Raw genomic sequence first — 55971 nt, 5'->3', positions numbered from 1 at the left:
ACGCACCGGCCGCTTCACCGAGCACCTGGCCGCGCTCGGGTGGCGCGACGACGACGCCGACCTCTACCGCGAACGCTTTCTCCTACGGTCCGCACCGGCGGCGTACCTGGTCGACGAGGATTTCCCCGCGCTGACCCCCGAACGCCTGGCCTCCGCGGTCCCGCACTCTGATCTCGTCAGCGCCATCTCCTACCGCGTCGATGTGTCGGGCCGGCTCTCCGCATCGCCCGGCGAACCCGTCGACAGCTTCCTGCAAGCCCAGAACGGTCAATCATGAGTGATCCACGCGGTACCGCCGTAGTCCGCGCGCTACGCGCGATGGACGGACACACGCCCGAGCCGTTGCTCGACGAGGTCAACCACCATCTACGCAAGGTTGGGATGCGGCTCGGCGAGGACGAACTCGTCGATCTGCTGACCTGCGACGACCCGAACGACCCGACACGGCTGGCTTTCCACATCCAACTGACGCGTTGGGACAGCGCCGTGAAGGAAGAAGATTGGGCGACCGGCATGGACGGCCTGCCGACGCTTCCCGGCACACCGCAGCGGCGCCTTCTCGTGCTGGACCTGTTGGGACTCGACGCGGATTCCGTCAAACGGATCAACGAGTGCTACCCGCTGTTGCTGACCGGCGCGGTCGTCATCTCCGATGCCCCGTCAGACTGGGACCCCTGGTACACAGACGAGCGGGCGGCCGAGCGGTCGTTCTACTGGGATGCCTACCGAGGCGTGCTGGAACGCAAGACGGACCCGACGGCCGTACGCGACGTGGACCGCACCGCCCGGGAGATCGTGCGACGGCTAGCAGACCCCATCTCCCCGACGCCCTACCAGTCAAAAGGGCTCGTCGTCGGGCATGTGCAGAGCGGCAAGACCGCCAACTTCACCGGCGTGATCGCCAAGGCGATCGATGCGGGATACCGGTTGGTGATCGTGCTGACCGGCACGGTGGAGATCCTGCGCAGCCAAACCCAGCGACGCATCGACATGGAGCTCGTCGGGGAGGAAAACATCCTCGGCGGCATCGACCGCGACGCCACCGACCTGCTCGCCGACGTCGACTACGCCGGCCACCGCGACCGCGACTGGGTGCAGGGCCGCTTCATCCGCCACGGCGTGCGCCCCCGCGACGTCGGCGTCCCGGAGATCCGCCGGCTCACCTCGTCCCGCTGGGACTACAAGAAGCTGCTCGCGGGTTTGTCGGCACTGGACTTCCGCAGTGGCAACGAACTGGCCGACGACCGTAGGCCGTTGCACGACCCGGTCAACCTGTACCGCTCGGACGTGCGCGTCGCCGTGGTGAAAAAGAACAAAACGGTGCTGCAACGCCTCGTCGCGGACCTACGCAGCATTCACACCCGCCTAGGCGAGATCCCGACACTGATCATCGACGACGAAGCCGACCAGGCGTCGGTCAACACGGTCAACCCGAAGAAGTCAGTCCGCGAACAGCGGGACCGCAGCGCGATCAACAAGCTGATCGCCGAACTGTTGGGACTGCTCGACCGCGCACAGTACGTCGGCTACACGGCAACCCCGTTCGCCAACGTCTTCGTCGATCCAGACGACTCCGAGGACATCTTCCCGAAGGATTTCATCGTCAGCCTCGAACCGCCCGGGGCCTACATGGGGGGCAAGGACTTCCATGACCTGAACCTCGCCGAGGACAGCCTGCGCACAGTGGCGAACTCCAACGAGATGGCGTTCGTACGTGATCTGCGGGCCGCCCCCGACGACGACGCCGCCCGTGACGCGGACATCCAGCAGGCACTCGACGCCTACGTACTCGCCGGTGCGGTCAAGCTCTACCGCGAGCAGGCGTTGTCAACACCCGGTGCGTTCCGTCACCACACCTTGCTGGTCCACGAGTCTGTGCGCATGGTCGAGCACAAGGAGCTGGCGCAACGCCTGCTCCACGTTTGGCGGCGTGCCGGCTACAGCACCCCACGCGGCATGCGCCGCCTGCACGACCTATGGCGTGACGACTTCCTGCCCGTGTGCCAGGCCCGCGCGGCGGGCGAGCCCGTCCCGACGAGCTTCCACGACTTGCGCGAGCACATCGGCACTGCGGTCGACCGTATCTCACAAGGACGGTCACCTGTGATTGTCGTCAACGGTGACAAGGACGCCGACTACGAGCAGGACGACCTGGACTTCCAGCGGGGCGACGTCTGGAAGATCCTCGTCGGCGGCGCCAAGCTCAGCCGCGGGTTTACCGTCGAGGGTCTGACCGTCTCCTACTACACACGTCGCACCACCACCGCCGACACCTTGATGCAGATGGGCCGCTGGTTCGGATACCGGACCGGCTACAAGGACCTCGTTCGGCTGTACATCGGACGAAACGTGCCCGGCCCCCGCAACACCCACATCGACCTATACCGAGCGTTCGAGGCGATCGTGCGCGACGAAGAGGACTTCCGTGAGGAACTGCGCGCCTTCCAGGGAACCGATGACAATGGCCGGCCGAAGGTGCGACCCATCGACGTGCCCCCCATGGTCTTCCAGAGCCTGCCCTGGCTCAAACCTACCCAGACCAACAAGATGTACAACGCCGAACTGACCTTCAGCGGCGAAGGCGGCAAGGTCAAGGACTTCTTCCAACAACCTCCGCGGTCGGCGCAGGTTAACCGTAGCCATTTTGCTGCGGTCGGCCCGCTCCTAGACGCCGCCGGAAAGGCCGACCAGTTCTTCGACGAGCAGGGCAACCCCTACCATGCCCGGTACGGCATAGTCCCTGCCGACGAGGTGCGGCAGATTCTGCGGCAGTTCAGCTGGACCGCCAATTATTCTTTCGCTCCCACGATGGCGTTCATGGACGACATCATCGAGCGAGATCTGCTCACGGAGTGGGTGGTGGTCGTGCCTGAACTGACCAAGGGAGCCGTGGCTCGCCGGATCGTCGACGGACGGCCGGAGCAGCTCACCGTGCTCAAGCGGACCCGCCGCGACGACCGGGGAGGCGTGTTCTCTGGCAGCTCCCCCCGGCAGCGCCTCGCTATGGAAATCATCTCCGGCGGGGTCGACGTCTCCTCGCTGTCCGGCTCGCCCGTGGCCAGCGCCGCCGCCAGCTACCCCGCCGCCACGGATCTGCACACACCAACCCGCGGCGCGTTCCTGCTGACCTTCGCCGCTGACACAGGCAACGGCGCCGAACCGTCGCAGTTGCCGTCGCGGGTCGACCCCACCGATGTCGCGACGTTGTTTTCGCTGTCATTCCCGAAGGCCGCCGCACCGGTAGGACGCATTGGCTTCAAAGTCAAGGTGCCGGGGGCTGGGGCGATCGTAGCCCGGGATTAACGGGACCGACTCCTGGCGGCCCAGCAAGATCACGTTAACCTGAGAGATATTCGAGGACGGCAGCCACGGCCGCGTTACGTATCTGTCTCGCCCGAACCTGCCCTACGTAGTGAGCGCGTTGAAAGGTGGCCTCCTTTGCCGCAAGGACCTTGCCAATGGTATCGAGGCCGAGACCTTGAAGCTTCTGCTGCTGAAAGACGGTGAGGTCTAAGGCGTCGATAGACGTCTTCAAGCGTGCCTCGAGGGCCTGGTTATCGAAGTTTTCACCGGTTTCGACGGCGATATTGTCGATCGATTTGTAGCTCGGATGGTTAGCTCCGTATTCAACCATCCTTTTCACGGACAGGCTCTGTCGAAGGGTGGTTGCGTACGCCACCGCCTCCGAGGCATAGGCAATCTGGCACCCAAGGTTTACCATGTAGCGGGTCCCCAGCTCGCTACGAGTCGCCCGAATACCAGATACGCCCTCTTGCAGGATTCCGCTGTAGCATAGTAGTCGAAGAGCTTCGCGTACAGCTTGGGGCGCATCTCGATGGATCCACAAGTAAGAAGAGGTATCGCCGTGAACTCCGCCTCGCCCCTGGTTGCGCTTGAAGAGGTTGGGCAGAACATAGCTTTCCATAAACTGGCGACCCCAGTCGATGAGATCACGGTGCCCGGGGTACCGGTCCGATAGGCTCGAATGTTCAGCCCAAATCTCCTCTCGATAATACTCCCGAATTGTTCCCTGAACTCGGCGAACGTTGAATGGCGAGCTGCGCGCAATCGTCTTGAGTAGAATTCTCGGGTTTCCGGTGGCCGAGTATGACAGTGCATCGAAAGCCTCGCCGGAGCGTTTTAGATGTTCTGTCATGTCTGGATCTTGGCGTATCACGAGCTGCCTCATTGCCGATGCATAGTCGTCTGCGGCAACGTTTCGATCCAAGCTCAGGAGAGTCGCATCGTGGGTCAACTGGAAAGACTCGCCAAATGCGGTTGCGCCCGGGTATACCGCAGCCTTTACTGACAGATACGGACTGCGCAGATCGCGCATCAGCGTAAAGAACTGGCGCTGTTGCTGCGGTATGAAGACATGGGCGGCCTCGTCAATGAATAGCGTAACTCGGCGAAGGGAGGCAGCCCTGCAGAGGTCCTCTACCGCATCTCGAAGGATCTCCGGCCCCGGAACGTCGACGGCTGCCTCGAACTTTGAATCGTCCCGCCATGCGTTCTCGAAAAGCTGTTCGACTCTCTCCATCGCAGATGGTGTCGAGCTAACGTCACCGCGAAGCGCAGATATTGCAGACCCGCCGGGAAGGTGCAGACCGAGATTGGTTGCCGCGCGAATTATTTGATTACATATCTTGGAGGTCATCCATGCGAGGAAGCGTTCGGGAGTTGGGCTAGTTATCAGAGTGGCCCGCGCGAAGGTAACATATACAGGAAGTACGCGCCGATCCTTGAAGTCGTTGGTCAGCTCGGCTTCCGCGGTCTTGAATAGGAAAGACTTTCCAACCCCACGACTACCGCGCAGGATAACTGGCGATCGTCCTTTCAGGCTTTCGATGAAATGGCGGTCCATTTCCGTCTCGACAAGGTAATCCAGGATCTCGTCGGTGCGGATATCTTCGGTTCGAAAGAACAGCTCTGCTGGCATCAGAGGGCCTCCATCTCGACTGGTAGACCTAGGCGTTTGCGAACTTCTTTAAGATACCCAAAGGACGCCTCGATAGACGGCGCGAGAACGTGAAAGGTCTCCCCTTGAAGTAACTCTTCTCCGTATCTGGCGTAAAGAAGGAAAAGCACGGCTCTAGCCGCTTCCATCGCTGTCTTTAGCCAGTCAGTTAAGACCTCTGAGGAGAACGTCATTGTTCCAGGGAGAGAGGCAGTTACTGCCATCTTGCCATGGATAAACTGGGAGCAGTGGCGATACGCGTTCGCTGCACTTGTGGCGAATGGTGGCGCATCTTTTGCTGCATCCTGGTTGAACTCACGAACGAATGACTGGGCCAAAACGCCGTCGGCCTCATGCAGCGCCTTGGACCATGAGAAGTCGATCCGATCTGCCACCCACCGCCGCCTAAATAGTTCGTTGGCGGAGAAGTAGACGGACGCGAAGCTAAGTTCGAGGAATACTCGCAGCCCCGCGTAGGCGTGCAGGTAAAGGCCGCCGCTTGCAGCATAGATAGCAAACCCTAACTCTCGTCGCGCGGCGGTCAGTTGTGCAGCTTCCGGCCTATTAAGGATGCACTGCTCCCACGCCATGATGTCCAGGTCGAGCTGCAAGAGACGCCCGAGGTCCGAGCCATTCGCACTGGTCGCATTCTTGATGTTGTCCTCGACCTGGGCGTGCAGGTCCAACAAGTGCTGGTCGATCACAGGCCGGCTGTTCAAAGACGATCCCCCCAGGCGCTCGATGAGTCCACTTTAGTAGATGGACTCGATCTCTATCAGCCGTGACTGCCCCGTAGACGCCGTCGGCCGGATGGCCGGTTCTTCCGGGCCTTGTCCTGGATCTTCTTGCGGGGTGCGCTGGCGGTGCGCCGGGTGGCGATGAGGACCCAAGCCGCGGCGACGTTGCAGCCGTGCCGGTGCAGCTGGGGCGGGAACCTGGCGTAGGGGTGTCGGCGCGGGTGAACACGTACCCAAAGTCGTGCCGACTTCTGCGGGCTGCGGCGCGCTGGTCCCTCCACACCTCGCGACGAACACGCCCGGCTCCGCGCCATACTTCACAGCGCAGCCCGCACCGGCCTCGCAGTGCAGAACCGGACCGGCCACCCCAACCTCGCTCAATACCCTCTAGGAGAAGTTCTCGGGGTCGGTCATCACCACCCGGCAGGCGCAGCGAAACTCCCCACGCTGCTAGCCCAAGCTCTCGCGGCACCGCAGGCTGACGCGGCACGGCAAGTTCGCCGGGTCCCGGCAAGTGCTGAGTCGGACCAACTGAAGCACGGCCTGAGCAGGGATAACGCCTGTTCTGCTGATCTTGAACAAGCGAGCACAGCAACGCACGTGTGCGACCGACTAACGCCAAGAACTGAACAGGAACCCGCAGGTCATCAGCGTCAGGGCCTAGATAGAGCGTCGTCTTAGGAAACCGATGCTCTATCCCCTGAGCTACGAGGGCGCGAGGGCCTAGTCTAGCGACCTGGTGTCCGCCCGGGGTGGCAGGGAGCGGCCAGCGTTCTGCCCGCTCTCCGGAGCGCGGTTCGCCCAGCCCAGGACCACACCGGAGCACACGAACCCCATCTGCCAGCGGCGGTCGGCCGCTCTCGATCAGCCGGAAGTCCTCACCGACCAGTTCCGGGCGACCTTCCGATGGTTGCGGGCCTCCTGACCGCAATCCCGCCCCACCCGCCGGCCGGTCCCGTCAGCGCTTTCCGTTCTGCCGAAGGGCTTCCTCGAGCTGGTCCTCCAAGATGATGATCCGGCAGGCGGCCTCCAGGGCGGTGCCCTGGTCGACCATCTCGCGGGCCCGGGCGGCCAGCCGCAGCTGGTAGCGGGAGTAGCGGCGGTGCCCACCGCCGGAGCGGTGCGGGTTGATCAGTTTTGCCTCGTCGAGGCGGCGCAGGAAGTCCTGCGTGGCACCGAGCATCTCCGCGGCCTGGCCGATGGTGTAGGCCGGGTAGTTCTCATCGCCGAACATGTCGTCGGGCTGCTGCCCCATGTCACCTCCACGTCGAGGGCCCCGGCGCTTGTGCGCCGGGGCCCAGGGTTACGGGTCAGAACACCTGCTGCCGACAGGAACGTCGGCTTGTCGTGTCCGCGCCAGCCGTCCTGGACGGCTTCGGGCGCGAGGATCGCGTATGCGTGACCGGAGACCACCTCTCGTTCGATGGAAACTGCGGTGTCCGCCCGGCCTGACGTGACGGCCGCGGGCGGGCGATCCAACGGTGTACGGCCCTCCCTTTCCTCTGCTTACTTCCGACTCGTGCTGTCGTACGGCCCGCCGGTGTCGGAGCCCACGCGACTTCATGGCCCCGACACGCGCGACGAGCATCAGGTGCAGCCCCGAAAAGAGCCCTGGCTCCACCTGCACTTCGCCGTCCGTCATGACCTCACGGCCGGACGGCCCGTCCACGTCTTGACGGATCTTCTCTCTCGACTCGAGGAAGAGTATGCCACACCCTGGAGGATATCTAGTCTCGTCAGCCCAGATTTTCTGGCTCCCGTCGCCGACGTTCTCCGCCGGGGACGGGAACCGCCCCGAAGGGTTCGGTGCCGACCGTCACGGCCGCAGCGCGGTCGCGGCGGGGGTCCAGGTCGACTCGTCCCCGACGTCGGCGACCGTGATCCCCTTGGCGATCTTCTCCAGCTCGGTCCAGGGCAACGTGTCGCCGAGGCCGGTGGCAGTGACCTGGAGGACGACGCTGCCGTCGGCGCTCCAGACGTTGCAGAAGTCGCCGATCGCGAGGCCCGCTTCCCGCGCCCGCCGTTTGGGCACCTGCTGACACCTCGTCGTGCCGGGCTCCGGCGACTGGTTCGCACTGGTGCTCGGCAGCACGAAGATGTGGAAGCCGTCCCTGATGCCGCCCTCGATCGCGTCGTACGGCGCGGTCAGCCCGGAGGTGGGCGCGGCCGGCCGGATGTACGTCGCGCCGCCGTAGTCACCGGCGCGGGCGGTGGCGATGCCGATGAGGCCGGGCATGGCGTGCGTGCCGGTCTGCAACGGCAGGTAGCCGGCCGGCAGGTAGCCAACCCTGAACGGCACCAGGGCCGGCGTCGGACGGTGGGGCTTCAGCCCGTCGACCAGACCGCCCAGGTCCGCGAAGCTCGGCGTGGCCCGGTCACTGGAGATCGACGTGACAGCCGCCCACGCGTTGTCGGCGTACTCCCAGGCGAACAGTTTGTTGCCCGCGTCGATCGGCTTGTTCGGATCCAGGTCGACAGGCAGCGTCGCCTGCACCGCCCGGTGCCCGGCCACGGTGACCGTCCTGCCGTTCCTGATCCCGGCGGGGTCGAAGGCGCCCGGGCGGTAGACGGTCAGGTACGCCCACAGGGACGGTTTCCCTCCGGCTGCCTTCTTCCTGTCCCCGGGTGCGTCGCCCAGCGCCTCGGCCTCCGCCGCCGTCATGGGCTTGTCGTTCGAGGTGTGGCGGTCGGAGTAGACGGAGGCGATCTGGTACGCGGTCGATGTGACGATCGGGTCCTGCACGTGCAGCGTGCCGGCGTCGTACCCCTGGAAGGTGAAGGTGAACGGCGCGGCGGTGGGCCAGACGGCCCCGGCCGGCCGGGACGCCGCCGCGCCGGCCGGGGCCAGCGAGCCGGCGGTGTCCCGCCCGGCGCCCAGGGTCGGCAGCGTGCACGCGCCGGCGACCGCGACCACGACGAGACCGGCCGCGCCGGCCGACGCGAACCCGGCCCGACGCCGCCGCTCGGCCCGCCGCCCGGCCGCGACGATGTCGTCGGCGGTGCGGCGCATCGGCGGCTCGTCGCCCGTCACGGCGTCCACCAGGTCATGCAACTGCATTTGTCCACTCCTCCATCGGCTTCCCGGTGAGTTCGATGCGTTCGCCGCCGAGTGACTCGCGCAGCTTCGCCAGGCCACGGGAGACCTGGCTCTTGGCCGTGCCCACGGTGCAGCCGAGGACGCCGGCCGTGTCCTCCAGGCTCAGGTCCAGGTAGTGCCGGAGCACGACCGCGGCCCGCTGCCGGGCCGGCACGGCGTCGAGCGCCGCGCGCAGGCGCATCCGCTCGTCGGTCGCTCCGGCCGGATCACGCAGCGCGACGTCCGGCACGGCGTCGCCGGCCGACCGCTCGCGCCGCCAGGGGCGGCGGGTCTCGTCGACCGCGGCCCGGTAGACCATGGTCTTGACGTAGAGATCGGGCCGGTCCAGCTTCCGCCAGCGGGGGTAGAGCTTGACCAGGGCGTTGGCCACGGCGTCCTCCGCCGCGTGCCAGTCCCCGCAGGTCATGTACGCCAGCTTGCGCAGCGCCGCCATCTGCGACGTCACGAACTCGCGGAACGCTTGCTCGTCTTCGGCTCTCACGTCGACTGCCTCCTCGTGACGGAGGTAGAACGGAGCCACCCACCCGGGACGTTGCACGGTTCGGAGAAGTAGTTGTGCGGATGCCGGGAAGCACGTGTCAGCGGTCGGCGCGGCACCCGACGAGCAGGCGGGCCACCTCACCTGGACGGCCGGCGGGGCCCGGCGCGGAGGGTCGTCCTCCGCACCGGGCCCCGGCGTCGCGCGGGTCAGGCAGCCGCGCAGGTGGCCGTCGCACCGGGGCCGGTGCCGGTGCCCTGGAAGCCGAAGTTGGTCGACTGCCCGGCGCCGACGTGCCCGTTGTAGCTCACGTTGGTGAACCGGATGGTGCCGCTGGTGCCGCTGGCCTGGGCGCTCCAGACGCCGGTGGTCGCGGCGCCGCCGGGCAGCGTGATGGTCACGGTCCAGCCGTTGAGGTCCGCCGAGCCGGCGGTGACCGTCACGCTCGCGGTGAAGCCGCCGGCCCACTGGTTGAGCGACACCGACGCGGAGCAGCCGTTGCCGTTCGGCGGCGGCGTGGTCGGCGGCGCGGTGGTCGGGGGCGCGGTGGTCGGCGGGGCCGTGGTGGGCGGCGCGGTCGTCGGCGGCGTGGTGGTGGGCGGGTTCGGGGCGCCGTTGGCCAGACTGAAGGCCAGGTCGGGCTGGAACGAACCGGCCGTGTAGCGGCAGCCGTCCGCCTCACCCGGCGGCTTCACCCACAGGTACGCGTCGATGTTGGCGTCGTTGGTGGCGGTGGTCGGGTACATCCCGATGCGCCGGTCGGTGTTGTCGTCGCCGCACCAGTCCCCGCTGGCGCCGCCGTTGCGGCTGGTGTCGATGACCTGGCGCTTGCCGGAGATGCCCATGCCGTTGAGGGCGGAGATGACGGCCCGGCCGAAGTTCGCCTCGCTCGAGGTGGGGTTGAAGTTCGACACGTTGGTGAAGAAGCCGTCGGCGTACTGCACGCCGGCGTTCCGGAGCCGGTTGGCCGTCTCGTTGGCGCTGTTCCAGGTGGAGTGACCGCCGTCGAGGTACACCTTGGCGTTGGGGTTGGCCGACTTGATGGTCCGGGTGGCGGTGGAGATCGCCTGGTTGCGGGCGCTGAGCTCGCCGCTGCTCAGGCACGTCTGGAGCGCCAGCGAGTCGGTCTCCAGGATGATCAGAACGGTCTGGTTGCCCAGTCCGCGGGCGAAGTTGGACACCCAGGTCTGGTACTGGTTGAGGTCGGGCGCGCCGCCCGCGCTGGCCCCGCCGCAGTCCCGGTTGGTGATCTCGTAGACCGAGAGCACCGGGATCTGCTGTGCCGCGTTGGCCGCGCCGACGAACCCGGAGACCTCGGACTGGATGGTCGACGGGTTGAAGTTGGCGAACCAGCGGGCCTGCGGCTGACTCGCGATCTTGTCGCGGATGACGGCGGCCCGCGAGTCGCCGGGGTTGGTGGCGACCCAGCGGACGACCGCCGAACTCGGGTCGCGGTAGAGCGAGCCGGACACCGTGCCGGCGGACGCCTCGCCGATGGTGAGGCTGACGCCGGCGGCCGCGACGGCCGCCACGGCCGCCACGCCGAGGGCCGCGGATCTGCGGCGCAGCGGGGAGAGGATAGCCACGACGTGTTTCCTCCTGATCACATAGATGTATCTAAGTTCATGGGAGCGTTCCCATGAAGGTAGCGGAGTAAGGCACCGCTGCCAAGACGGGAAACACGTCGATGGGCGGATCCGCCACGTTCGCGGACCCGCCCATCGGCCGGCTGCCTCACCCGGCGAAGTAGTCCTCCACCTCCGGACTCTCCTTGTCGCGGTGGACCCCGGTCTTGCACCCGGCGAACGGGCCCGCCGGATCCCGCAACGACGACATCACCGGATTGAGGTGGTCGCGGTGCCAGGACGCCGGGCCGGACAACCCGCCCCCCGCCCCGGTCAGCTCCTGCCAGGCCAACCAGAGACCGTGCAGGAGGGCGACCGCCTCGGCGTGCGCCCACCAGCGCGGGCACCAGGGCGCCCGCGAGGTCACCTCCCGCCCGTAGATCGGCAGCAGCAGGTGCTCCACCCAGACGGCCAGCCCGGCCAGCGCGGCGTCGTACTCGTCGCCGTCCAGGTGCACGATGAACGGCGACCGGCGGGTCGGCGGGGGCGGGGGCGGCGGGGGCAGCTCCGGCGCGCGGTCGACGTCGACGACTGCTTCGGTCATGTGGTCCCTTTCCGATTCGGCGGCGGCTACTTGGTCGGCGCCGGTCCCTTCGACTTCGCCTCGGTGTTGGTGTAGGCCGACGTCCGGGTGGAGGTGGCCGACTCGACCGGACCGATCCGGGCCACCTCACCGCCGGCCACGCGCCGGTGGGACGCCTCGTTGTAGATCGCCCGGACCTGGTTGTTCACCGGCCCCTGGAGACCGGCGCTGTTCAGCGTGCCGATCATCTCGGCGGCCACGCTCTCGTTGTGCTGGTGCGGCGTCGCCTGGACGTAGTCCACCCGCCTGTCGACGTAGTCCGCCCAGCCGGGAGTGTTCTGGATGCCCGCGTCACGGGCGGACGCCGAGCGCACCTCGTCCCAGTTCGCCACGATGGTGTCCGCCTGCCGGGCGTACGACTGTCCGAGCGCGGGGGCGTTGGCGTCGGTGCCGGGCAGGTGGAAGTTGGCCGCGTAGAGGTCGCGGTCAACCGGGTGCTGGTAGACGTTGTTCGCGTCCTCGTGGTGCATCTCGTGGTCGAACGTCGCCTGCGCGGTGTACCCGGGCGTGCCGGACTGCGGATAGTAGGAGTAGTTGGGGTCGTAGCTGACCGTGTTCGGACCGGACTGGCTCGGCCCCCACTGGGCCGACTGGCCGTCGTCCTGCGCCTGGAACCGGACCCCGCCGACGTTCTGCGCGGCGGTGTCGCGGATGCGTGCCGTCTCCGAGTCGGAACTGGACGGGCTCGACGACGCCCGGCCCCCGCTCACCTCCCGCCGACGCTGCTCGTACTTCAGCCGGCTCATCTTGATGCTCTCGCCGCCGTCGTGCTTCTTGTCCTTCTTCCCCATCGCACCGTTCCTCTCCTCCGCTCGGGTCCGGCCCGCCTTGCCCGGTGCCGGACGATCGACGCCCCCCATGACGCGGCGACCCCGGCCCCGGTTCACCGCCGCCGCCGGAAAACCGGGCCCCGAACGGCGCGGGCGCGACTGAACTACCCTCGCCGCCGTGGACACCGCAGAGATCGAGGCACCCGTCGTCGGCGTCACCGTCTATCCGGACCGGGCCCGGGTCACCCGCCGCGGCAGCATCCGGCTGCCCGCCGGCGACCATCGGGTACGCGTCGCGCCACTCCCGCTCGGCCTGCGACGCGACTCGGTCCGGGTCGGCGGTCGGGGCGCGGCCACCGTGCTCGGCGTCGACGTGACCACGTGGCGGCAGGCCCGCAGCACCGACGCGCAGGTGGCCGGTCTGGAGCAGCGCCGCCGCGACCTGGCCGACGAGCTGGCCGGGACCGAGGACGCGGACGGCATCGAGGAGCAGCGCGAGCAGTTCCTCACCCGGCTGGCCGAGCGCGCCGGCGGCACGTACGCCCGGGCGCTGGCCGCCGGCGACGCCGCGCCGGCCGACGTGGCGGCCTTCACCGACTCGCTCGCCGGTCAGCTCGCCGAATCCCGGGCCCGACGTCGCGGACTGCACCGGCGGCGGACCGAGCTGGCCGAGGAGCTGGCCGCGGTCGAACGCGACCTGACCGCCGCGCAGGACAAGCGGGCGCCGGACCGGCTGGCCGCGGAGGTGACCGTCGCGGTGACGGCCGACGACGCCGAGGTCGAGCTGGAACTGAGCTACCTGGTGGACGGCGCGCGCTGGACGCCCTCCTACGATCTGCGGCTGCTCGACGAGACCGTGACCGTCACCTGGTTCGGGCTGGTCAGCCAGAGCACCGGGGAGGACTGGCCGGAGTGCGAGGTGCGGCTCTCCACCGCCCGGCCGGCGGCGACTGCCGGCGTACCCGAGCTTTCGCCCTGGTATCTCGACCGGTTCCGGCCGGCGATACCGCGCGCGATGTCGGCGGACATGCCGGCGCCGCCGGCTCCCGGCGCGGCGCTGGCCGGCGGCGGGCCGGCCCGGTCCGCGGCGCCCAAGCCGCGCCTGCGGGAGAGCGTCGCGGAGGTCGAGCAGGGGGTCAGCGCGGCCACCTACCGGCCGGCCCGGCCACTGGCGGTGCCGGCCGACGGCAGCGCGCACCGGGCCACCATCGCGGTGCTGGAGCTGCCGGCCCGGCTGGACCACGTGACCGTGCCGGTCCGCGCCGCCGAGGCCCACCTGCGGGCGACGGTACGCAACACGTCGGCGCACACGCTGCTCCCCGGCCCGGCGTCGGTGTTCCACGACGCCGACTTCGTCGCGGCGACCCGGCTGCCGACGTGGGCGCCGGGCGAGGAGACCGAACTGGCGCTCGGGGTGGACGACCGGCTGCGGGTGGAGCGGAAGCTGCACCGGCGCACCGAGACGAAGGCGACGCTCGGGTCGACCCGGCGGCGGGAGGTGGAGTACCGGATCACCGTCGCCAACCACACGCCGCGACCGGCGACGGTCGAGGTACGCGACCAACTGCCGGTCTCCCGCGACGAGACGGTGGTGGTACGCGAGACGGCGGTGGCGCCGCAACCGGCGGAGCGTACCGAGTTGGGGGAGCTGACCTGGCGGTTGTCGCTGGCGCCGGGCGACCGCGGGGAGATCACGCTGGGCTTCCGGGTGGAGCTCGCCAAGGGTGTCGAGTTGACCGGCTGGCGGGAGTAGCTGTTGGGCGGGGCCCCTTGTTATGCAGAATGCGTTAACAAGGGGCCCCGCCTCTCACGTCAGTGGCGGCGGCGTCCGTACGCCCCGGCGGCGATGTACACGCCGGCCGCGGCGAAGAGCACCTGGAGCAGCAGCTCGATCCAGTCGATGCCGGCGGTGTCGTCCACGCCGAACAGGCCGGCCACGAGGGTGCCCAGGATCGCGGCGACCACACCGATGAGCAGGGTGAGCCAGATCGGGATGTTCTGCTTGCCCGGCACCACCAGGCGGCCCAGCGCGCCGATGATGAGGCCGATGATGATCGCGGTGAGGAAACCGGTAACTTCCACGGGAGCCGTCCTGTTCTTCCGATGTGCTGACGTCTCGTTCGGTGCCCCGCCCGACCCGTCGCCGAAACGCGAGTCGCGTTTTTTCACACAACTGTCATGGCGAGCCGGCCCAGGTCAGGGCCAGAGAAGCTGCGCCACGACCAACGCGCCGACCACGTCCGGTCCCCGGACCACCTGCCGAACGAGATCGACCGGGATCATTCCGACGGGGGTGTCCACGGCGACACCGCCGTACGTCATCGGCGGCCGGGTGGCGGCCCGGTAGGCGGCGGCCACGGTGCCGAGCACCAGCACCCCGTCGAGCACGCCGACGCCGGCGCGCACCATCGGCAGGGAGACCGCGTACCAGATCGCCACGGACACCGCCGGCACCACCAGGTGCGCCAGGTTGAGCACGGTGTCCCCGCCGCCCAGCGAGCGGCGCAGGCCGGCGGAACGCCCGACGGCACGCAGGCCACCGGTCAACCGGCCGACCGCCAGGAACCCGAGGACCACCTGCGCCGGGCCGGCCAGCGTGGGCAGCGCCACCGCGACCGCGTACAGGGTGAGCAGCAGGGCCACCCAGACCACGAGCGCGCTGGGGTGGCGGACCGGACGCCACAGCTCGGCCTGCACCAGCACGCCGAACCGGCCGAGCGGGCGGAACCGGCGACTCGACACCACGCCGATCGACCGCCAGCGGCGGCTCTCCACCAGACCGGTGAGGAACGACGGGTCGAGCAGCAGCGCGGCGCCGGCTGCCGCGTCCGCCACCTGGGCGCCACTGACCAGGGACGCCCGGTCCACCGACGGCAGCGCCCGGTACGCCCGGCGGACGGCCACCACGACCGGGGGCACCGCCGCGAACCCGAGCGCCCAGCCGAGGGACGCCGTCGGCGGTGGCACGGAGAACCCGGTCAGGTGGCCCACGACCAGCGCCGCCGCCACCACGGCGGCGGCGCCGAACAGCCCTCGGTCGAGGATCCGCGCCCAGCCGGCCCGGCGCGGGCCGCCCTGGGCGACGACCGCCGACACCACGGCCAGCGTGCCGTAGGCGGCCCCGGCCACGGCCGAGCCGGCGAGGTCGGTCGCGCCGCCGGCGCCGGTCGCCACCGCCGCGGCCAGACCGACCAGGCTACCACCGGCGACCGCCGCGACCAGCAGCACGACGAAGCGGGGCAACAGCCAGCCCCGCCGGTCGACCGGCGAGCTGACCACCCAGGACTGCGCGGCCGGCGACACCACCAGCGGGCCCACCGCCCGCAGGCCCCGCCAGGCGAGCCCGGCGACGGCCAGGGCGGCGGCGACCCCGAGCCAGTACCGATCACCCGGACCACCCTGCCGACCCGACGGTGACCCGAGGTAGTCGCGTACCTCGCTCACCAGCGCCCAGCCGTACATGCCGGCGAAGAGCACGAGGACGTAGGCGTCGGTGAGCACGTCACCGAGCGACACCGCCCGGTGGCGTCGCCGGGTCCGCCGCAGCCGGCCCCGGAGCCGGCGCGCGTCGGGCGGGCTGCCCGGCCGGACGCCGAGTTCCGTGCTCACGCACCGCCGCCGATCTCGAGCCGGTCGTCCGCGGTCGCCGCCGCCAGCTCGGCGTCGTGCGTCGCCATCAACACGGCCGTGCCCGCCCGCTTCTCGCGCAGCAGCCGGTCGGCCAGCCACGCCCGGCCCCGGGCGTCGAGGCGCTGCTCCGGCTCGTCCAGCACGAGCAGGCGGCGGGGGCGGACGAAACACGAGGCCAATGCCAGCCGCCGCCGCTGCCCGCTGGACAGCGTCGAGGGCAACTGGTCGCGGGCGCGCTCCAGCCCCAGCTCGGCGATCACCTCGGCCACCGTCGCACCGGACCCCCCATGGGCGTACGCGACGAGTTCGAGGTGCTCGACGACGGACAGGTCCGGAAAGAAGTCGATGTCGTCAAGCGCGGCGGCCAGCAGGGCGCGCGTCCGGGCATCGGTCTCGTAGCAGCGCCGACCGTCCAGCAGCACCTCGCCCGCGTCGGGGCGGTCCGCGCCCACCACGCACCGCAGCAGCGTGGTCTTCCCACTGCCGTTCGGCCCGACCACCACGGCCAGCCGGCCGGCGGCCAGGCCGAAGGACACGTCCTCCAGCACTGTCAACTGTCCGAACCGCCGGGTCAGGCCGCGTACCGTGAGCATGTCCACGACTCCACACTGTGGCACAGCGACGCAGCCGTCCGACCGTGGCGCAGCGGCGCGACCCGCCCTGCTGCGGGCTCAGCGCCGGTGCGCGTCCTCCCGGTCGATCCGCAGTTCCCGCTCCAGCTCGGCGACGACCGTACGCAGGTCGTCCAGGCGCTGGCTGATGGCGATCCGGTCCACCTCGTCCGGCACCCCGTCGCCGTCGGAGTCGTAGTCCGGCGCCAGCCCCTCGGTCATCTCCAGCCGGCGGGCCTCCTCCATCGAGTTGACGATGACGGCGATGAGGATGTTCAGCAGCAGGTTGACCGCGATCATCACGAAGCTGACGTAGTAGAGCAGTGTCCACGGCGACACCGCCAGGCCCTGTTCGAGCAGGTCGGGCAGCGTCTCCAGGGAGAGCAGCACGAAGAGCGTCACCAGCGAGCGGCCGATGTCGCCGTACTGCTCCGGGTAGCGGTCACCGAAGATCAGCCAGCCGGCCATGCCGTAGACGTAGAGCGTGACGCCGGCCAGCGCCAGGAACGCCGCCACGCCGGGCAGGCTGCGCCACAGCGCGGTCACGATGGTGCGCAGGCCGGGCGAGAAACGGACCAGCCGCAACACCCGGGCCACCCGCACGAAGCGCAGCACGGCCGGGTCGCCGTGCAGCCACGGGATGAAGATCGCGACGGTCACCAGCAGGTCGAACACGTTCCAGCCGTGCCGGAGGAAGTCCTGCGGCCGGCGCCCGTACGCGAGCACCCGGACGGCGATCTCCACGACGAAGACCACCCGGAACACCCACTCGATGCCGCGCAGCACCGCCGCCGTGGCATCCGGATGCGGGTACGTCTCGATGCCCAGCACGACGCCGTTGGCCATGATGAGCACGACGATCGCGACCTCGAACGTCCGGGACGCGACGATCCGGGCGCACCCGGCCGCCAGTCCCCGTTCCGTGCCGCCCGGACGGCGCGCCCCCCGCTGGGCCGGCACGTCGGTCCGCCGGTCAACCATTCCGACACCCTATGGGTTAACGTCGGCGGATGATCCCGGCGACCGCCTTCGCGCAGTGGATCACACCGGCCCTCCCGCTCTACGGCGACGACCCCGACCGGGCCGACTTCGCTCCCTGAGGCGTGCGGCACCGCCGACGCCTCCACCCGATCCGCACTCCGGGAGCGATGCCCCATGTCCGTCGACGTTTCCATCCGGGCGGTGCTGCGTGCCCCGCAGGTCGCCCGCGTCCTCCTGGGCAGCCAGCTCGGCCGGCTGCCCACCGCCAGCGGCCCGCTGGCGCTGCTCCTCTTCGCCCGCCAGTCGCTGAGCCTGGCCGTCGCCGGCCTGCTGGTCGCCGCGTACACGGCCGGCATGGCGGTGGGCACCCCGCTGCTGGCCCGGGCGGTGGACCGCTGGCGGCAGCCGCCGGTGCTCTGGGCGGCGGCGGTCGTCTCCGGGCTCGGCTTCGGCGCGGTGGCGCTCACCGGCGGGCACCTGGCCGGCGCGGTCACCGGCGCGGCGGTCGCCGGACTCGGCACCCCGCCGCTGGAGGCGTGCCTGCGCACGCTCTGGCCGGCGCTGCTGCCGCCGGGCACGGTGCCCACCGCGTACACGCTGGACATCGCCGTCCAGGAAGTGATCTTCGTGGTGGGCCCGCTGGTCACGCTGCTCGCGGTGACCGTCGGTGGGCCGTCCGCCGGGCTGTTCGCCGCCGCCGTGGTGCAGCTCGCCGGCACCGCGGTGTACGCGCTGAGTCCGGCCGCCCGGTCCTGGCGCGGGGTGGCCGCGGTGCGGCACTGGGCCGGGCCGCTGCGCGTACCCCGCTTCGCGGTGATGATGCTCGGCGTGGTCGGCGTCGGCGCGGCGGTGGGCAGCATCGCGGTGGCGGTGACCGGCTACGCCGAGGCGGCCGGCGACCGGCGGCTCAGCGGGTGGCTGCTGGCCGCGCAGGCGACCGGCGCGCTGGTCGGCGGCCTGTGCTGGACCCGGGTCCGGCCGGGCGGGCCCGGCCGGCTGCCGCTGCTGGCCGCCGCGCTCACCGTCGGTTTCCTGCCGCTGCTGCTGGCGCCCGGCCCGGTGCCGATGGCCGGCCTGCTCGCGGTCAGCGGGCTGGCGCTGCCGCCGGTGCTGACCGCCGTCTTCCTCACCGCCGAGCGGCTCGCCGAGCCCGGCACGGTGGCCGAGGCGTTCGCCTGGGTGAGCACCGCCTTCGTGGTGGGCAGCGCGGCCGGCTCGGCGCTCGCCGGCGTCTCGGCCGGCGTCCGGTACGGGCTGGTGGTCGCGCCCGCCGCCGCGCTGCTCGGCGCCGCGGTGCTGTGGACGGTCGCGCGCCCCGCCCGGCCGGTCGGACTCACAGCCAGCCGCGGCGCTTGAACAGCAGGTAGAGCGCCGCGCAGACGGCGAACATCAGGGCGACCGCGAACAGGTAGCCGTACCGCCAGCCCAGCTCCGGCATGTGGGTGAAGTTCATGCCGTAGACGGTGCCGATCAGGGTGGGCGCGAACAGGATCGCCGCCCAGGCGGAGACGCGCTTGACCTCCTCGTTCTGCTCGAAGCTGGCCGCGGTGAGGCTGCGCATCTCCTCGTTCTGCGCCTGCGAGACCAGCGTCGCGTTGACGGTGAGGATGTTCTGGAGCAGGTGCCGGAACCCGTCCACCCGCTCCACCACCTGGGTCAGATGGTCGGCCACGTCGCGCAGCAGGCGGCGCAGCTCCTCGTCCGTGCCGTAGCGGTCGAAGCCGTCGGAGAGCGCCTCGACCACCTTGAGCAGCGGTCGCGCCGCCCGCTGGAACTGGATCACCTCGCGGCTGAGCTGGTAGATGCGGCGGCTGGCGTTCGGGTCGCCGCCGAACACCTCGGTCTCGATCTCGTCGATGTCGTTCTCCAGGCCGGCGACCACCGGGGCGTAGCCGTCGACCACGCGGTCGAGCACGGCGTAGAGGACCGCCTCGGGACCGAGCGCGAGGACGGTCGGGTCCGCTTCCAGCCGCCGCCGGACGGCTGCCAGGTCGGGCGTGCCGCCGTGCCGGACGGTGATCACGAAGCCGGGGCCGAGGAAGAGGTGCAGCTCGGCGAACTCCACCGCCTCCCGCGCGTCGAGGTACCGGGCGGCGCGCAGCACCACGAAGAGGGTGTCGCCGTACCGCTCCAGCTTCGGTCGCTGGTGCGCGTTGATCGCGTCCTCCACGGCCAGCTCGGGGAGCTGGAACTCGGCGGCCAGCGAGGCGATCTGCTCCCGGCTCGGCCGGCGCAGCCCGATCCAGGCCATGCCGCCGTCGAGCTGTTGCAGGCAGCGGAACGTGTCGGCGAGACCGACCGGCGACGCGCGCCGGACACCGTCGACGTAGACGCCGCTGTCGACCAGCCCTTCGGGCCGTTCCGGCTCGGCCACGCCGGCGTCGACGGCGTGCTCGTCCAGGCGGCGGCCGAACCCCTCCGGCGGCGGCGTTACGAACCGGTTGTCCGCCATGCCCCTCCCCCGCTGCCCGACCGGCTCGCCGAGTCCCCCGTGCGGGCCGGCGCAAACGTCAGGGCCGGTAGCGGTAGCCCATGCCGGGCTCGGTGATCAGGTGGCGGGGCCGGGCCGGGTCGTCCTCCAGCTTGCGGCGGAGCTGGGCCAGGTACTGCCGGAGGTAGGTGGTCTCCTGCTGGTACTCCGGCCCCCACACGTCGTGCAGGAGCTGCCGCTGGCTGACCAGCTTGCCGGGGTTGCGCAGCAGTTTCTCCAGCACCGCCCACTGGGTGGGGGTCAGCTTGATCTCGGTGCCGTCGTCCCGGGTGACGGTGCGATCGGCCAGGTCGACGGTGGTCCGGCCGATGCGCAGCGCGGGAACGCCGGGGGTGGCGGGTGCCAGCCGTCGGGTCACCGCGCGGATCCGGGCGAGCAGCTCGTCCACCCCGAACGGCTTGGTGACGTAGTCGTCGGCGCCCGCGTCCAGCGCGGCGACCTTGTCCTCGCTGCCGGCCCGGCCGGAGAGCACGATGATCGGCACGGTGGTCCAGCCGCGCAGCCCCCGGATGACCTCGGTGCCGTCCAGGTCGGGCAGGCCGAGGTCGAGCACCACCAGGTCCGGCGGGTGGCCGGCGGCGGCCTTCAACGCGGCGGTGCCGCTGCCGGCCACGTCGACGTCGTAGCCGCGGGCCCGCAGGTTGATCCGCAGCGCGCGGACGATCTGCGGTTCGTCGTCGACGACCAGGATGCGCGTCATTCCCGCGGCCCTTCCGACTCGGTGGCGGCGGGCAGCCGCAGCACCATGGTGAGACCGCCGCCGGGCGTGGTCTCCGGGGTGATGCTGCCACCCATCGCCTCGGCGAGCCCCCGGGACAGCGCCAGGCCCAGCCCCACCCCGGTCCGGTTGTCCCGGTCACCGAGGCGCTGGAACGGCAGGAACACGTGCTCCCACCGGTCCTCCGGGATGCCCGGTCCGGTGTCGATCACCCGCACCTCGACCTGACCGGCGTGCGCGCTGCCGGTGATCGTCGGTGGCCGGCCGGGCGGGCTGTGCCGCAGGGCGTTGGCGACGATGTTGACCAGCACCCGTTCCAGCAGGCCGGGATCGGCAAGCGCCGCCGGCAGGTCCGCCGGGATGTCCGTGGTCACCTCGGCCGCCGCCGGGCCCAGCTCGTCCAACGCCCGGGGTACGGCGTCCTCCAGCCCGATCGCGGTCGTGGCGACGCCGAGCGCGCCGGCCTGCAACCGGCTCATGTCGAGCAGGTTCGCCACCAGCCGGCCCAACCGGTCCAGCGACTCGTCGGCGGTGGCCAGCAGCTCCTCCGAGTCGTCGGCGTCGAACTCGACGTCGTGGCTGCGCAGGCTGCTCACCGCGGCCTTGGCCGACGCCAGCGGCGTCCGCAGGTCGTGGCTGACGGCGGCGAGCAGCGCGGTGCGCATCCGGTCGGCGGCGGCCAGCGGGCGGGCGGTGGCGGCCTCCTCGGCGAGCCGCTCCTGGCGCAGCGCGACGGCGGCCTGGGCGGCGAACGCCTCGACCACCCGGCGGTCGGCCGCCGCCAGCCGCCGACCGGCGAGCACCACGCTGAGCCGGTCGTCCACCGGCACCACCGTCTCGCCCGCGTCCGGGCTGCCCGGCGGCGCCTCGCCGACGCTGGCCACCACCCGCCAGGCGGCCTCGTCGCGGGACCGGGCCGGCCGCCCCTCCGCCTCGGCGGCGAGTTCGAGCACGCTGACCGCGCGCAACCCGAACGTCTCCCGGAGCCGGTCCAGCAGCGCCGGCAGCGGGCGCGCGCCACGCAGCACGCTGCCGGCGACGGTGGCCAGCGTCTGCGCGTCGGCGGACGCCCGCGCCGCCTCCCGGGTACGCCGGGCCGCCACGTCGACCACCCCGCTCACCGCCACCGCCACGCCGACGAACACGCCGAGCGCGAGCAGGTTGTCCGCCTCGGCGATGGTCAGCGTGTGGAACGGCGGGGTGAAGAACCAGTTGAGCAGCAGCGAGCCGCCGAGCGCGGCGACCAGCGCCGGCCACAGCCCGCCGACCAGCGCCACGCCGACCACGCCGGCGAGGAAGAGCAGGATGTCGTTGGTCAGGGTGAGGTCGGGCAGCGTCCGCAGCAGCAGCGTGAGCAGCGGCATGCCGAGCACGGCCAGCGCGTACCCGAGCAGCCGCCGGCGGCGGGACAACGCGGCCGGCACCGCCGTCGCGCGGCGTCCGCGCCCGGCCTGGGGGTGGGTGACCAGGTGCACGTCGATCGGGCCGGAGAGCGCGGTGGTGGTCACGCCGACGCCCCGGGAGAGCACCTGGGCGAACCGGCCCCGCCGGCTGGCGCCGAGCACGAGCTGGGTGGCGTTGACGCCCCGGGCGAAGTCGAGCAGCGCGGCCGGCACGTCGGTGCCGAGCACCTGGTGGTACGTGCCGCCGAGGCTCTCCGCCAGCACCCGCTGCCGGGCCAGTTGGGCCGGGTCCGCGCCGGCCAGGCCGTCGCTGCGGGCCACGTGCACGGCGAGCAGGTCGGCGCCCTTGCCGCGGGCGGCGATCCGGGCCGCCCGGCGGATCAGCGTCTCGCCCTCCGGGCCGCCGGTGAGCGCGACCACCACCCGCTCCCGCGCCTCCCAGGTGTCCGAGATGCCCTGCTGGGCCCGGTACGCGTCGAGCTGCTCGTCGACCTTGTCGGCCAGCCAGAGCAGCGCCAGCTCGCGCAGCGCGGTCAGGTTGCCGAGCCGGAAGTAGTTGCCGAGCGCGGCGTCGATCCGGTCCGGCCGGTAGATGTTGCCGTGCGCCATCCGGCGACGCAGCGCCTCCGGTGTCATGTCCACCAGCTCGACCTGTTCGGCGGCGCGCACCACCTGGTCCGGCACGGTCTCCCGCTGGGTGGTGCCGGTGATCCGGGCGACCACGTCGGTAAGCGACTCCAGGTGCTGGACGTTGACCGTGGAGAGCACGCTGATCCCGGCGTCGAGCAACTCCTGCACGTCCTGCCAGCGCTTGTCGTGCCGGGAGCCGGGGACGTTGGTGTGGGCCAGTTCGTCGACCACCACCACCTCGGGCCGGCGGGCCAGCACCGCGTCGAGGTCCATCTCGGTGAGGTCGACGCCCCGGTGGCTCACCGACCGGCGCGGCACCACCTCCAGGTCACCGAGCATCGCGGCGGTGTGCGGGCGGCCGTGCGTCTCGACCAGCCCGACCACCACGTCGGTGCCGCGCTCGGCCCGGCGCCGGGCCTCTTCGAGCATGGCGTACGTCTTGCCGACCCCCGGGGCCGCCCCGAGATAGATCCGCAGTTCACCCCTGCCCACCTGCCCATCCTCCCAGGATCAAGGAGGAGCCCCCGCCTAACGCATTCGGTAGCGGCGGGGCCCCTGTCAACAGGCCGGCTCAGCGCGCCGGGAACGTCTCGTCCAGCGCGAGGTTGAGGGTCAGCACGTTCACCGCGGGCTCGCCCATGAAGCCGAGCACCCGGCCGGTGGTGTGCGCCGCGACCAGCCGGCGGACCGCCGCCGGGTCCGCGCCGCGCTCCCGCGCCACGCGGGCCACCTGGATCTCCGCGTACGCCGGGGAGATGTGCGGGTCGAGGCCGCTGCCGCTGGCGGTGACCGCGTCGGCGGGTACGGCCGGCTGCGCCGGGGCGTCGCCCCGGACCGGGGTGATCACGCCGCCCTCGGCCACGTAGTCCCGCCCGGGTCGGGCCGGCTCGACCGGCACACCCGCCCAGGTGGTGACGAACGGTGTCGCCGGCGCGGCCTGGTTGACGCTGACCACACGGGTGACCGGACCGGTGAGGCCGTCGGCGCGGAACACGGCCAGCACCGCGCCCACCCCGTCCGGCGTGCAGTACGGGCGCCGCCCGTCCACGCCGTCCCGCGCGCCGACCGCTCTGCTGCGTGCGCAGACCTGGGTGAGCAGGCTCGGGGTGGCGTCGGCGGGGTCCGCCGCGAGCGTGTCCACCACGCTCTCCGGGCCGAGGTTGCTCGCCGCGGTGGCGGTCGGGTCGTAGCCGTCGCCGGCGGCGGAGGGCCGGGACTGGAAGTAGCGCGGGACCGGCTCGCCGGCCGCGTCGGTGAACGACTGACCGATCAGCGAGCTGCCGACGGGCCGCCCGTCGACGGTGACGAGTGAGCCGTGCGCCCTGCCGTCGAGGCCGGGAAGGCGGCCCACGGCGACCAGGGCGAGCGGGTAGGCGAGGCCGAGCAGCACGGTGAAGACGAGCACCGCGCGCAGGGCGGCCAGGTGCGGGGCGAGCCAACTGGGCAGGCGCATCACGAGATCCCCGGAATGAGTTGGACGAGCAGGTCGATGAGTTTGATGCCGGCGAACGGCACCAGGACGCCGCCGAGGCCGTAGCGCCACAGGTTGCGGCGCAGCAGCGCCGACGCGCTGGCCGGTCGGTGCCGGACGCCGCGCAGCGCCAGCGGGATCAGCGCGACGATGACGATGGCGTTGAAGACGACCGCGGACAGGATCGCCGACTCGGGGCTGGCCAGCCGCATCACGTTCAGCCGGTCCAGCGAGGGGTAGATGCCGGCGAAGATGGCCGGGATGATCGCGAAGTACTTCGCGACGTCGTTGGCGATGCTGAACGTGGTCAGCGCGCCCCGGGTGATCAGCAACTGCTTGCCGATCTCCACGATCTCGATCAGCTTGGTCGGGTCGGAGTCGAGGTCGACCATGTTGCCGGCCTCCTTCGCCGCCGACGTGCCGGTGTTCATCGCCACGCCGACGTCCGCCTGGGCCAGCGCGGGCGCGTCGTTGGTGCCGTCGCCGGTCATCGCGACCAGCCGGCCGCCCTCCTGCTCCCGGCGGATCAGCGCGAGCTTGTCCTCCGGGGTGGCCTCGGCGAGGAAGTCGTCCACGCCGGCCTCGTCGGCGATGGCCTTCGCGGTACGCGGGTTGTCCCCGGTGATCATGACGGTGCGGATGCCCATCCGGCGCATCTCGTCGAAGCGCTCCCGCATGCCGGCCTTGACCACGTCCTTGAGGTGGATGACGCCCAGCACCCGGGCCGGCGCGCCGGCGGTGTGCTCGGCCACCACCAGCGGGGTGCCGCCGGTGCCGCTGATCGCGTCGACGAGCGCGTCGACCTGCCCGGTCGGGTGGCCGCCGTGCTCGCGTACCCATGTCGTCACCGCGGCGGCGGCGCCCTTGCGGACCTGTCGGACGCCGCCCTCGACGGCCAGGTCGACGCCGCTCATCCGGGTCTGTGCGGTGAACGGCACGAACGTGGCGTGCGGGACGAGGCCGGGTTCCCGGTCGCGCAGCCCGAACCCGGTCCTGGCCAGCACCACCACCGAGCGTCCCTCCGGCGTCTCGTCGGCCAGGCTGGAGAGCTGCGCCGCGTCCGCGACCGTGGTCGCGTCGACGCCGTCGACCGGCAGGAACTCGGCGGCCTGCCGGTTGCCGAGCGTGATCGTGCCGGTCTTGTCCAGCAGCAGCGTGTTGACGTCACCGGCCGCCTCGACCGCCCGGCCGCTCATGGCGAGCACGTTGCGCTGGACGAGGCGGTCCATGCCGGCGATGCCGATCGCGGAGAGCAGCGCGCCGATCGTGGTCGGGATGAGGCAGACCAGGAGGGAGACCAGCACGATGCCGGTGACGCCGGCGTCGGTGACCGCCGGGGTGTCCGGCGCCGCGGCCTGCCACTCCTTCGCGAAGATCGTCATCGGCTGGAGCGTGACCACCGCGAGCAGGAAGATGATCGTCAGCGCGGCCAGCAGGATGTTGAGCGCGATCTCGTTCGGCGTCTTCTGCCGGTTGGCGCCCTCGACCAACGCGATCATGCGGTCGATGAAGCTCTCGCCCGGCTTCTGCGTGATCCGCACGACGATCCGGTCGGAGAGCACCCGGGTGCCGCCGGTGACCGCGCTGCGGTCGCCGCCGGACTCCCGGATCACCGGGGCCGACTCGCCGGTGATCGCCGACTCGTCGACGCTGGCGATGCCCTCGACCACGTCGCCGTCGCCCGGGACGATCCCGCCGGCCTGGACCAGCACGATGTCGCCCGGCCGGAGCCGCGGCGCGGGCACCGTCTCGTCCCGGTACGCGTCGGCCGCCGCGCCCGGCGTCCAGCCGAGCAGGCGGGTGGCGACGGTGTCCTGCCGGGCCCGGCGCAGCGTGTCCGCCTGGGCCTTGCCCCGCCCCTCGGCGACCGCCTCGGCGAGGTTGGCGAAGACCACTGTCAGCCACAGCCAGCCGGTGATCGACCAGGCGAACACGGACGGGTCGGCCACCGTGAGCACGGTGGTGAACAGCGCGCCGATCTCGACGATCAGCATCACCGGGTTGCGCCAGAGGGTGCGTGGGTCGAGCTTGCGCAGCGCGTCCGGCAGCGACGCGAGCAACAGACGCGGGTCGAGCAGTCCGCCGCCGGCCCGGTCGCCCCGGGCGACCGGCGTCGCCGGGGCGGCCGGCGTGGCGGTGGCGGCCGGGCCGGCGGTGGCGGCCGGGCCGGCGGTGGCGGCCGGCGTGCCGGCGGTGTCGAGAGGTGCCGTCATGTCCTTGTCTCTCATGGTGGTCACAGCCCTTCGGCCAGCGGGCCGAGCGCGAGGGCGGGCAGGAAGGTGAGCGCGACCAGGACCACCGTGACGCCGACGACCATGCCGACGAAGAGCGGCCGGTGGGTCGGCAGGGTGCCCTCGGACGCGGGTCTGGGCTGCTGGCGGGCCAGCGAACCGGCCAGGGCCAGCACGAAGATGATCGGCAGGAACCGGCCGAGCAGCATGCACAGCCCCAGCGCGGTGTTCCACCACTGCGTGTTCACGGTGATGCCGGCGAACGCCGAGCCGTTGTTGTTGCTCGCCGAGGTGAACGCGTAGAGCACCTCGGAGAGCCCGTGCGGGCCGACGTTGAGCGCGGTCGAGGCGTTGCCGGTGGCGAACGCGGCGGCGGTGCCGCCCAGCACCAGGGCCGGGGTGACCAGGAAGTACGTCGAGGCGAACGTGATCTCGCGTGACCCGATCCGCTTGCCCAGGTACTCCGGCGTCCGGCCGACCATCAGGCCGGCGACGAAGACCGTGAGCACCGCGAGGACCAGCAGCCCGTACAGGCCGGCGCCGACGCCACCGGGGGCGACCTCGCCGAGCATCATGTTGCCGAGCGTCATCATCCCGCCGAGCGCGGTGTACGAGTCGTGGAACGAGTTCACCGCGCCGGTCGAGGTGAGCGTGGTGGCCGCCGCGAAGGTGGCCGAGTTCGACACGTCGAACCGCACCTCCTTGCCCTCCAGCGCCGCGCCGACCGCCTGCGGCACCGTGCCGTGCCCGGCCAGCTCGAACACGTTGGTCAGGGTGACGCCGGCCAACGCCAGGATCGCCATCACCGCCGCGATCGCGTGACCCTGCCGGTTCTGCCCGACCATCCGGCCGAACACCCGGGGCAGGCTGAACGGGATGAGCAGGATCAGGAAGATCTCGATCCAGTTCGTCCACGCGGTCGGGTTCTCGAACGGGTGGGCGCTGTTGGCGTTGTAGAAGCCGCCGCCGTTGGTGCCCAGCTCCTTGATGACCTCCTGGCTGGCCACCGGCCCACCGGTGACCGTCTGGGCGCCGCCGGTCAGCGTGGTCACGTCGGTGCCGCCGGAGAGGTTCTGCACCACCCCGCCGAGCATCAGCACGATCGCGCCGAGCACCGCGACCGGCAGCAGGATCCGCAGCGTGATCCGGGTCAGGTCGACCCAGAAGTTGCCCAGCTCGCCGGTGCGGGCACGGGCGAAGCCCCGCACCAGCGCCACCGCGACGGCGATGCCGACCGCGGCGGAGACGAAGTTCTGCACCGCCAGGCCGGCCATCTGCACCAGGTGGCCCATGGTCGACTCACCGGAGTACCACTGCCAGTTCGTGTTCGTCACGAACGACACCGCGGTGTTCCACGCGCCGTGCGGCACCACCGGGTCCCGGCCCAGCGAGAGCCAGAGGTGGTTCTGGAGGCGCTGGAGCGCGTACAGGAACAGGATCGAGACGGCCGAGAAGGCCAGCACACCGCGGGCGTACGCGCCCCAGGTCTGCCCGGCCGCCGGGTCGACGCCGACCAGGCGGTAGACGAGCCGCTCGACGCGGGTGGACCGGGTGCCGGCGACCACCCGGTACATCAGGTCCCCGACCGGCCGGTGCGCGGCGACCAGCGCCACCACCAGCGACAGGACGAAGAGCACCCCGGCTGTCGTCATGCTCATCAGAAGCGCTCCGGGAACAGCAGGGCGACGACCAGGAACACGCCCAGCCCGATCGCCAGCACCAGGCCGACGGCGTTGACGGCGTTCACCGCTTCTCCACGCCCCTCACCACGAGGGCGAGCGCCGCGAACAGCCCCACCGTCAGCAACACGAACAGCACGTCAGACACGGCTGACCTCTCCTAGCGGATGTCCCGCGACCGACTCCCGGCCGCGCCGGACCATCACAACGCCGGGTGGCGCACACGGACAGGGGTCATCACGCGACCATCACGCCGGACGGCGGTTTCTTGACGCGTCCTTCACGCGGACGGGTCGGGCCGCGCCGCCCGGTCGAGCGGGCCGAACGCGGACCGGACCAGCCGGTTCGCCTCGTCCTGGTCGACGTCGGTGGCGACCAGCAGGTCACTGGCCGCGGTGCGCACCTGGGCCACCACGACCGCGCCGGAGAAGTCCACCCCGGCCCGGTACGCGTGCCCGGCCTCGGCCACCGCCCGCAGCGCGGCCTCCCGGCAGCGGGTCGGCTCCGCCACGCCCCGGGCGAACTCCCTGCGCAGCCTGCGGGCCGCCTCGGCCAGCCCCGACACGGCGGCCGGCATGGCGTCCGGGATCCGCTCGCCGTCGGCGAGCAGCGTGACCGCCCGCCGGATCAGCGTGCCGCTGTTGCGCATCGCCCGGTCCACCGGCTCGACCGAGTTCGCGTACCGGCCGAGCGGCCCCTGCCGGGCGGTCCAGTAGACCGGCGAGAGCGTGGCGGCCTCCCGGGCGCCCTGCGCGGCCTCACCGAACGCGCCCATCTCCTCCTTGTTGTCGCGCAGCCGGTCCCGGGCGGCGATCGCCGCCTCGACGTCCCGCTCGCGCAGGGCGGCGGCGGTGCGGTCCAACTGGTCGGCGAGCAGCGCCAGCGCGGGACCGGCCGCCCGGTTGATGATCCGCAGCGGGTTCAGGGGCAGCAGCACGGCCGTCACCAGCAGCGTCGCGGCGCCGCCGATCAGCGCGTCGACCACCCGGGGCGCTTCGAGGTCCGGCATGGTCGGCGTCAGCGTGCCGATCAGCACCGCGGTCGCCCCGGCCTGGACCACCAACGCCGGGCTGCGACCGACGAACGCCGCCACCAGGACGGCCAGCGCCACGATGGCGCCGAGCTGCCAGGCGCCGACCCCGACCAGCCTGATCAACAGGTTGCCGATCAGGATGCCGACCGCCACGCCGAGAACCAGTTCGACGGTTCGGCGCAGGCGTTGCCCCACCGAGGCGGCGAGCGCCACCACCGCCGAGATCGGGGCGAAGACCGGTTGGGCCACGTGCAGCAGCGAGTCCGCGGCCCACCAGGAGAGGCCGGCAGCCAACCCGGCCTGGGCGGCCAGCCCGGCGCCCGCGCGTACCCGGCGGAACCGGTCTGTCAGCAGCGCCGGCACGGCCCGCAGCCGGCGGACGAGGCGCTGGTCACCGGCGGTCCTGTCCCCGGCGGCCTGGTCACCGCCGCCCGCTCCCGCACCGGCCACGGCCGGGCGTACCCGTTTCCGGGCGGACCAATCCCGTTCAGCGACCGGCGGCGTTGGCGACCAGTGCCTCGGCCACCTCGCGCACCTTGCGGTTGGCGTCCTGGGAGAGCTTCGACAGCAACGCGAACGCCTCGTCCGCCGTGCATCGCCGCTCACCCATGATGATCCCCTTGGCCTGCTCGATCACCGCCCGGCTGCGCATCGCCTCCTGCATCTGCCGGGCCAGCGTCGCGGCGTTGTCGTAGAGGTGCGCGTTGGCCAGGGCGACCGCGGCGTACGCGGCGAAGTTCTCCGCCGTCCGCACGGCCGCGCTGTCGAACGCATGCGCGGTGAGGCCGTAGACGTTGAGCGCGCCGGTGACGGCCTCCTGGATCGGCAGGCCGATCGACAGGGAACTCCCGACGCCCGCCGCCCGGGCCTGGGCGGCCCACTCCGGCCAGCGCTCCTCCACCGCCAGGTCGGGCAGCGAGATGCTGGCCGCGCTGGCCGCGGCGTCCAGGCAGGGCCCTCGCTCGTACCGGTACTGCCACTCGTCGAGCTGCCGGGCCAGGTCGCTGGTGCAGGCGGCGCTGGAGTTGGCACCGCCCTGAGCGAGGGTGACCGTCACGTGCGCGCTGCCCGGGACGGTCTGGTTCGCCAGCTCGGCGACGCGGCGCAGGATGTCCGCCAGGTCGACCTCGTCGAGCCGGATGCGGCTCAGCTCGGCCAGGGCGTCGCCGGGGTCCGTGGGCGGGGCTGTCATCAGCATGTCCTTCGTCGGCCGGCGGTCGGACGGGTCGGGCACCGCCCAACCTACTCGCCGGGGTCCCGGGCCGCCGGGAAGCCCGAGGTGCGGCGGCGGTCGGATCGACGTAGTGTCGAGAACGGGTCAAGACATGCGCCCTCCACCCGCTCACGGTCGATCGTGTTCTCCCGGCCGGGGAGCGTCCGCCGATTCGTCGCGTGGGAGGTGCCATGTCGAAAAATCTGCCGGGCTTCGGCCGTCATCATGTGCCGACCGCCTCCGGGTCGCTCCGGCCCGACGACCCGATCATGTGGTTGAGCTGCGAGGTCCGCGGGAACCTGACCCGGGTCGAGGTGGTCGGCGAGGTCGACCTCAGCAACGCCCATCTGCTCGCGGAGCTGCTGGAGAACGTCGCGGCCCGGACACCGACGGTGACGGTGGACCTCTCGGCGGTCACCTTCTTCGGCGCCAACGGCACCGACGCGCTGGTCCGGGCCCACCAGGCGCTGACCGAGCGAAGCGGCCGACTCACGCTCTGCCGCCCCTCGTCGGTGGTCCGCCGGGTTCTGGAGATCACCGGCACGCTCGGCATGTTCGAGGTCGTCGACCGTCCACGCGCCCGGGTCACCGGCGACGCGCCGGCACGTCCCGTCGTCCCGGCCCGCGCCGGGTCGTAGAGTTGACCCGTGACTGACGCCCCGGCCGGGGCGTCACGAACGCGCGTCAAGAAGCGGCGCATGTCCCGGTCCGTCGGATCGGGACAGCGGTCCGCGACTGCGGGCCGTCCTCCCCGCCACCCGCCGTCCCACCCCCCTGGGCCGACGGCGCTTCGCACAAGGACGTCACAGCTCATGCCGCAGGCCCACCCCGACCTCGCCGCAGCCTTGATCAGACTCGGGCGGATCAAGTACGACGAGGTCGACCTCGACGTGGTGTTGTCGACCATCGCACAGGTCGCCAAGGACACCATTCACGGCACCGCCGAGGTCTCGGTCACCCTGGTCCAGGGCGCGCAGGCGTACACCGCCGCCCACACCGGGGACCTGGCGTTGACCCTGGACGAGTGGCAGTACGAGCAGGGTCGCGGACCGTGCCTGGACGCCGCGACCACCGGCACCGCCATGCTGGTGCCGGACATGTCGACGGAGAGCCGCTGGCCGGAGTGGGCGGGCCGGGCCCACGAGGCGGGCGCGGCCAGCTCGCTGTCGATCGGCCTGCCCATCCAGGAGGCGATGGTCGGCGCGCTCAACATCTACGCCGCCGTGGCGGGCGTCTTCGACGACCAGGTCGAACTCGCGCAGACGTTGGCCGGGTACGCCGCCATCGCGCTGGCCAACGTGCACCTCTACGAGAGCACCGCCACGCTCGCCCAGCAGATGCAGGAGGCGATGCAGAGCCGGGCGGTGATCGAGCAGGCCAAGGGCATCATCATGGGCCAGCGGCGCTGCTCGGCCGAGGAGGCGTTCGCCATCCTGGCCCGGGTGTCGCAGGACTCCAACCGCAAGCTGCGTGAGGTGGCCGAGTCACTCGTCGACCGGGCGGTGCACGGCGGCCGGGACTGACCGCCGCGCCCGGATCAGCGGGGCATCTCCCGCCAACCGGTGCCGCCCGATCGCCAGGCCCCGGCGAGGATGCTCGCCGAGACGCGGCTCGGGCACTGCTGGATCTTCGACCGGCCGGCGGCGCCGCCGATCTGGGCCTGGACCTGCCACTGCTGTCCGTCGGTGCAGATGTAGACGTCGCGGCGCCCGCGGGGGATGTTGACGCCGTTCCACCAATGTTCCTCCACGACCATGAACTGACCGTACCGCAGGTGACCCGGTCCGGCCCAGACCCGGGGGTACGGGCCGGACCGCACCCGGGGTCAGCCGTCCAGCTGGCGGACCATGTTCAGCACGGTCTCGACCTGGGCACCGCCCTTGATCGGGTAGTTCGTGCCGAGGTAGCCCCACCAGTCCCAGCAGCCGTTCGGGTTGACTCCGGAGGCGATCGCCTGCGGATAGAGGACGATCAGTCGGTTGGTGTCGGCGTACTGGTTGAGGTTGGCCCGGTCGACGAACGCGGTGCCGACCCGGGCGTACCCCTGGGCGCAGCCGTGCAGCGCGACCAGCAGCCGGCAGGTGGTGCCGGCGGCGCAGGCAGCCGGCACGTACGCGAAGCCGTTGCCGTCCATGCTCAGCCCGTTGGCCCAGCCGTTGACCGCGAAGCCGTCCTGACTGAAACGGATCAGCGTGCCGCCGAGCGGGCCGGTGTTCGGCGCGGCGACCGGACCGAGCAGGTGGGCCAGGAACGCGCCCTGCGGGTCGGTGCCGCAGTCGGCGAGGAACGGCGAGGCGGTGGCCGTGCAGCCGACCGTGCCGTAGGGCGTGACCCAGGAGTGCCCGGCCGAACCGCCGGAGTCGTAGCGGACGCCGGCGCCGAAGTCCTGGTAGTAGCGAACCAGGTCGTCGGTGACCGATTTCTTCACGGTGGCGTCGTTGGCGCCGTGGTAGACGTACACCGGCTGGCCGGCCAGGTTGCCGGTGCCGTCGATCCAGCCGGACGAGGCCCAGGCGCGGGTGTACGCCTCCAGGTTGCCCAGATACGTCGGGTAGATGTTGTCGCCGCAGCCGTAGAGCGCCTGCGGGACGCTGTTCTGCGCGCAGTAGTACGGCCCGGCCGCGAAGATCGCCGCGCCCCGGATCCGGGCCGAGTAGGCGACCTGGAGCTGGGTGGCCAGGTACCCGCCGGAGGAGACCCCGGCGACGTAGACGGCGGAGACCGGGTACGCCCGCAGCGTGCCGGCGACCGGAGCCTTCGTGTACGGAGTGCTCGCGGCCCGGGCGGCGACGCCACCGGGCAGGACCAGCAGGAGCGCGGCGGCGAGGGTGGTGACGGCTTTCCACGGTGTCTTCATGGCGTTCTCCCGTCCGAGCGCCGGTGGGACGACCGGCGTGCCGGCACGCTAGCGTGACATCGACCACGGCAGATATCCGCGCGGTCGCCACCTCGCCCGTCGGGGCGGTGTGGGCCGGCCACCCCGAAAAATCCCCTGGACCGTCGCCGCGGCCCGAACTAGCGTCCCGACGGATGGACCTGCCACGGAGCTTCACCATCCGCGAGGGCGACCTGCGCGTCCTCAACCCGATCGACGAGGCCAAGCTGGCCACGCTGGGCCGGGCGCTGCGGCTCCCGCCCGGCGCGGAGCTGCTCGACCTGTGCAGCGGCAAGGGCGAGCTGCTCTGCACCTGGGCCCGGGACCACGGCGTCACCGGCACCGGCGTCGACATCAGCACCGCGTTCACCGCCGCCGCCCGGGAGCGCGCCGCCGAGCTGGGCGTCGCCGACCGGGTCCGGTTCGTGCACGGCGACGCCGCCGCGTACGTTCCGGAACGCCCGGTCGACGTGGCCGCCTGCGTCGGCGCGACCTGGATCGGGGACGGCGTCCCCGGCACGCTGGACCTGCTCGACCACGCGCTGCGCCCCGGCGGCCTGGCCCTGGTCGGCGAGCCCTACTGGCGGCGGGACCCACCCGACGCCGAGACCGTGACCGGCTCGCACGCCCGGTCCCGGGACGAGTTCCACGACCTGCCCGGCCTGGTCCGGCTCTTCGGCGCGTGCGGCTGGGACCTGGTCGAGATGGTCCTCGCCGACCAGGACAGCTGGGACCGCTACGCCGCCGCGCACTGGCTGAACCTGCGCCGCTGGTTGGACGCCAACCCGGACGACGAGCTGGCCCCGGAGCTGCGGCAGGAGTTGACCGAGGACCCGCTGCGGTACGTCCGCTTCCAGCGCGAGTATCTGGGTTGGGGAGTGTTCGCGCTGATGCGCCGCTGATGCCCCGGACCCGCCGACAACGGACGACCGGGCTTAGCAGATCGCTACGCAGGGTAAAGACAGATCATGGGACAGTTGCGCACGTCGCCGCCGCCACCACAGGCCGCTGAGCTGGAGCAGTGGGTGCTCGACAGCCCCGCGGAACTCCGTGACGTGCGCGCCTCCCTACGTGACGCACTGAACCGGCACGGCCTGGTACAGGGCGAAGACCTGGACGAGGTGCCGCACATGGTGCTGCTCGTCGCCACGGAACTGTCCAGCAACGCGCTCCGGCACGGGCGACCCCCCACCATCGTCACGCTGCTGGCCAGCGACGACTGCTTCCTGCTCGACGTGGCGGACCACGACATCAGCTCGGTGCCGGAGCTGACCGACATCCACCCGCTCGACTCGGGCGGGCGCGGGCTGTTCCTGGCCCAGTCGATCTCGCTCGACGTCGGCTGGTACGCCACCGACACCACCAAGCACATCTGGGCCTCGTTCTCGCGGTAGGGCTCAGAAACCGGACACCGGGTGCGGGACGTACGGCGCCTCCAGCTCCGCCACCTCGGCGTCGGTCAACTCCATCTCCAGCGCGGCGACCGCGTCGGTCAGGTGGTGCGGCTTGGTGGCCCCGACGATCGGCGCGGTCACCGCCGGATGACGCGCCACCCAGGCCAACGCCACCTGGGCGCGCGGCACGCCACGCTGCGCGGCGACCCGGCCCACCGCGTCGACCACCGCCCGGTCGTGCTCCTCGGTACGCGCGTACAGCTTGCGGCCGAACTCGTCGGTGTCCGCCCGCGCGGTCCGCTCCCCCGGGTCGCGGGTCAGCAGGCCGCGGGCCAGCGGACTCCACGGGATCACCGCGACGCCCTGGTCGAGGCAGAGCGGCAGCATCTCCCGCTCCTCCTCCCGGTAGATCAGGTTGTAGTGGTTCTGCATGGAGACGAACCGGGTCCAGCCGTGCCGCTCGGCGAGCCCGAGCGCCTTGGCGAACTGCCACGCGTACATCGACGAGGCGCCGAGGTAGCGGACCTTGCCGACCCGGACCAGGTCGTGCAACGCCTCCAGCGTCTCCTCGATCGGTGTGGCCGGGTCGAGACGGTGGATCTGGTAGAGGTCGACGTAGTCGGTGCCGAGCCGGCGCAGGCTCGCGTCGATCTCGCTCATGATGTGCTTGCGGGACAGGCCGCCCCGGTTCGGTCCCGACCCCCTCCGGCCGTGGACCTTCGTCGCGATCACCACCTCGTCGCGGTCGGCGAAGTCCTTCAGCGCCCGGCCGACGATCTCCTCGCTGGTGCCGTCGGAGTAGACGTTGGCGGTGTCGAAGAAGTTCACCCCCAGCTCCAGCGCCTGCTTGATGAAGGGCCGGGCGTGGTCCTCCGGCAGCGACCACGGGTGCGTGCCCCGTCCCGGCTCGCCGTAGCTCATGCAACCCAGGCAGAGCCGGGACACCTGAAGGCCGGTGGAGCCGAACGTCACGTAATCCATGCGGTCCATCTCACCACCGCCGTACTCGCTCCGCAGCCCGGTGGTCAGTGGTCCCCGGCCGGGATCGGGTCGTCGTACTGCCCGGACGGGCCGGCCAGCGGCTCGCCACCCACCAGCGGCCACGCGTTCGGCGTGCAGCCGTGCAGGCCGAGCGTCTGCTGCACCATCACCGGCGCCGGGCCGCCGGAGCGGGGGCAACGCTCGTGGCCGTGGCCGAGCCGGTGGCCCACCTCGTGGTTGAGCAGGTAGTGCCGGTAGAGGGCGAGGTCGGGCACGTGCGGCACGCCGTACACCCAGCGGGCCACGTTGATCACCACCCGGTCGCCGTTGCGGCAGGACGTGTAGCGGTCGGTCGGGTCGCCGCACAGCTCGCCCCGGGTGACCGGCGTGGTCAGCAACACGGTGAAGTCGGCCGGCGCTTCCCGGCCCACCCGTTGCAGCCGCCACCGGCCGTCACCGGTCCAGCCGCGCGGGTCGGCGAGCGTCGCCGCGACCTCCCGGGCGAAGCGCTCCACGTCCACGTTGCGGATGCCGTCCTCGACCGCGACCCGGTAACGCAGCAGCTCACCGCCGCGCCCGGCGACCGCGCCGGTGGTGTCGGCGGTGCGGAACCCGCCCCCGCCCCGGAGCGGATAGCCGATGGCGGGTGGCACCCGGCCGGCGGCCGGGACCGGCGACGGGGCGACCTTCGCCGGCGGGGCGGTCGCCACCGGCGGGCGCACGGACGGCATCGCCGCCGGCACGGTCCGGTCCACCCCGACCGAGGCCAGCAGCTCCGGGTGGCGTCGCACCGCGTACCCACCGACCGCCGTGAGGCCGGTCACGACGAGCACCGCCGCGAACGCGTGGAGGCCGGCCCTCGACCGTCGTCGGCGGCGGTGCACGCCCCGGTCCCGCCCGCCCACGTCGCTCTCCGTCCGTCGCCCCGCCCGCGTTCCGGCCAGGAGTACGGATACCAGGTCCGAACGGTTGAACGGAAGGGCCGGGTACCGTCTGTGCCGGGGTGGACGACCTGCCGCCTGTCGGATTCCAGGGGGAGCCACCCGTGTCACCAGCCGAGACGCTGCTCGACGACGCCCTCGCGGCGGCGCGCGGCACCGACGTACGCGCCGCCGAGCGCGCCCTCGACGCTCTGGTGGTGGGCGACGGCGCGGCGGTGGACGCGGCGCTGCTCGCCCGGCTCTCCCGCGCCGTGGGGCGGCTCTGGCCACGCGGCTGGCAGCCGGTCGACGTGGACCGGCTCGCCACCCGCCGGCTGACCGCGCGGGGCGCCCGGCTGCTGCGCGACACGCTGGCCGCCCAGCGGCGTGCGCTGCCCGCACCGGTGCCGGCCTGGTTCGACGAGCAGCTCACCGACCTGGCCGCCCGCTGGGACGCCGACGCGGGCTGGCTGGACCGCCGCGCCGACGGCGACCGGATCACCGCGTTGCGGGACGCGGTCGACGCGCTGGTGCTCGTCGAGTCACTGCCGCCGATCGCGGTGCTCCGGCCACCGCCCGGCGCCGCCGCCGTCCCGCTCGCCGCCGTGCCGGCTACCGGTTCCCGGATGCTCGACCGGGTACGCGCGCTGCTGGCCAAGGCCGAGTCGAGCGGCTACCCGGCCGAGGCGGAGGCGTTCACCGCGAAGGCGCAGGAGCTGATGGCCCGGCACAGCATCGACGCGGCGCTGCTCGCCGCCAGCGCTGAGCGGCCCGACCAGCCGGGCGGGATGCGCCTCGGCACCGACGCCCCGTACGCGGCGGCGAAGGCGCTGCTGATCCAGGAGGTGGCGGCGGCGAACCGGTGCGAGTCGGTGTGGTCCGACGACCTGGGCTTCGCCACCGTGCTCGGGTTCCCGGCCGACCTGGCCGCGGTCGAGCTGCTGCACACGTCGCTGCTGGTGCAGGCCACCGCCGCGATGCTGCGTGGACGCGGCGAGCGCGGTGGACGCGGCAGGGGCGGCGGCCGGCGTACGAAGGGTTACGACGAGTCGTTCCTCAACGCGTTCGCGCTGCGGATCGGGGAGCGGTTGCGGGCGGCCAGCACGGCGGCGGCCGAGGAACACGCCGACGACCGGCTGCTGCCGGTGCTGGCGGCCCGGACGGACGCCGTCCGGGAACGCGCCGACCAGCTCTTTCCCGGCACCACCCGGCACCGGCTCCAGGTGCGTGACACGGAGGGGTGGAGTTCCGGCGCCACCGCCGCCGACCGCGCCTCCCTGGACGCCGGCCGCCCCGCCCCTCGTCCGCTGCGCGGCCCACGCTGACCCGTCTTCCCGCGCGACGCGAGGCGTGCGAGGTTCGGGTGCGTTTGTCGTGGTAGGAGCGACGTCAGATGCACCGAAAGAGGCGTCTCCCCCGTGTCGGATCGGGCCGGTCGGCTCCGACCCGTCCGTGAGGCGCCACCGACGGTGGCCCGTACCCGAGGAGTGGACCGTGAAGTACATGCTGCTGATCTGGAACCGGCCCGGCTTCGCCGACGAGCTGACCGAGGCGGAGCGCACCGCGATCTTCGGCGAGGTCGACGAGATCATGAAGGCGCTGACCGAGTCCGGTGAGCTGGTCGGCGGGGAGGCGCTGGCCGACCCGTCGCAGACCCGGACCGTACGCTCCGCGGGCGGCGGCACGGAGATCATCGACGGCCCGTTCGTGGAGAGCAAGGAGCAGTTCGCCGGCTACCTGACGGTCGACTGCGAGACCCCGGAGCGGGCCGTCGAGATCGCCGCGAGCTGGCCGGACGTGCGGCTCGGCTTCGGCGTGCTGGAGGTGCGCGCGGTGATGGAGCAGGCCGGGACGGAGATGTGACCTCCCGGGCGGTCGAGGATCTGCTGCGGACACTCGCGCCGCAGGTCCTCGGCGTGCTCGTCCGCCGGCACGGCCAGTTCTACGCCTGCGAGGACGCGGTCCAGGAGGCGCTGCTCGCCGCCGCCACCGGGTGGCCGGCGCGGGGCGTGCCGGAGCATCCCCGCGCCTGGCTGGTCACCGTGGCCACCCGCCGACTCACCGACGAGTGGCGCAGCGAACACGCCCGTCGGGCGCGCGAGGTCGCGGAGGCGGTCCGGCAGCCGGCGTACGCGGCGGTCGCCCCGCCCGCCGACGAGGAGCCGCCGAGCCGGGACGACACGTTGCGGCTGCTGTTCCTCTGCTGCCACCCGGCGCTGCCGCTCAACGCCCAGGTGGCGCTCACGCTGCGCGCGGTGGGCGGGTTGAGCACCGCCGAGATCGCGCGGGCGTACCTGGTGCCGGAAGCGACGATGAGCCAGCGGATCCGCCGCGCCAAGCAGCGGATCGAGGCGGCCGGGGCCCGCTTCACGCTCCCGTCGGGCGCTGACCGGGACGAACGGCTGGGCGCGGTGCTGCGCGTGCTCTACCTGGTCTTCAACGAGGGCTACACCGCGTCCAGCGGGGAGGCGCTGCACCGGGTCGAGCTGACCGGGGAGGCGATCCGGTTGGCCCGGGATCTGCACCGGCTGCTGCCGGACCAGGGCGAGGTGGCCGGGCTGCTGGCGTTGATGTTGCTCACCGACGCGCACCGGGCCGCCCGGGTGGGCCCGGACGGGGAGTTGGTGCCGCTGGCCGAGCAGGACCGCACCCGCTGGGACACCGCTGCCGTGGCGGAGGGGATCGCGCTGGTGACGGACGCGTTGACCTGGTCGGCGCCCGGCCCGTACCAGGTGCAGGCCGCCATCGCCGCGGTGCACGCGGAGGCGCCCACCGCCGCGGCCACGGACTGGCCGCAGATCGTGGCGCTCTACCGGGTGCTGGCCCGGCTCGCGCCCAACCCGATGGTCACGCTCAACCAGGCGGTCGCGGTGGCCATGGTGGACGGCCCCCGGGCCGGCCTGGCGCTGCTCGCGCCGCTGCACGCCGACGACCGGACCGCCGGCCACCACCGCCTCGCCGCCGTCCGCGCCCACCTGCTCGAACTGGCCGGCGACCGGGCGGACGCCCGGACCGCCTACCTGGCCGCCGCCCGCGCCACCACCAGCCTGCCCGAGCGGCGTTACCTGGAGGTACGCGCCGCGCGGCTGGCCGCCGAGCGATGAGTTCCGCCGACCCGGCGGGTCCACCCCTCATGGGAGAGGTCACCAGTCAACTGTCGATGTCGTTGGACGGGTACGTGGCCGCGCCGGGTCAGAGCGTGCAGGATCCGCTCGGGCAGGGCGGCCTGCGGCTGCACGAGTGGGCGTTCGCCACCGAGAGTTGGCGCGCGCAGCACGCCCTCACCGGCGGGGAACGCACCGTCGACGCCGACGTGGTCGAGGAGATGACCGCCGGCGTCGGGGCGTACGTGATGGGCCGGCGCATGTTCGGCGGCGGCGAGGGGCCGTGGGACCGGGCCTGGACCGGCTGGTGGGGTGCCGATCCGCCGTTCCGTACCCCGGTGTTCGTGCTGACCCACCACCCGCGGGCGTCGCTGCTGATGGCCGGCGGCACGGAGTTCCACTTCGTCACCGACGGCGCCGAGGCGGCGCTGGAGCGGGCCCGGGAGGCGGCCGGTGACCGCGACGTCTGCGTGGCCGGTGGCGGCGGCACGGTACGCGGCTACCTGGCGGCGGGCCTGCTCGACTCGCTCTGGCTGCACATGGTGCCGATCGTGCTGGGCGGCGGCACGCCGCTCTTCGACGGACCGCTGGACGTGACCCTGACGCCGGAGCGGGTGGTCGCGGGTCCCACCGTCACCCACATCCGCTACCGCGTGCCGCGCTGATCCGGCAGCGGGTCGGCACCACCGTCCCTGGCCACGCAGCACGCCGGGCCGGCCCGAAGGCCGGCCCGGTGGGTTGTGCGAGCGTACGTCAGCTCTTGAAGGCGTCCTTGATCTTCTCGCCGGCCTGCTTGAGCTTGGCGCCGGCCTGGTCGTTGCGGCCCTCGGCCTCGAGGCGCTCGTTGTCGGTCGCCCGGCCGAGGCCCTCCTTGACCTTGCCCGCGGTGTCCTGGGAAGCGTTGTCGATCTTGTCGTCGAGACCCATGGGAACCTCCAGCTCAACAGTTGCGTGACGACAACGAGTTACCCAACCGGTCGCCCGCCCAACCATGCCGGTGCCCGGCGTCACCCGATCGGGCGAAAGCGCCGCAACCGCAGGCTGTTCGCCACCACGAACACCGACGAGAAGGCCATCGCCGCGCCGGCCAGCATCGGGTTGAGCAGCCCGGCGGCGGCCAGCGGCAGCGCGGCCACGTTGTAGGCGAACGCCCAGAACAGGTTGCCCTTGATGATCGTCAACGTGCGGCGGGAGAGCCGGATGGCGTCCGCCGCGGCCAGCAGGTCGCCCCGCACCAGCGTCAGGTCGGCGGCCTCGATGGCCACGTCGGTGCCGGTGCCCATGGCCAGCCCGAGGTCGGCGCGGGTCAGCGCGGCGGCGTCGTTGACCCCGTCCCCGACCATGGCCACCACCCGGCCCTCGCCCTGGAGCCGCTCGACCACGGCCACCTTGTCGGCGGGCAGCACCTCCGCGATCACCTCCTCGATGCCCACCTCGGCGGCCACCGCCCCGGCCACGGTGGCGTTGTCACCGGTGAGCAGCACCGGGGTGAGCCCCAGGCCGCGTAGCCGGTCGACCGCCGCCCGGCTGGTCGGCTTGACCGCGTCGGCCACCGCGAGCACGCCCCGGGCCCGCCCGTCCCAGCCGGCCAGGACCGCCGTGCGGCCGGCGGCCTCCGCGCCGGTCGCGGCGCGCACGACCGCCTCGGGTACGTCGAGACCGCGCTCCCGCAGCAGTCGGAGCCGCCCGACCACCACGCTCCGGCCGTCGACCGTGCCGGTCACGCCGAGCCCCTCGGCGTTCGCGAAGTCGCCGACGGCGGGCGTCGGACCGGCCTCGGCCGCGCCCTCGGCGACCGCCCGCGCGATCGGGTGCTCGGAGGCCGCCTCCAGCGCCCCGGCCAGCCGGAGCAGCTCGCCGGCGTCCTCGCCGGCGGCGGGCAGCACCTCGGCCAGCGTCATCCGGCCGGTGGTGACGGTGCCGGTCTTGTCCAGCACCACGGTGTCCACCCGGCGGGTGGACTCCAGCACCTCCGGTCCCTTGATCAGCACGCCGAGCTGCGCGCCGCGCCCGGTGCCGACGAGCAGCGCGGTCGGGGTGGCCAGGCCGAGCGCGCACGGGCACGCGATGATCAGCACGGCCACGGCGGCGGTGAACGCGGCGGTCGGCCCGGCGCCGGTGCCGAGCCACCAGCCCAGCGTGCCGGCGGCCAGGGCGATCACGATCGGCACGAACACGCCGGAGATCCGGTCGGCGAGGCGCTGCACCGCCGCCTTGCCGGTCTGCGCCTGTTCCACCAGCCGGGCCATCTGGGCGAGCTGGGTGTCGCCGCCGATCCGGGTGGCCCGGACCACCAGCCGGCCGCCGGCGTTGACGGTGGCGCCCACCACGGCGTCGCCCGGCCCGACCTCGACCGGCACCGACTCGCCGGTGAGCATGCTGGCGTCGACCGCCGACGTGCCCTCCTCGACCACGCCGTCGGTGGCGATCTTCTCGCCGGGCCGGACCACGAACCGGTCGGCGACCGCGAGCTGGTCGACCGGGATCCGGACCTCCGACCCGCCGCGCAGCACTGCCACGTCCTTCGCGCCCAACTCCAGCAGGGCCCGCAGCGCGGAGCCGGCGGTGCGCTTGGCCCGCGCCTCGAAGTAGCGTCCGGCCAGGATGAAGACGGTCACCCCGGCGGCGGCCTCCAGGTAGATGTTGCCGGCGCCGTCGCCGCGGGTGATGGCGAACCGGAACGGGTGCGTCATCCCGGGCATCCCGGCGTCGCCGAGGAAGAGCGCCCAGAGCGACCAGCCGAACGCGGCCAGCGTGCCGAGGGAGACCAACGTGTCCATGGTCGCCGCGCCGTGCCGCAGGTTGACCAGCGCGGCCCGGTGGAACGGCAGCCCGCCCCAGACCACCACCGGCGCGGCCAGCGTGAGCGAGGCCCACTGCCAGTAGTCGAACTGCCAGGCCGGCACCATGGCCAGCACGATCACCGGCAGCGTCAGCACGGCGGAGACCCACAGCCGGGTACGCGCAACCCGCAGCTCGTCGACCGGCTCGGCGGCCGTGACCTCCCCGGCGCGGGCGGGCGGCGGCGGCACCTCGGCCGTGTACCCGGTCTTCTCCACGGTGGCGATCAGGTCGGCCGGCGCGATGTCGTCGGCGTACCGGACGGTGGCCTTCTCGGTGGCGTAGTTCACCGTGGCCTCGACGCCGTCCATCCGGTTGAGCTTCTTCTCGATCCGGGCGGCGCAGGACGCGCAGGTCATGCCGCCGATCGCGAGCTCGATCAGGTTCGGCGCGGTCGGCAGCGTCTTTCCCGTGGTGGTCATCGCGACACCTCCCCGGTCAACTGTGCCCGTGCCCCGGCGTGCCGTGTCCGGCGTCCGGGGTCGGTGCGGTGGTGGGTGCCGGCGCGGGCTGGGCGCCGGCCAGGACGGTGAACTCGGCGGTGTGCACCGCGTCGCCGTGACGGAAGTCCAGGTAGAGACGGTACGCCCCGGCGGAGGGCACCTCGGCCGCGAACGTGACCGCCGGCCCGGCGGGGGTGCGCCCGTCGTCGGGCGTGCCTTCCGGGTGCACGTGCAGGTAGGCCAGGTCGCCCTGGCGCAGCGCCACCAGGTGCCCGTACGCGCCGAGGTAGGGCTGGAGGTCGGTGACCGGGCGACCGGCCCGGCTGACGGTGAGCGTGAGCCGGCTGGTGCGGCCGGGCTCCGGCGTGCCGGTGAGCGTGACCGTGTAGCCGTCGACAGTGGCGGTGGTGGCCGGCGCCGGCAGCGGCCGGGCGGCCAGCGGGCCGGGGACGGTGACGTCGACGCCGAGCGTCAGCGGCTCGCCGCCGGTCGGCGTGAAGTCGGCGAACGCCCGCCAGACGCCGGGCCCGGCGAGCGGCGAGGCGACCCGCCAGGTGCCGTCGGCCGCCAGCTCCGGGTGCACGTGCCGGAAGCCGGACAGGTCGCGGCGGGCGACGATCAGGTGCATGCGCCTGTCGTGCGCCACGTCGTAGCGGGTGACCGGTGCGCCGTCCGGGCCGGTGATCCGGAACGCGAACTCGCCGGCCGGGGCGGTCACCGGCTGGAGCGTGTAGCCCCGCTCGGAGACCAGCAGGCCGCCGGGCAGGTGCGCGCCGCCGGTGTCCCCGTCGCCGGTGTCCCCGTCGCCGTGGCCGGTTTCACCGTGGTCGGCGGTGCCGGAGTCGTGGTCGGTGTCGGTGGTGTCGTGCCGGATCTCGGCGGCCGGGGCGGCGGGACCGGCCACGTGACCGATCCCGTACGCCCCGGCGAACACCGTCGCGAGGCCGAGCGCGAAGCCACTCAGCTTCGTCGCCGTGTTCATGGTGCCTCCTCGGTTCTGCGGGTCCGCGGACCCGTCACGCCCCGGCGAGGTCGTAGCCGGCCTCGTCGACGGCGGCGCGGACGGCGTCCGCGTCCAGTGGTTCCCGGCTGGTGACGGTGACCCGGCCGGTGGCCAGGTCGACCTGGACGTCGGTGACGCCCGGCAGCGCGCTCAGCTCGGCGCTGACCGCGTTGACGCAGTGCCCGCAGGTCATGCCCTGCACCTGGTAGGTGGTGTCCATCTCGCCCTCCGATCAGATACCCCCTGGGGGTACGAGTCGAACGGTATCATACCCCCGAGGGGTACGGTATCCTCGACGCATGACCACGCCGTCCACCCCGGTCCGGGGCTACACCGCCAGCAAGGACCAACTGCTCGCGCGGCTCCGCCGCATCGAGGGACAGGTCCGGGGCATCGAGAAGATGGTCGAGGACGACCGTTACTGCATCGACGTGCTGACCCAGATCTCCGCCATCCAGGCCGCGCTGGACAAGGTCGCGCTGGGCCTGCTCGACGGCCACGCCCGGCACTGCATGCACGAGGGCGCCGCCGAGGGCCGCGCCGACGAGATGGCCACCGAGATGATGGCCGCAGTGGGCCGCCTCATGAAACGCGGCTGACCCAGCCCTCTCCCCTCCCCTCCCTGCCCCGCCCCGCCCCGCCCCGCCCCGTCGATCTTGCAGTTGCGGCCCAAGAGATGCCCCGTTCGCGCCGCTTGCCGAGGCCGTAACTGCAAGATCGCGCAGGTGGGGTGGCTACCATGACCCGGCGGCGACCCCGGGCGTGGACAGGACGCGTCCGCGCCGGCCGGTGGACGACCGGGCCGGTGAACCGGTGCGCCGCGACCCGTAGGGAGAGCCGCCGTGGGCGCCGACCACACCCGTCCCGCCCCCGCCGCGCCGCCGGGCGTACGCCGGCTCCTGTTCGCGACCGTGGTGCCGCTCTTCGTGCTCACCGTGCTCGCGGCGCTGGTGCTCTGGCCCCGGGGCGGCGGCCCGGAGCCGGCCGAAGCCGAGAACGTGCCACGCCACCACGGCACGGTGACCCGGGTGGTGACCGAGCCCTGTCCGCCCACGCCGGAGGCCCCCGCGGGCGGCGGCGGCCGGTGCGGCACCGTGACGGTCGCCGCGGAGCAGGGCCCGGACGCCGGCCGGCAGGTCGAGACGCCGATCCCGGACGGGCCCGGGGCACCCCGCGTCGAGGTCGGCGACGAGGTGATCCTGGTCGAGTTGACCGACCCGGCCGACCCGTCGGTGAAGGCGTACAACATCGCCGAGCACCAGCGCGCCACGCCGTTGATCTGGCTGGTGGCGCTCTTCGCCGCCGCGATCGTGGCGTTCGGGCGCTGGCGCGGGCTGGCCGCGTTGGGTGGCCTGGTGGCGAGCTTCGCCATCCTGCTCGGCTTCGTGCTGCCCGGGATCGGCGCCGGCCGGTCCCCGCTGCCGGTGGCGATCGTCGGCGCCGCGCTGATCATGTTCGTGGTGCTCTACCTGACCCACGGGATCAGCGCGCAGACGTCCGTGGCGGTGCTCGGCACGCTCGGCAGCCTGGTGGTCACCGGCGTGCTGGGCACGCTCGCCACCGCCGCCACCCACCTGACCGGCTTCGGCAGCGAGGACGCCACCACGCTCTCCATGTTCCAGGGCGGCGTGGACCTGCACGGCCTGCTGCTGGCCGGCATCATCATCGGCTCGCTGGGAGTGCTGGACGACGTCACGGTCACCCAGGCGGCCACCGTCACCGAGCTGGCGCACGCCAACCCCGACCTGTCCCGACGGCAGCTCTACCGGGCGGCGACCCGGGTGGGCCGGGCGCACATCGCGTCCACTGTCAACACCATCGTGCTGGCGTACGCGGGCGCCTCGCTGCCGCTGCTGCTCCTGCTGGTGGCCGACTCCCGCCCGGTGAGCGAGATCCTCACCAGCGAGTTCCTGGCCCAGGAGATCGTCCGCAGCGCGGTGGCGACCCTCGGCCTGATCGCCGCCGTACCGCTCACCACCGCGCTGGCCGCGGTCGTGGCCACCGCCGGACGGCACGGCCCGGCGACCGGGGCGTCGCCGACGCCGCCGGGCCGGCCCCCCGCGGCCCGCCGCGAGGCGCTGGAGGCGCTCGGCGGGACGTCGGCCGAACGGCGGCCCGACCACCGGGGAAGTACGGATGTCGCATGGTGACACTCCGCAGCGTGACGGCGCGCGGGAAACGCGATGCTGGTCACGCTGGGCAATGTCGAATTCTCGCGATTGGTCGGCTTCCGGGCGTAGATCCCCGGTCGACATCTCGGGTAACCTCGCTGCCGGTCACCGCCGAAGGCGCGCACCCGCGCCTGCGGTGCCGCCGCCCAATCGCCTCCGGGCGAGCCGGGGAACCAGGTACATGGGGTGAATCCGCGTCAGCGGTAGGGGCCGCTTCCGTCCCGAACCCGTCAGCTAACCCGGTCGGCGGCCGACGGAAGGGAACACTGTGACGGCACCCCTGCGCCGCTGCTTGACACCCGTGGTGGCCGTGCTCGCCGCGCTCGCCGTGCTGGTCGGGCCGACCCCGGCGTCGGCGGCTCCGCACACCGCCGCCCCCAACCCCTCGGGGCACTCGGAGGACGACGACCCACCGCTGATCAGCGAGGCCGTCACCGCCGCCAACCGGGCCTACCTCCAGGCCAAGTCCAAGCTGGACACGTCGCGCAAGCGGCAGCTCAAGCTCGCGCTGGAGGTGAAGGCGGCGCAGAACGAGCTGGACGCGCTCAGCCCGCAGGTCACCGAGATCGCCGCGCAGTCCTACCGCACCGGTCGGGTCGGTGCGATGGCGATGCTGCTGGAGAGCGACTCGCCCGACTCGTTCGTCCGTCGGGCCAGTGCCCTGGACGAACTCAACCTGTTCAACGGGCAGCGGCTCGCCGCCATCAACGCGGTGAAGACGCGCGCCGAGCAGGCCAAGATCGCGCTCGACGCCGAGGTGCGCGAGCAGGAGAAGCAGACGAACGCGATGGCCCGCGAGAAGGTCGAGGCGCAGAAGGCGCTGAAGCTGGTCGGTGGGCTGGACTTCACCGGTGGCCTGGTCTCGGCCACCTCCCCGGTTGCCAAGATCGGCCCCGGCCGCACCGCCGACGGCGGATGGAAGTCCGAGTCGTGCAGCGAGAACGACCCGACCACCTCCGGCTGCGTCACGCCGCGCACGCTGCACGCGTACAAGGAGGTCAAGCGCGCCGGCTTCAACCGCTTCGTGGGCTGCTACCGCCCCGGCGGGCCGTGGGAGCACCCCAAGGGCAAGGCGTGCGACTGGTCGTTGCAGAACAGCGGCTTCTCGCCGTGGCACAACAACGACACCCGCCGGTACGGCAACGAGGTGGCCGCCTTCCTCATCCGTAACGCCGACCGGCTGGGCATCTACTACGTGATCTGGAACCGGCAGATCTGGTTCCCGGCGACCGGCTGGAGTTCCTACAGCGGGCCCTCCAACCACACCGACCACGTGCACATGTCACTGCTCTGACGCGTACGCGAGAAGGGGCCGCCTCCGGGCGGCCCCTTCCGTGTGTCCGGGGGTGGTCAGCCGGCGAGCGCCGGGTCCGCCGGTGCGGCCGGGGCGGGCACCGGGGCCGGGGACTGCGCCACCGTTCGCACCTCGCCGCCGCTGAGCCGGTACGACATGCCGGCCACCGCGCACGCTCCCGCGGCCACCCGCTCGGCGAGCACCGTCGAGCGGGCCAACAGGGTCTCCACGGTCTGCGCGATGTGGATGTCGATGATGCCGTCGAGGTCCTCGACCTCCTGCCGGGCGGCCCGGAGCAGGCTGGGCGAGACGGCGTCCACCACCGCGCCCAGGTGCCCGGCCGGCGCGGAGCCGGTGCGGACCGCCTCGCGGGCCGCCTGGACCGCGCCGCACGAGTCGTGGCCGAGCACCACCACGAGGGGCGTGCCGAGCACGGTCACCGCGTACTCGACGCTGCCGAGCACCTCGGGGCCGGCGGTGTGCCCGGCGGTACGCACCACGAAGAGGTCGCCGAGACCGCGGTCGAAGATGATCTCGGCGGCGAGCCGGGAGTCGGAGCAGCCGACGATCACCGCGAACGGGTGCTGGCCCTCGGCGACCGCGGCCCGGTGCCCGGCGTCCTGGTTCGGATGCTGCGGCACGCCGGTGACGAACCGGTGGTTACCGGCCCGTAGTTCGGCGAGTGCCTCGTCGGGAGTGCTCGGGATCATCGCTGCTCACCTCGTCCTCGGGCGGAACGACCGGGCCGGCGGTCGGCGGTGTCGGCCTCGCGACCCACCGTCACACGAGACCGATGGCACGTCAAGATTTCGTGATACGCATTTCATGCGTTATGACTCGACCCGCTCCGGGTCCGGGCCATCGCCCGCCACGCCATACGATGACCACCATGGCGACCACACCAGGCGAGGACGGGAGCCGCCGGCACTGGACCTTCCTCACCAACCACGGGCACGTGCTGCTGGCCATCGCGCGCAACCCCACCGCGCGGCTGCGGGACGTGGCGGACGAGGTGGGCGTCACCGAGCGGGCGGCCCAGGCGATCGTCGCCGACCTGGAGGCCGGCGGCTACCTCCACCGCACCCGGGTGGGTCGGCGCAACGAGTACACGATCAACCCGAACGGTCGTTTCCGGCACCCCGCCGAGGCCGACCAGCAGGTCGGGGCGTTGCTCGACCTCTTCGCCGCCGAACCGGCGGCCACCGACGCCACCCCCGAGCGATGACCACGACCGGGTGGCCGTCCGTGCCCGCACGCGACCGGCCACGACGGTAATCTCACCGCGTGCGCGACAGCTTGCGGCCGGGCCGGACGACGGGACGCGCCCGGGCCGGCCACCGGGTCAGGTCCGTCCTGTCCGGAGCGGCGGTGGCCGTCCTCGTCGCCGGTGCGGCGGCGGTGCCCGCCCCGGCGGTGGCGGCACCGAAGTGCGGGCCCACCGGCGGGCCGGCCCCCACCGAGGCACCCTGGGCGCTGAGCCGGCTCGACCCGGCCGCCGCCTGGCGGGTCGGCAAGGGGCGGGGCGTCACCGTCGCGGTCGTCGACTCCGGTGTCTCACCGACCCACCCGTTGCTGCGCGGCCGGGTGCTGCCCGGCGAGGACTTCAACCACCTGGTCCACCTGCGCGGGCAGTGCGACCTGGTCGGGCACGGCACCATGGTGGCCGGCATCATCGCCGGCCGGGAGGGCAGCGGCCCGCCCTACACCGGCATCGCGCCGGAGGCGAGGATCCTGCCGCTGCGGGTGCTGGCGGAGAACAAGGAGAATTTCGACCCGGACGTGCCGGGTGAGATCGGCCGGGCGATCCGCTGGGCGGTCGACCACGACGCCGACGTGATCAACCTGTCCCTGGTCACGCTGGACGACCCGGCGTTGAGGTCGGCGGTCGCCCACGCGCTCGACAAGGGCGTGGTGGTGGTCGCCTCCGCCGGCAACCGGCAGGAGAACCGGGAGGACCGGCCGGCCTACCCGGCGGCGTACCCGGGGGTCATCGCCGTGGCCGGCATCGACGAGCAGGGCGGGCACGTCGGCAGCTCGGTCAGCGCGGACTACGTGGACATCGCCGGCCCCGGCCTGAACATCGTCGGCCCCGCGCCGCAGGGTCCGGGCTACCGCGCCGAGCCGCAGGGCGGGACGAGTTTCGCCACCGCGTACGTCTCCGGGGCGGCGGCGTTGGTGCGCGCCGCGTACCCGGACATCAGCCCGGATGAGGTGGCCTACCGGCTGACCCGCACCGCGGACAACCCGCCCGAGGGGCACAACCCGCAGGTCGGGTACGGAATGGTCAACCCCTACCGGGCGGTGACCAGCCTGCTGGGCACCCGGAGCGACCCGCCGCTGGGCGCGCTGCCGCCGCCCGCCCCGCGCACCGACCCGCTGGCCCGGCAGCGCACCGCGGCGATCTGGGTCGCCGTGGTCGGCACGCTGCTGGCCGGCGTGCTGCTGACGGTGCGCCCGATCCTGGCACGCGGCCGGCGACGCGGATGGCGACCCGGCCGGCGCGACGTCCCCCGGGGCGCCTGACGCACGACCGCCCGGCTACGCGCCCGGCCTCCGGGCCGGCCGGACCCGAGCCGGGGCGGACCCAAGCCGGGGCGGACCCAAGCCGGGGCGGACCCGAGCCGGGGCGGACCCGAGCCGGGGCGGACCCGAGCCGGGGCGGACCCGAGCCGCCGGGCCCGGAACACGGCACGGCTCCGCCCGACGCGAGCCGGAGCGGAGCCGTGCCGGACCTGTCGAGGTCAGTTGCCCCAGACCTTGGAGTTGCTCATCTCCGTGGTCATGTAGTTCTCGCGTGCGATGCCCACCGCGCCGCCGATCTCGTTGAGGACCTTGTTGATGTCCCGCACGGCGGCGTCCCACTGGGCCTGGTGCTGCTGGTAGGCGGCCCGGTCCTGGCCCTCCCACTCAAGCTTGGTCAGCATGGCCCGCAGCGTGTCCAGCTTCTCGTCGATGGTCCGCGAGATGGCCTGCATCTGCTGGTTGCTGCTCTCGAGGACGGCGTAGTCAACCTTGATGCTCATTGATTCCCCCTCTGCCTGTCTGCGCGGATCACGGGTTGAGCGCAGCGTGGAACTTGTCCAGCATCTGCTGCTGCTCCTCGTCGTTGACCTGGTGCGTCGTGCCGGACTTGTCGAGCAGGTCAGCGATGTTGTCCATCGCGGTGAGCAGCTTGTTCGTGTCCTCGTTCCAGCGGGTCATCAGGCCCTGGAAGCCCGTGGAAGCCTGGCCCTTCCAGGCCATGGCCAGGTCGTCGACCACGTTCCACAGCTTCTTGAGCTCACCGTCGACATCGCTGCGCGTGGACCGCACGTCACTCGCGGCGGTGTGCAGACTCGCTGCACTGACCTCGAACGCCATGCTTCACACCCTTCCGTCATCTTGTGGCGGCGGATCCGCCGCGCCCTCCCCCGCGGCAAGGCGAACCCACCCCACCGACGGCACATCAAGCGAACCGTAGCGGACGACGTCCAAACCGCGCAGCCCTGCCGGGCGATCCGAAGCGGACCGTCCGAAGTGGAAACACGGGTCGTGGTCAGATCCGGTCGCGGCGCGTCCTGACCAGCAGCGTCACGCCGAAGACCAGCACCCCGACCAGCAGTGCCGCCGCCAGCCACAACAACGGCTTGTCGAAGGCGCCCTCGACCACCACCACCAGCAGCGCGGCACAGCCGCTGAGCACCACCACCTCGGCGGCCAGCCGAAGCCGGGGCGAGCGGGTCAGCCCGGCGACCAGGGCCAGCACCAGGAAGCCCGGGATGGTGAGCACGAAGTAGACGAACAACCAGGTGATCAGCGTGTCCACGTGGTCGGCTCCCGTCACTGGTAGAACTTGCTGTCCTTGACCCAGTCGATCTTGATGTCCTTGATCCCCGGGTCGGTGCCGGTGGGCGCCCAACCGGGCCGGGAGTCCGCCGCGAACATCACCCGGCTGTCGGTGTTGAACCCGGCCATCACGGCGTGCAGGAGCGCGCCGATGTCCCCGAAGACCATCACCAGGATGGCGGCGGTCGCCGTCAGGCCGGCGATGCCGATGGCCTGCGCCAACGCGGAGGTGGCCGGGAAGAACTGGAGCGCGATCGAGGCGATCACCGCCACCAGGACCGGCATCATCGCCTGGGCGAACCCGGAGACCGCGTCGTTGTAGGCGTCCCGGGCCGAGGTGAGCGTCTCCTTGTTGGTGTTGAACGCGTCGGCCAGCGAGTCGATCTCCGCGCCGAGCTTGCGGACGAAGAGGTCGAACGCGTCCCGGTCGTCGAAGTCCCACTCCTTCGCGTCCGGCGGGACCGCCGCCATCGCGGCGCCGAACTGGTCCGACCCGAGCAGGCGCGCGGCCTCCTCCCACTTCTTGATCGTCTCGTTGACCTGCTGGTTGTCGAACATCTCCAGGTAGAGGATGGCGCCGATCAGACCCGCCGAGGCGGCGATCCACATCAGGTTGCCCCGGGCGATCGCCGCCGCCGACCGGACCGGCGCGGTCGTCTCGGCGACCGAGACCGTGCCGGTCACCGAGCCGGAGGCGTTGGCGATGAAGATCTCCGGTGGCATCAGGCGTCCTCCCCCTGGTCGGCCCGGCCGGTCACTTGACCACCCAGGGCTGATCCGACTTCTCCCAGTTCTTCGCGCTCTGTTCGAGCTGCTCCGCGGCCCGGTGCAGGTGCTCGATGCCGGCCCGGACATTGTCGAGGTGCCCGTCCACCGAGGCGTTGTGCCGCTCCACCGCACCGTGGCCGAACATGCTCAACGCGCCGCCCGGCAGTTTCACGTCCCCCAGCAGCGCCTGCACGTTGCGCAGGTACTGGATCGGACCGTCCGGCGCGTCGAGCATCCGGCCGGCCTTGCGGATCGCGTCGACGTCCACCGTGTTCGCCATCGTCGACCCCCGCTCAGCGCCGCAGACCGCGGGTCGGGTCCGACAGGTCCACCCCGAACTGGCGGAACCAGTCCTCCGGGGTCAGCGTGCCGTCCTGCGCGCGACGGACCAGGTCGGAGTCGCCGAGCGTCTCGGCCAGCATCTCCTGCTGCCGCTCCGCGAAGGCCGCGTACGCCGCGTCGACGGCCGCCTGGACCGACTCCGCCAGCGAGAAGCTGTCCAACCGCATGGCCCGGGCGTTCAGCTCGATGTTCCCGACCTTCATCTCACCGTCGACGGTCACCCGCACCAGGCCGTCCGGGCTCTCCCCGGCCACCCGCAGCTCCGCCCGCTGCTGCTGGAGCTCGACCAGCCGGCGCTGCTGTTCCTGGGCCTGCCGCAACAGGCTCTCCACGGCTCCACCGATACCCGACGGGCTGCTCACCACGGGCTCCCCTCCACACTCGCGACGTCGCGCCGACGCTACCGGACCGACGGTCCGCCGGCCGACCCGTCAGGCCGGCTCCGTCCAGGCGGTCTGGATCAACTGCTGGCCGTCGCGGCGGCGGACCAGGGTGCCCCGGCCCGGCGGCTGCGGGCTGGGCCGCAGGTTGCCGAAGACCGCGCCCTCCTCCCGGCTGCCGGACATCAGCAGGCCCGGCGAGTCCAGCTCGCGCAGACGTTGCAGCACCGGCTCGTAGAGCGCCCGGGCCACGCCGCCCACCCGCCGGGTGACGATCAGGTGCAGGCCGATGTCCCGCGCCTGCGGCAGCAGCTCGTGCAGCGCGCTGAGCGGGTTGCTGCCGCCGGAGGCGACCAGGTCGTAGTCGTCCACCAGGATGTACAGCTCCGGCCCCTTCCACCAGCTCCGGTCGCGGAGCTGCGCGGTCGTCACGTCCGGGCCCGGCAGCCGGTTCTGCAGGGCGCTGCGGATCGAGCCGAGCCCCTGACCGAACACCTGGTTGGACGGCGCGTAGTCGAGCAGGTGGTCACCCTCGACCGCGCCCAGCAGGCCACGCCGGTAGTCGGCGATGACCAACCGCGCCTGCGCCGGCGTGTACCGCTCGGCGATCCCCCGGGCGATCAGCCGCAGCAGGTTGGTCTTGCCGCACTCGGCGTCGCCGAAGACGGTCAGGTGCGGCTCGCCCGCCAGGTCGAGGTAGACCGGGGCCAGCGCCGACTCGTTCACCCCGATCGGGATGCCCGGGACGGCCCGGTCGACCACCGTGGCCAGCTCGCCGACCGTGAGCCTGCGGGGCAGCAGCCGGACCTTCGGCGCGGGCCGGCCCGGCCAGTTCGCCGCCACGTGCCCGGCCAGCGCGACCGACGCCTCGGTCAGGTCCTCGATGTCGCGCCTGCCGTCGATCCGTGAGACCGCGGTCAGGAAGTGCAGCTTGTCGCGCGTCAGACCGCGGCCCGGCGCGCCGACCGGCACGTTCTGCGCGGCCCGTCGGTCGATCTCCGACTCGGCCGGATCACCCAGCCGCAGCTCCAGCCTGGTGCCGAGCAGATCCCGCATGCTGATCCGGATCTCCGCCCACCGCACCGCCGTGACCACCACGTGTACGCCGAAGCCCAGCCCCCGGTTGGCCAGGTTGGTGATGGTCTGCTCCAGCTCCTCGTACTCCTGACGCAGCGTGTTCCAGCCGTCCACGACGAGGAAGACGTCCCCGAACGGGTCGTCGGCGAACTCCCCGGCCGCCCGCCGCCGGCGGTAGCTCGCCACCGAGTCGATGCCGTGCTGGGTGAACCGGTTCTCCCGCTCGTCGAGCACGGCCACCACCTCGGCCACCGTCCGGCGGACCGCCTCGACGTCGCGCCGGCCGGCCACGCCCGCGACGTGCGGCAGCGCGTCCAGGCTGCGCAGCGCGCCACCGCCGAAGTCGAGGCAGAAGAACTGCACCTCGCGTGGCGTGTGGGTGAGCGCCAGGGAGGCCAGCAGCGAACGCAGCATGGTGCTCTTGCCACTGAGCGAGGCGCCCACGATCACCACGTTGCCGCCGGCCCCGGCAAGATCGACCATCATCGGGTCGCGGCGCTGCTCGTACGGCCGGTCCACGATGCCCACCGGCACGGCGAGCCGGCCGCGGCCCGCCCACTCCGCGGTGGTCAGGCCGAAGGTCGGGTGCACGCTCAACGGCGGCAGCAACTCGGCCAACCCGGACGGCTCGGCCAGCGGCGGCAGCCAGACCTGGTGTGCCGGCCGGCCCCGGCCCGCGAGCTGGCCGATCAGCACGTCCAGCGTGGACACGTTCTTACCGTCGCCGGTCTGCTCGGGCTCCGGCGTGGTCTCCGCCGCGGTCGGCAGCGCCGGCACCGGCACGTGGTCGACGCCGTACGGCACGATCCGGCGCTGCACCTGCGCCCGGGTGGAGCGCCGCACCTGCCCCGGCGCCCGGTACGGGCCGGAGACGTAGGCGGCGCGGAACCGCAGCATGGTGGCGGTGTCGGTCTTGAGATAGCCGTGTCCGGGCGCGCTCGGCAGCTCGTACGCGTCCGGCACGCCCAGCACGATCCGGCTCTCCACCGCCGAGAACGTCCGCAGGCCGATCCGGTACGACAGGTGCGTGTCCAGCCCGCGCAGCTTCCCCTCCTCCAGCCGCTGCGAGGCGAGCAGCAGGTGCACGCCGAGCGACCGGCCGAGCCGGCCGATCATCACGAACAGGTCGATGAAGTCCGGCTTGGCGGCCAGCAGCTCGGAGAACTCGTCGCAGATGATGAGCAGGCTGGGCATCGGCTCCAGCGACTCGCCGGCCGCCCGCGCCTTCTCGTAGTCGTAGCGGGACACGTAGTTGCCGGCCGCCCGCAGCACCTCCTGCCGCCGGTTCATCTCGCCGGCCAGCGCGTCGCGCATGCGGTCGACCAGCGGCAGCTCGTCCGACAGGTTGGTGATCACGGCGCTGGTGTGCGGCAACGCGTCGAGCGAGGCGAACGTCGCGCCGCCCTTGAAGTCGACCAGGACGAAGTTCAGCTCTGCCGAGGAGTGCGTCACCGCCAACGCGCCGACCACGGTGCGCAGCAGCTCGCTCTTGCCGGAACCGGTCGCGCCGATGACCAGGCCGTGCGGGCCCATGCCCTCGTGCGCGGACTCCTTGAAGTCCAGCTCGACCACGTTGCCGTCCGGCCCCAGGCCGAGCGGGATGCGCAGCCGGTCGCGCTGGTTACGGGGCCGCCAGGTCTGCCGGACGTCCACCGTGGCCGCGTCGCCGACGCCGAGCAGGTCGGGCAGCTCCATGCTGCGGGCCAGCGGCTCGTCGGTGCTGGCGCCCTGCTGCGGGGAGAGCCGGAACGGCGCGAGCTGCCGGGCCAGCCCTTCGGCCGCCGGCCGGGTCAACCGGTCCGGCCGGCCGAGCCGGGGCGCGTTGGCGGCCCCGATCAGGCCGAGCCCGGCGCCGTCGCCGACGTCCAGGCCGAGCAGCCAGCGGCCGGCGTCCCGGGGCACCGTGCCGGACAGGTCCACCACCGTGGTGCCGAGCAGCCCCGGCCCGGTCAGCGCGCAGGTCGCCGACACCTCGCCGCCGTCGAGCACCACCACCACGTGCGGCGCGGTGGTGAGCGGCTTCGCCTCGGGGACGAGCCGGGGCCGGCCGCCCAGCTCGTGGGCGAGCGCCGACTCCGCCTCGGCCAGGCCGGCGAAGACCAGCCGGCGCGCACCCGCCGCGTCCGTACGCCCCGGGTGCTGGGCGTGCGGCAGCCACTTGACCCAGTCCCAGACCGGCTGCCGCTCCGGAGCGGCCACCACGGCCACCAGTAGG

At 72.4% G+C, this 55971-nt stretch carries 54 protein-coding genes and 1 riboswitch (2 of these 55 running past the window's edge); of the genes, 17 read left to right on the top strand and 37 right to left on the bottom strand.

The window, feature by feature from the left end:
* Together ACIA6B_RS11975 and ACIA6B_RS11970 are read left to right on the top strand one after the other, a co-directional pair.
* Positions 1–277, top strand: partial view of a PD-(D/E)XK motif protein gene (locus tag ACIA6B_RS11975; RefSeq protein WP_396772708.1) — the 3' portion only. The gene continues 713 nt to the left of window position 1, outside the view; only the last 277 of its 990 coding nucleotides appear in the window; its start codon lies off the left edge, out of view; its stop codon occupies positions 275–277.
* Positions 278–318: 41 nt separating this feature from the next.
* Positions 319–3303, top strand: coding sequence for a Z1 domain-containing protein (locus tag ACIA6B_RS11970; protein ID WP_396772707.1), 2985 nt, complete (start codon positions 319–321; stop codon positions 3301–3303).
* A 34-nt stretch (positions 3304–3337) separates the two neighbouring features.
* Here the strand turns inward: ACIA6B_RS11970 and ACIA6B_RS11965 are convergent, their stop codons facing one another.
* The 8 genes from ACIA6B_RS11965 to ACIA6B_RS11930 form a co-directional block, all read right to left on the bottom strand.
* Positions 3338–4939 carry a hypothetical protein gene (locus ACIA6B_RS11965; RefSeq protein ID WP_396772706.1) on the bottom strand — a complete coding sequence of 534 codons (1602 nt, stop codon included), beginning with the start codon at positions 4937–4939 and terminating at the stop codon, positions 3338–3340.
* Entirely contained in the window at positions 4939–5661 is a 723-nt protein-coding gene (locus ACIA6B_RS11960) for a hypothetical protein (protein ID WP_396772705.1), read from the bottom strand. The genes ACIA6B_RS11965 and ACIA6B_RS11960 overlap by 1 nt, the downstream gene beginning before the upstream one ends.
* Before the next feature lie 991 nt (positions 5662–6652).
* Positions 6653–6949 carry a helix-turn-helix domain-containing protein gene (locus ACIA6B_RS11955; protein WP_107154856.1) on the bottom strand — a complete coding sequence of 99 codons (297 nt, stop codon included), beginning with the start codon at positions 6947–6949 and terminating at the stop codon, positions 6653–6655.
* 561 nt (positions 6950–7510) lie between these two features.
* On the bottom strand, positions 7511–8752 hold the full coding sequence (locus tag ACIA6B_RS11950; RefSeq protein ID WP_396772704.1) for a hypothetical protein: 1242 nt from the start codon (positions 8750–8752) through the stop codon (positions 7511–7513).
* Complete coding sequence (locus tag ACIA6B_RS11945) at positions 8739–9272, bottom strand: SigE family RNA polymerase sigma factor (protein ID WP_281943254.1); 534 nt, start codon at positions 9270–9272, stop codon at positions 8739–8741. The genes ACIA6B_RS11950 and ACIA6B_RS11945 overlap by 14 nt, the downstream gene beginning before the upstream one ends.
* Positions 9273–9478: 206 nt before the next feature.
* Positions 9479–10855, bottom strand: coding sequence for a glycoside hydrolase family 6 protein (locus ACIA6B_RS11940; protein WP_396772703.1), 1377 nt, complete (start codon positions 10853–10855; stop codon positions 9479–9481).
* Positions 10856–11003: 148 nt separating this feature from the next.
* Positions 11004–11438, bottom strand: a complete 435-nt coding sequence (locus tag ACIA6B_RS11935) for a DUF4913 domain-containing protein (protein ID WP_396772702.1) — start codon at positions 11436–11438, stop codon at positions 11004–11006.
* A 26-nt stretch (positions 11439–11464) separates the two neighbouring features.
* Positions 11465–12268: a hypothetical protein gene (locus ACIA6B_RS11930; RefSeq protein WP_396772701.1), complete on the bottom strand. Its 804-nt coding sequence runs from the start codon at positions 12266–12268 to the stop codon at positions 11465–11467.
* Between the two features lie 157 nt (positions 12269–12425).
* Here ACIA6B_RS11930 and ACIA6B_RS11925 point away from each other — a divergent pair, with 157 nt between their 5' ends.
* Positions 12426–14000: a mucoidy inhibitor MuiA family protein gene (locus tag ACIA6B_RS11925; protein WP_396772700.1), complete on the top strand. Its 1575-nt coding sequence runs from the start codon at positions 12426–12428 to the stop codon at positions 13998–14000.
* Positions 14001–14059: 59 nt separating this feature from the next.
* Here ACIA6B_RS11925 and ACIA6B_RS11920 read toward each other — a convergent pair whose 3' ends face one another.
* From ACIA6B_RS11920 to ACIA6B_RS11905, 4 genes are all read right to left on the bottom strand, one after another.
* A complete protein-coding gene (locus ACIA6B_RS11920; protein WP_107154844.1) occupies positions 14060–14329 on the bottom strand; it encodes a GlsB/YeaQ/YmgE family stress response membrane protein in 270 nt (89 codons plus the stop codon).
* A gap of 114 nt (positions 14330–14443) precedes the next feature.
* Positions 14444–15856, bottom strand: a complete 1413-nt coding sequence (locus ACIA6B_RS11915) for a DUF6297 family protein (protein WP_396772699.1) — start codon at positions 15854–15856, stop codon at positions 14444–14446.
* The gene (locus ACIA6B_RS11910) at positions 15853–16470 is read right to left on the bottom strand and encodes an ATP-binding cassette domain-containing protein (protein ID WP_396773142.1); all 618 of its coding nucleotides are present in this window, start codon (positions 16468–16470) and stop codon (positions 15853–15855) included. Before ACIA6B_RS11910 ends, ACIA6B_RS11915 begins: the two co-directional genes overlap by 4 nt.
* Positions 16471–16548: 78 nt before the next feature.
* Entirely contained in the window at positions 16549–17469 is a 921-nt protein-coding gene (locus ACIA6B_RS11905) for an ion transporter (RefSeq protein ID WP_396772698.1), read from the bottom strand.
* Positions 17470–17643: 174 nt separating this feature from the next.
* Here ACIA6B_RS11905 and ACIA6B_RS11900 point away from each other — a divergent pair, with 174 nt between their 5' ends.
* Complete coding sequence (locus ACIA6B_RS11900) at positions 17644–18825, top strand: MFS transporter (RefSeq protein ID WP_396772697.1); 1182 nt, start codon at positions 17644–17646, stop codon at positions 18823–18825.
* Here the strand turns inward: ACIA6B_RS11900 and ACIA6B_RS11895 are convergent.
* The 9 genes from ACIA6B_RS11895 to ACIA6B_RS11855 all read right to left on the bottom strand — a co-directional run bounded on the left by ACIA6B_RS11895 (position 18803) and on the right by ACIA6B_RS11855 (position 30317).
* Positions 18803–19921 carry a magnesium and cobalt transport protein CorA gene (locus ACIA6B_RS11895; protein ID WP_396772696.1) on the bottom strand — a complete coding sequence of 373 codons (1119 nt, stop codon included), beginning with the start codon at positions 19919–19921 and terminating at the stop codon, positions 18803–18805. The two genes, ACIA6B_RS11900 and ACIA6B_RS11895, sit on opposite strands and share 23 nt — an antisense overlap.
* A 58-nt stretch (positions 19922–19979) precedes the next feature.
* Positions 19980–20660 (bottom strand): response regulator, encoded by a 681-nt coding sequence (locus ACIA6B_RS11890; protein WP_396772695.1) that lies wholly within the window; start codon positions 20658–20660, stop codon positions 19980–19982.
* Positions 20657–23203 (bottom strand): DUF4118 domain-containing protein, encoded by a 2547-nt coding sequence (locus tag ACIA6B_RS11885; protein WP_396772694.1) that lies wholly within the window; start codon positions 23201–23203, stop codon positions 20657–20659. Before ACIA6B_RS11885 ends, ACIA6B_RS11890 begins: the two co-directional genes overlap by 4 nt.
* A 79-nt stretch (positions 23204–23282) precedes the next feature.
* Positions 23283–24164 (bottom strand): potassium-transporting ATPase subunit C, encoded by an 882-nt coding sequence (locus tag ACIA6B_RS11880; RefSeq protein ID WP_396772693.1) that lies wholly within the window; start codon positions 24162–24164, stop codon positions 23283–23285.
* Entirely contained in the window at positions 24164–26395 is a 2232-nt protein-coding gene (gene kdpB / locus ACIA6B_RS11875; protein WP_396772692.1) for a potassium-transporting ATPase subunit KdpB, read from the bottom strand. The genes ACIA6B_RS11880 and kdpB overlap by 1 nt, the downstream gene beginning before the upstream one ends.
* A gap of 20 nt (positions 26396–26415) precedes the next feature.
* The gene (gene kdpA / locus ACIA6B_RS11870; RefSeq protein WP_396772691.1) at positions 26416–28071 is read right to left on the bottom strand and encodes a potassium-transporting ATPase subunit KdpA; all 1656 of its coding nucleotides are present in this window, start codon (positions 28069–28071) and stop codon (positions 26416–26418) included.
* Positions 28071–28160, bottom strand: a complete 90-nt coding sequence (gene kdpF / locus ACIA6B_RS11865) for a K(+)-transporting ATPase subunit F (RefSeq protein WP_088643699.1) — start codon at positions 28158–28160, stop codon at positions 28071–28073. Before kdpF ends, kdpA begins: the two co-directional genes overlap by 1 nt.
* Positions 28161–28372: 212 nt before the next feature.
* Positions 28373–29575, bottom strand: a complete 1203-nt coding sequence (locus tag ACIA6B_RS11860) for an aromatic acid exporter family protein (protein WP_396772690.1) — start codon at positions 29573–29575, stop codon at positions 28373–28375.
* A 37-nt stretch (positions 29576–29612) separates the two neighbouring features.
* Complete coding sequence (locus ACIA6B_RS11855; RefSeq protein ID WP_396772689.1) at positions 29613–30317, bottom strand: ANTAR domain-containing protein; 705 nt, start codon at positions 30315–30317, stop codon at positions 29613–29615.
* A gap of 212 nt (positions 30318–30529) precedes the next feature.
* Between ACIA6B_RS11855 and ACIA6B_RS11850 the strand changes: the two genes are divergently transcribed.
* Positions 30530–30976 (top strand): STAS domain-containing protein, encoded by a 447-nt coding sequence (locus tag ACIA6B_RS11850; protein ID WP_396772688.1) that lies wholly within the window; start codon positions 30530–30532, stop codon positions 30974–30976.
* A gap of 174 nt (positions 30977–31150) precedes the next feature.
* On the top strand, positions 31151–31861 hold the full coding sequence (locus ACIA6B_RS11845) for a GAF and ANTAR domain-containing protein (RefSeq protein ID WP_396772687.1): 711 nt from the start codon (positions 31151–31153) through the stop codon (positions 31859–31861).
* Between the two features lie 14 nt (positions 31862–31875).
* On the opposite strand, the gene ACIA6B_RS11840 is transcribed toward ACIA6B_RS11845, so the two are convergent.
* Complete coding sequence (locus ACIA6B_RS11840) at positions 31876–32094, bottom strand: hypothetical protein (protein ID WP_281943282.1); 219 nt, start codon at positions 32092–32094, stop codon at positions 31876–31878.
* Positions 32095–32163: 69 nt separating this feature from the next.
* Positions 32164–33195 carry a poly(3-hydroxybutyrate) depolymerase gene (locus tag ACIA6B_RS11835; RefSeq protein WP_396772686.1) on the bottom strand — a complete coding sequence of 344 codons (1032 nt, stop codon included), beginning with the start codon at positions 33193–33195 and terminating at the stop codon, positions 32164–32166.
* Positions 33196–33368: 173 nt separating this feature from the next.
* Between ACIA6B_RS11835 and ACIA6B_RS11830 the strand changes: the two genes are divergently transcribed.
* Positions 33369–34115 (top strand): SAM-dependent methyltransferase, encoded by a 747-nt coding sequence (locus tag ACIA6B_RS11830; RefSeq protein WP_396772685.1) that lies wholly within the window; start codon positions 33369–33371, stop codon positions 34113–34115.
* A gap of 66 nt (positions 34116–34181) precedes the next feature.
* Complete coding sequence (locus tag ACIA6B_RS11825; RefSeq protein WP_396772684.1) at positions 34182–34607, top strand: ATP-binding protein; 426 nt, start codon at positions 34182–34184, stop codon at positions 34605–34607.
* A gap of 3 nt (positions 34608–34610) precedes the next feature.
* Here the strand turns inward: ACIA6B_RS11825 and ACIA6B_RS11820 are convergent, their stop codons facing one another.
* Together ACIA6B_RS11820 and ACIA6B_RS11815 are read right to left on the bottom strand one after the other, a co-directional pair.
* Complete coding sequence (locus ACIA6B_RS11820) at positions 34611–35588, bottom strand: aldo/keto reductase (RefSeq protein ID WP_396773140.1); 978 nt, start codon at positions 35586–35588, stop codon at positions 34611–34613.
* Between the two features lie 44 nt (positions 35589–35632).
* Positions 35633–36493 carry a DUF3152 domain-containing protein gene (locus tag ACIA6B_RS11815; RefSeq protein WP_396772683.1) on the bottom strand — a complete coding sequence of 287 codons (861 nt, stop codon included), beginning with the start codon at positions 36491–36493 and terminating at the stop codon, positions 35633–35635.
* A 140-nt stretch (positions 36494–36633) separates the two neighbouring features.
* On the opposite strand from ACIA6B_RS11815, the gene ACIA6B_RS11810 reads away from it, so the two are divergent.
* The 4 genes from ACIA6B_RS11810 (at position 36634) to ACIA6B_RS11795 (ending at position 40277) form a co-directional block, all read left to right on the top strand.
* The gene (locus ACIA6B_RS11810; RefSeq protein WP_396772682.1) at positions 36634–37833 is read left to right on the top strand and encodes a DUF2786 domain-containing protein; all 1200 of its coding nucleotides are present in this window, start codon (positions 36634–36636) and stop codon (positions 37831–37833) included.
* Positions 37834–38011: 178 nt separating this feature from the next.
* A complete protein-coding gene (locus ACIA6B_RS11805; protein ID WP_396773139.1) occupies positions 38012–38371 on the top strand; it encodes a YciI family protein in 360 nt (119 codons plus the stop codon).
* A complete protein-coding gene (locus ACIA6B_RS11800; RefSeq protein WP_396772681.1) occupies positions 38368–39612 on the top strand; it encodes an RNA polymerase sigma factor in 1245 nt (414 codons plus the stop codon). The genes ACIA6B_RS11805 and ACIA6B_RS11800 overlap by 4 nt, the downstream gene beginning before the upstream one ends.
* 29 nt (positions 39613–39641) lie before the next feature.
* Complete coding sequence (locus ACIA6B_RS11795; RefSeq protein ID WP_396772680.1) at positions 39642–40277, top strand: dihydrofolate reductase family protein; 636 nt, start codon at positions 39642–39644, stop codon at positions 40275–40277.
* 88 nt (positions 40278–40365) lie between these two features.
* Here ACIA6B_RS11795 and ACIA6B_RS11790 read toward each other — a convergent pair whose 3' ends face one another.
* From ACIA6B_RS11790 to ACIA6B_RS11775, 4 genes are all read right to left on the bottom strand, one after another.
* The gene (locus ACIA6B_RS11790; RefSeq protein WP_396772679.1) at positions 40366–40539 is read right to left on the bottom strand and encodes a CsbD family protein; all 174 of its coding nucleotides are present in this window, start codon (positions 40537–40539) and stop codon (positions 40366–40368) included.
* An 80-nt stretch (positions 40540–40619) separates the two neighbouring features.
* Positions 40620–42875, bottom strand: coding sequence for a heavy metal translocating P-type ATPase (locus tag ACIA6B_RS11785; RefSeq protein ID WP_396772678.1), 2256 nt, complete (start codon positions 42873–42875; stop codon positions 40620–40622).
* Between the two features lie 16 nt (positions 42876–42891).
* On the bottom strand, positions 42892–43878 hold the full coding sequence (locus ACIA6B_RS11780; RefSeq protein WP_396772677.1) for a hypothetical protein: 987 nt from the start codon (positions 43876–43878) through the stop codon (positions 42892–42894).
* Positions 43879–43912: 34 nt separating this feature from the next.
* On the bottom strand, positions 43913–44119 hold the full coding sequence (locus tag ACIA6B_RS11775) for a heavy-metal-associated domain-containing protein (RefSeq protein ID WP_396772676.1): 207 nt from the start codon (positions 44117–44119) through the stop codon (positions 43913–43915).
* Between the two features lie 79 nt (positions 44120–44198).
* On the opposite strand from ACIA6B_RS11775, the gene ACIA6B_RS11770 reads away from it, so the two are divergent.
* The 3 genes from ACIA6B_RS11770 to ACIA6B_RS11760 all read left to right on the top strand — a co-directional run bounded on the left by ACIA6B_RS11770 (position 44199) and on the right by ACIA6B_RS11760 (position 47364).
* On the top strand, positions 44199–44498 hold the full coding sequence (locus ACIA6B_RS11770; RefSeq protein ID WP_281943313.1) for a metal-sensitive transcriptional regulator: 300 nt from the start codon (positions 44199–44201) through the stop codon (positions 44496–44498).
* Positions 44499–44741: 243 nt separating this feature from the next.
* Positions 44742–46049, top strand: a complete 1308-nt coding sequence (locus ACIA6B_RS11765) for a YibE/F family protein (RefSeq protein WP_396772675.1) — start codon at positions 44742–44744, stop codon at positions 46047–46049.
* Positions 46050–46203: 154 nt separating this feature from the next.
* Positions 46204–46335, top strand: a riboswitch (cyclic di-AMP (ydaO/yuaA leader).
* A 3-nt stretch (positions 46336–46338) separates the two neighbouring features.
* Positions 46339–47364, top strand: coding sequence for a hypothetical protein (locus ACIA6B_RS11760; RefSeq protein WP_281943317.1), 1026 nt, complete (start codon positions 46339–46341; stop codon positions 47362–47364).
* Between the two features lie 56 nt (positions 47365–47420).
* On the opposite strand, the gene ACIA6B_RS11755 is transcribed toward ACIA6B_RS11760, so the two are convergent.
* Positions 47421–48074, bottom strand: coding sequence for a carbonic anhydrase (locus tag ACIA6B_RS11755; protein ID WP_396772674.1), 654 nt, complete (start codon positions 48072–48074; stop codon positions 47421–47423).
* A gap of 170 nt (positions 48075–48244) precedes the next feature.
* Between ACIA6B_RS11755 and ACIA6B_RS11750 the strand changes: the two genes are divergently transcribed.
* Positions 48245–48589, top strand: a complete 345-nt coding sequence (locus ACIA6B_RS11750; protein WP_281943321.1) for a helix-turn-helix domain-containing protein — start codon at positions 48245–48247, stop codon at positions 48587–48589.
* A gap of 59 nt (positions 48590–48648) precedes the next feature.
* Positions 48649–49887 carry a type VII secretion-associated serine protease mycosin gene (gene mycP / locus ACIA6B_RS11745; RefSeq protein WP_396772673.1) on the top strand — a complete coding sequence of 413 codons (1239 nt, stop codon included), beginning with the start codon at positions 48649–48651 and terminating at the stop codon, positions 49885–49887.
* Between the two features lie 218 nt (positions 49888–50105).
* Here the strand turns inward: mycP and ACIA6B_RS11740 are convergent, their stop codons facing one another.
* From ACIA6B_RS11740 to eccCa, 7 genes are all read right to left on the bottom strand, one after another.
* On the bottom strand, positions 50106–50387 hold the full coding sequence (locus ACIA6B_RS11740) for a WXG100 family type VII secretion target (RefSeq protein ID WP_013283773.1): 282 nt from the start codon (positions 50385–50387) through the stop codon (positions 50106–50108).
* A gap of 28 nt (positions 50388–50415) precedes the next feature.
* Complete coding sequence (locus ACIA6B_RS11735; protein WP_357294299.1) at positions 50416–50724, bottom strand: WXG100 family type VII secretion target; 309 nt, start codon at positions 50722–50724, stop codon at positions 50416–50418.
* A 175-nt stretch (positions 50725–50899) separates the two neighbouring features.
* Positions 50900–51169 (bottom strand): hypothetical protein, encoded by a 270-nt coding sequence (locus tag ACIA6B_RS11730; RefSeq protein ID WP_396772672.1) that lies wholly within the window; start codon positions 51167–51169, stop codon positions 50900–50902.
* A gap of 14 nt (positions 51170–51183) precedes the next feature.
* Positions 51184–51912 carry a hypothetical protein gene (locus ACIA6B_RS11725; protein WP_396772671.1) on the bottom strand — a complete coding sequence of 243 codons (729 nt, stop codon included), beginning with the start codon at positions 51910–51912 and terminating at the stop codon, positions 51184–51186.
* Between the two features lie 31 nt (positions 51913–51943).
* On the bottom strand, positions 51944–52237 hold the full coding sequence (locus ACIA6B_RS11720) for a hypothetical protein (RefSeq protein WP_107154811.1): 294 nt from the start codon (positions 52235–52237) through the stop codon (positions 51944–51946).
* Between the two features lie 13 nt (positions 52238–52250).
* Positions 52251–52661, bottom strand: coding sequence for a YbaB/EbfC family nucleoid-associated protein (locus ACIA6B_RS11715; protein WP_396772670.1), 411 nt, complete (start codon positions 52659–52661; stop codon positions 52251–52253).
* Positions 52662–52730: 69 nt separating this feature from the next.
* Positions 52731–55971, bottom strand: partial view of a type VII secretion protein EccCa gene (eccCa, locus tag ACIA6B_RS11710; RefSeq protein WP_396772669.1) — the 3' portion only. The gene runs 725 nt beyond the window's last position; the window shows 3241 of its 3966 coding nt (coding positions 726–3966); its start codon lies beyond the right edge, outside the window — the gene reads right to left on this strand; the stop codon is at positions 52731–52733.

It is taken from the genome of Micromonospora sp. NPDC051141 (genome assembly GCF_044455765.1).
Classification (GTDB): Bacteria; Actinomycetota; Actinomycetes; order Mycobacteriales; family Micromonosporaceae; genus Micromonospora.
Note: the sequence above shows the minus strand (reverse complement) of the source record. Positions and strands in the feature narration are given on the sequence as shown.

Bases quoted from the DNA above. Each gene is read 5' to 3' on its own strand.
- ACIA6B_RS11970 (WP_396772707.1), top strand. From the start codon at position 319: ATGGACGGACACACGCCCGAGCCGTTGCTCGACGAGGTCAACCACCAT.
- ACIA6B_RS11965 (WP_396772706.1), bottom strand. From the start codon at position 4,939: ATGCCAGCAGAGCTGTTCTTTCGAACCGAAGATATCCGCACCGACGAG.
- ACIA6B_RS11955 (WP_107154856.1), bottom strand. From the start codon at position 6,949: ATGGGGCAGCAGCCCGACGACATGTTCGGCGATGAGAACTACCCGGCC.
- ACIA6B_RS11950 (WP_396772704.1), bottom strand. From the start codon at position 8,752: ATGCAGTTGCATGACCTGGTGGACGCCGTGACGGGCGACGAGCCGCCG.
- ACIA6B_RS11935 (WP_396772702.1), bottom strand. From the start codon at position 11,438: ATGACCGAAGCAGTCGTCGACGTCGACCGCGCGCCGGAGCTGCCCCCG.
- ACIA6B_RS11930 (WP_396772701.1), bottom strand. From the start codon at position 12,268: ATGGGGAAGAAGGACAAGAAGCACGACGGCGGCGAGAGCATCAAGATG.
- ACIA6B_RS11910 (WP_396773142.1), bottom strand. From the start codon at position 16,470: ATGCTCACGGTACGCGGCCTGACCCGGCGGTTCGGACAGTTGACAGTG.
- ACIA6B_RS11905 (WP_396772698.1), bottom strand. From the start codon at position 17,469: ATGGTTGACCGGCGGACCGACGTGCCGGCCCAGCGGGGGGCGCGCCGT.
- ACIA6B_RS11900 (WP_396772697.1), top strand. From the start codon at position 17,644: ATGTCCGTCGACGTTTCCATCCGGGCGGTGCTGCGTGCCCCGCAGGTC.
- ACIA6B_RS11895 (WP_396772696.1), bottom strand. From the start codon at position 19,921: ATGGCGGACAACCGGTTCGTAACGCCGCCGCCGGAGGGGTTCGGCCGC.
- ACIA6B_RS11890 (WP_396772695.1), bottom strand. From the start codon at position 20,660: ATGACGCGCATCCTGGTCGTCGACGACGAACCGCAGATCGTCCGCGCG.
- ACIA6B_RS11880 (WP_396772693.1), bottom strand. From the start codon at position 24,164: ATGCGCCTGCCCAGTTGGCTCGCCCCGCACCTGGCCGCCCTGCGCGCG.
- kdpB (WP_396772692.1), bottom strand. From the start codon at position 26,395: ATGACGGCACCTCTCGACACCGCCGGCACGCCGGCCGCCACCGCCGGC.
- kdpA (WP_396772691.1), bottom strand. From the start codon at position 28,071: ATGAGCATGACGACAGCCGGGGTGCTCTTCGTCCTGTCGCTGGTGGTG.
- ACIA6B_RS11855 (WP_396772689.1), bottom strand. From the start codon at position 30,317: ATGACAGCCCCGCCCACGGACCCCGGCGACGCCCTGGCCGAGCTGAGC.
- ACIA6B_RS11850 (WP_396772688.1), top strand. From the start codon at position 30,530: ATGTCGAAAAATCTGCCGGGCTTCGGCCGTCATCATGTGCCGACCGCC.
- ACIA6B_RS11845 (WP_396772687.1), top strand. From the start codon at position 31,151: ATGCCGCAGGCCCACCCCGACCTCGCCGCAGCCTTGATCAGACTCGGG.
- ACIA6B_RS11840 (WP_281943282.1), bottom strand. From the start codon at position 32,094: ATGGTCGTGGAGGAACATTGGTGGAACGGCGTCAACATCCCCCGCGGG.
- ACIA6B_RS11835 (WP_396772686.1), bottom strand. From the start codon at position 33,195: ATGAAGACACCGTGGAAAGCCGTCACCACCCTCGCCGCCGCGCTCCTG.
- ACIA6B_RS11830 (WP_396772685.1), top strand. From the start codon at position 33,369: ATGGACCTGCCACGGAGCTTCACCATCCGCGAGGGCGACCTGCGCGTC.
- ACIA6B_RS11825 (WP_396772684.1), top strand. From the start codon at position 34,182: ATGGGACAGTTGCGCACGTCGCCGCCGCCACCACAGGCCGCTGAGCTG.
- ACIA6B_RS11820 (WP_396773140.1), bottom strand. From the start codon at position 35,588: ATGGATTACGTGACGTTCGGCTCCACCGGCCTTCAGGTGTCCCGGCTC.
- ACIA6B_RS11805 (WP_396773139.1), top strand. From the start codon at position 38,012: ATGCTGCTGATCTGGAACCGGCCCGGCTTCGCCGACGAGCTGACCGAG.
- ACIA6B_RS11795 (WP_396772680.1), top strand. From the start codon at position 39,642: ATGGGAGAGGTCACCAGTCAACTGTCGATGTCGTTGGACGGGTACGTG.
- ACIA6B_RS11790 (WP_396772679.1), bottom strand. From the start codon at position 40,539: ATGGGTCTCGACGACAAGATCGACAACGCTTCCCAGGACACCGCGGGC.
- ACIA6B_RS11785 (WP_396772678.1), bottom strand. From the start codon at position 42,875: ATGACCACCACGGGAAAGACGCTGCCGACCGCGCCGAACCTGATCGAG.
- ACIA6B_RS11780 (WP_396772677.1), bottom strand. From the start codon at position 43,878: ATGAACACGGCGACGAAGCTGAGTGGCTTCGCGCTCGGCCTCGCGACG.
- ACIA6B_RS11775 (WP_396772676.1), bottom strand. From the start codon at position 44,119: ATGGACACCACCTACCAGGTGCAGGGCATGACCTGCGGGCACTGCGTC.
- ACIA6B_RS11770 (WP_281943313.1), top strand. From the start codon at position 44,199: ATGACCACGCCGTCCACCCCGGTCCGGGGCTACACCGCCAGCAAGGAC.
- ACIA6B_RS11755 (WP_396772674.1), bottom strand. From the start codon at position 48,074: ATGATCCCGAGCACTCCCGACGAGGCACTCGCCGAACTACGGGCCGGT.
- ACIA6B_RS11750 (WP_281943321.1), top strand. From the start codon at position 48,245: ATGACCACCATGGCGACCACACCAGGCGAGGACGGGAGCCGCCGGCAC.
- ACIA6B_RS11740 (WP_013283773.1), bottom strand. From the start codon at position 50,387: ATGAGCATCAAGGTTGACTACGCCGTCCTCGAGAGCAGCAACCAGCAG.
- ACIA6B_RS11735 (WP_357294299.1), bottom strand. From the start codon at position 50,724: ATGGCGTTCGAGGTCAGTGCAGCGAGTCTGCACACCGCCGCGAGTGAC.
- ACIA6B_RS11725 (WP_396772671.1), bottom strand. From the start codon at position 51,912: ATGCCACCGGAGATCTTCATCGCCAACGCCTCCGGCTCGGTGACCGGC.
- ACIA6B_RS11720 (WP_107154811.1), bottom strand. From the start codon at position 52,237: ATGGCGAACACGGTGGACGTCGACGCGATCCGCAAGGCCGGCCGGATG.